56 protein-coding genes (1 of these 56 cut by a window edge) are annotated in these 56545 nt (G+C 62.9%); 22 read left to right on the top strand and 34 right to left on the bottom strand.

Features of this window, described 5'->3' with window-relative positions; genetic code table 11:
- A protein-coding gene (locus IGS55_RS24805) for an IPT/TIG domain-containing protein (protein WP_230518355.1) crosses the window boundary here: on the bottom strand, positions 1-1058 show its 5' portion. The gene continues 1420 nt to the left of window position 1, outside the view; 1058 of the gene's 2478 nt are visible here — the first part of the coding sequence; it begins with the start codon at positions 1056-1058; its stop codon lies off the left edge, out of view.
- 651 nt (positions 1059-1709) lie between these two features.
- On the opposite strand from IGS55_RS24805, the gene metH reads away from it, so the two are divergent.
- Positions 1710-5504 (top strand): methionine synthase, encoded by a 3795-nt coding sequence (gene metH / locus IGS55_RS24800; protein WP_230518356.1) that lies wholly within the window; start codon positions 1710-1712, stop codon positions 5502-5504.
- Between the two features lie 114 nt (positions 5505-5618).
- Positions 5619-5990 carry an SPW repeat protein gene (locus IGS55_RS24795; RefSeq protein WP_230518357.1) on the top strand — a complete coding sequence of 124 codons (372 nt, stop codon included), beginning with the start codon at positions 5619-5621 and terminating at the stop codon, positions 5988-5990.
- A gap of 170 nt (positions 5991-6160) precedes the next feature.
- Here the strand turns inward: IGS55_RS24795 and IGS55_RS24790 are convergent, their stop codons facing one another.
- The 8 genes from IGS55_RS24790 to rsmB form a co-directional block, all read right to left on the bottom strand.
- Positions 6161-7441, bottom strand: a complete 1281-nt coding sequence (locus IGS55_RS24790; RefSeq protein ID WP_230518358.1) for an EAL and HDOD domain-containing protein — start codon at positions 7439-7441, stop codon at positions 6161-6163.
- A 137-nt stretch (positions 7442-7578) separates the two neighbouring features.
- The gene (locus IGS55_RS24785; protein ID WP_230518359.1) at positions 7579-8358 is read right to left on the bottom strand and encodes a class II glutamine amidotransferase; all 780 of its coding nucleotides are present in this window, start codon (positions 8356-8358) and stop codon (positions 7579-7581) included.
- A 77-nt stretch (positions 8359-8435) separates the two neighbouring features.
- Positions 8436-8693, bottom strand: coding sequence for a BTH_I0359 family protein (locus tag IGS55_RS24780; protein ID WP_034749313.1), 258 nt, complete (start codon positions 8691-8693; stop codon positions 8436-8438).
- Positions 8694-8843: 150 nt separating this feature from the next.
- On the bottom strand, positions 8844-9251 hold the full coding sequence (locus IGS55_RS24775) for a GTPase (protein WP_230518360.1): 408 nt from the start codon (positions 9249-9251) through the stop codon (positions 8844-8846).
- Positions 9248-9967, bottom strand: a complete 720-nt coding sequence (locus IGS55_RS24770) for a response regulator (protein ID WP_128141245.1) — start codon at positions 9965-9967, stop codon at positions 9248-9250. Before IGS55_RS24770 ends, IGS55_RS24775 begins: the two co-directional genes overlap by 4 nt.
- 98 nt (positions 9968-10065) lie before the next feature.
- Positions 10066-12363, bottom strand: coding sequence for a sensor histidine kinase (locus IGS55_RS24765; RefSeq protein ID WP_230518361.1), 2298 nt, complete (start codon positions 12361-12363; stop codon positions 10066-10068).
- Entirely contained in the window at positions 12363-12869 is a 507-nt protein-coding gene (locus IGS55_RS24760; protein ID WP_230537298.1) for a DUF4390 domain-containing protein, read from the bottom strand. Before IGS55_RS24760 ends, IGS55_RS24765 begins: the two co-directional genes overlap by 1 nt.
- Positions 12870-12966: 97 nt before the next feature.
- Positions 12967-14388 (bottom strand): 16S rRNA (cytosine(967)-C(5))-methyltransferase RsmB, encoded by a 1422-nt coding sequence (rsmB, locus tag IGS55_RS24755; protein ID WP_058050252.1) that lies wholly within the window; start codon positions 14386-14388, stop codon positions 12967-12969.
- A 376-nt stretch (positions 14389-14764) separates the two neighbouring features.
- Between rsmB and argS the strand changes: the two genes are divergently transcribed.
- Genes argS through IGS55_RS24720 form a run of 7 tightly spaced genes read left to right on the top strand, consistent with a single transcriptional unit; the run spans position 14765 to position 20939 of the window.
- Complete coding sequence (gene argS, locus IGS55_RS24750; RefSeq protein WP_230518362.1) at positions 14765-16474, top strand: arginine--tRNA ligase; 1710 nt, start codon at positions 14765-14767, stop codon at positions 16472-16474.
- A 20-nt stretch (positions 16475-16494) separates the two neighbouring features.
- On the top strand, positions 16495-17205 hold the full coding sequence (locus IGS55_RS24745; protein ID WP_128141242.1) for an SPOR domain-containing protein: 711 nt from the start codon (positions 16495-16497) through the stop codon (positions 17203-17205).
- A gap of 9 nt (positions 17206-17214) precedes the next feature.
- Positions 17215-17886, top strand: a complete 672-nt coding sequence (locus IGS55_RS24740; RefSeq protein ID WP_230518363.1) for a thiol:disulfide interchange protein DsbA/DsbL — start codon at positions 17215-17217, stop codon at positions 17884-17886.
- 37 nt (positions 17887-17923) lie between these two features.
- Positions 17924-18685 carry an SDR family oxidoreductase gene (locus IGS55_RS24735; protein ID WP_230518364.1) on the top strand — a complete coding sequence of 254 codons (762 nt, stop codon included), beginning with the start codon at positions 17924-17926 and terminating at the stop codon, positions 18683-18685.
- Between the two features lie 10 nt (positions 18686-18695).
- A complete protein-coding gene (locus tag IGS55_RS24730) occupies positions 18696-19490 on the top strand; it encodes a biotin--[acetyl-CoA-carboxylase] ligase (protein WP_230518365.1) in 795 nt (264 codons plus the stop codon).
- 4 nt (positions 19491-19494) lie between these two features.
- A complete protein-coding gene (locus IGS55_RS24725) occupies positions 19495-20253 on the top strand; it encodes a type III pantothenate kinase (protein ID WP_230518366.1) in 759 nt (252 codons plus the stop codon).
- Positions 20247-20939: an SPOR domain-containing protein gene (locus tag IGS55_RS24720; protein WP_230518367.1), complete on the top strand. Its 693-nt coding sequence runs from the start codon at positions 20247-20249 to the stop codon at positions 20937-20939. Before IGS55_RS24725 ends, IGS55_RS24720 begins: the two co-directional genes overlap by 7 nt.
- A 160-nt stretch (positions 20940-21099) precedes the next feature.
- Here the strand turns inward: IGS55_RS24720 and IGS55_RS24715 are convergent, their stop codons facing one another.
- The 6 genes from IGS55_RS24715 to IGS55_RS24690 all read right to left on the bottom strand — a co-directional run bounded on the left by IGS55_RS24715 (position 21100) and on the right by IGS55_RS24690 (position 27963).
- Positions 21100-22152, bottom strand: a complete 1053-nt coding sequence (locus IGS55_RS24715) for a septal ring lytic transglycosylase RlpA family protein (protein ID WP_230518368.1) — start codon at positions 22150-22152, stop codon at positions 21100-21102.
- Positions 22152-23267, bottom strand: a complete 1116-nt coding sequence (rodA, locus tag IGS55_RS24710) for a rod shape-determining protein RodA (protein WP_034749348.1) — start codon at positions 23265-23267, stop codon at positions 22152-22154. The genes IGS55_RS24715 and rodA overlap by 1 nt, the downstream gene beginning before the upstream one ends.
- An 8-nt stretch (positions 23268-23275) precedes the next feature.
- The gene (gene mrdA / locus IGS55_RS24705) at positions 23276-25243 is read right to left on the bottom strand and encodes a penicillin-binding protein 2 (protein ID WP_230518369.1); all 1968 of its coding nucleotides are present in this window, start codon (positions 25241-25243) and stop codon (positions 23276-23278) included.
- Positions 25244-25255: 12 nt separating this feature from the next.
- Entirely contained in the window at positions 25256-25768 is a 513-nt protein-coding gene (mreD, locus tag IGS55_RS24700) for a rod shape-determining protein MreD (RefSeq protein ID WP_034749354.1), read from the bottom strand.
- Positions 25765-26811 (bottom strand): rod shape-determining protein MreC, encoded by a 1047-nt coding sequence (gene mreC, locus IGS55_RS24695; protein ID WP_230518370.1) that lies wholly within the window; start codon positions 26809-26811, stop codon positions 25765-25767. Before mreC ends, mreD begins: the two co-directional genes overlap by 4 nt.
- A gap of 108 nt (positions 26812-26919) precedes the next feature.
- Positions 26920-27963, bottom strand: a complete 1044-nt coding sequence (locus IGS55_RS24690; protein ID WP_010393186.1) for a rod shape-determining protein — start codon at positions 27961-27963, stop codon at positions 26920-26922.
- A gap of 351 nt (positions 27964-28314) precedes the next feature.
- Here IGS55_RS24690 and gatC point away from each other — a divergent pair, with 351 nt between their 5' ends.
- From gatC to IGS55_RS24660, 6 genes are all read left to right on the top strand, one after another.
- Positions 28315-28617 (top strand): Asp-tRNA(Asn)/Glu-tRNA(Gln) amidotransferase subunit GatC, encoded by a 303-nt coding sequence (gatC, locus tag IGS55_RS24685; RefSeq protein WP_034749369.1) that lies wholly within the window; start codon positions 28315-28317, stop codon positions 28615-28617.
- Between the two features lie 53 nt (positions 28618-28670).
- Complete coding sequence (gatA, locus tag IGS55_RS24680) at positions 28671-30155, top strand: Asp-tRNA(Asn)/Glu-tRNA(Gln) amidotransferase subunit GatA (protein ID WP_230518371.1); 1485 nt, start codon at positions 28671-28673, stop codon at positions 30153-30155.
- Between the two features lie 37 nt (positions 30156-30192).
- Positions 30193-31668, top strand: coding sequence for an Asp-tRNA(Asn)/Glu-tRNA(Gln) amidotransferase subunit GatB (gene gatB / locus IGS55_RS24675; protein ID WP_329958154.1), 1476 nt, complete (start codon positions 30193-30195; stop codon positions 31666-31668).
- 191 nt (positions 31669-31859) lie between these two features.
- Positions 31860-32243, top strand: coding sequence for a BlaI/MecI/CopY family transcriptional regulator (locus IGS55_RS24670; protein WP_046683490.1), 384 nt, complete (start codon positions 31860-31862; stop codon positions 32241-32243).
- On the top strand, positions 32240-33487 hold the full coding sequence (locus IGS55_RS24665) for a M56 family metallopeptidase (RefSeq protein ID WP_230518373.1): 1248 nt from the start codon (positions 32240-32242) through the stop codon (positions 33485-33487). Before IGS55_RS24670 ends, IGS55_RS24665 begins: the two co-directional genes overlap by 4 nt.
- Before the next feature lie 97 nt (positions 33488-33584).
- Positions 33585-34622 carry an oxidoreductase gene (locus IGS55_RS24660; RefSeq protein WP_230518374.1) on the top strand — a complete coding sequence of 346 codons (1038 nt, stop codon included), beginning with the start codon at positions 33585-33587 and terminating at the stop codon, positions 34620-34622.
- Positions 34623-34628: 6 nt separating this feature from the next.
- Here the strand turns inward: IGS55_RS24660 and IGS55_RS24655 are convergent, their stop codons facing one another.
- From IGS55_RS24655 to IGS55_RS24635, 5 genes are all read right to left on the bottom strand, one after another.
- Positions 34629-34958 (bottom strand): hypothetical protein, encoded by a 330-nt coding sequence (locus IGS55_RS24655; protein WP_230518375.1) that lies wholly within the window; start codon positions 34956-34958, stop codon positions 34629-34631.
- Entirely contained in the window at positions 34958-35422 is a 465-nt protein-coding gene (locus tag IGS55_RS24650) for a carboxypeptidase-like regulatory domain-containing protein (RefSeq protein WP_230518376.1), read from the bottom strand. Before IGS55_RS24650 ends, IGS55_RS24655 begins: the two co-directional genes overlap by 1 nt.
- 59 nt (positions 35423-35481) lie before the next feature.
- Positions 35482-35673, bottom strand: coding sequence for a YqaE/Pmp3 family membrane protein (locus IGS55_RS24645; RefSeq protein WP_099379993.1), 192 nt, complete (start codon positions 35671-35673; stop codon positions 35482-35484).
- Between the two features lie 95 nt (positions 35674-35768).
- Entirely contained in the window at positions 35769-36635 is an 867-nt protein-coding gene (locus IGS55_RS24640; protein WP_230518377.1) for an alpha/beta fold hydrolase, read from the bottom strand.
- 21 nt (positions 36636-36656) lie between these two features.
- Positions 36657-37550: a LysR substrate-binding domain-containing protein gene (locus IGS55_RS24635; protein ID WP_230518378.1), complete on the bottom strand. Its 894-nt coding sequence runs from the start codon at positions 37548-37550 to the stop codon at positions 36657-36659.
- A gap of 125 nt (positions 37551-37675) precedes the next feature.
- On the opposite strand from IGS55_RS24635, the gene IGS55_RS24630 reads away from it, so the two are divergent.
- The gene (locus IGS55_RS24630; protein ID WP_230518379.1) at positions 37676-38419 is read left to right on the top strand and encodes a sulfite exporter TauE/SafE family protein; all 744 of its coding nucleotides are present in this window, start codon (positions 37676-37678) and stop codon (positions 38417-38419) included.
- Positions 38407-38661 (top strand): GNAT family N-acetyltransferase, encoded by a 255-nt coding sequence (locus IGS55_RS24625; protein WP_230518380.1) that lies wholly within the window; start codon positions 38407-38409, stop codon positions 38659-38661. Before IGS55_RS24630 ends, IGS55_RS24625 begins: the two co-directional genes overlap by 13 nt.
- Here the strand turns inward: IGS55_RS24625 and pyrE are convergent.
- Entirely contained in the window at positions 38658-39320 is a 663-nt protein-coding gene (pyrE, locus tag IGS55_RS24620; protein WP_230518381.1) for an orotate phosphoribosyltransferase, read from the bottom strand. The genes IGS55_RS24625 and pyrE overlap by 4 nt on opposite strands.
- Before the next feature lie 109 nt (positions 39321-39429).
- Between pyrE and IGS55_RS24615 the strand changes: the two genes are divergently transcribed.
- Complete coding sequence (locus tag IGS55_RS24615; protein WP_034749399.1) at positions 39430-40206, top strand: exodeoxyribonuclease III; 777 nt, start codon at positions 39430-39432, stop codon at positions 40204-40206.
- Between the two features lie 134 nt (positions 40207-40340).
- Here the strand turns inward: IGS55_RS24615 and IGS55_RS24610 are convergent, their stop codons facing one another.
- From IGS55_RS24610 to IGS55_RS24550, 13 genes are all read right to left on the bottom strand, one after another.
- The gene (locus tag IGS55_RS24610; protein WP_230518382.1) at positions 40341-41252 is read right to left on the bottom strand and encodes a pseudouridine synthase; all 912 of its coding nucleotides are present in this window, start codon (positions 41250-41252) and stop codon (positions 40341-40343) included.
- 1 nt (position 41253) lies between these two features.
- On the bottom strand, positions 41254-42156 hold the full coding sequence (locus tag IGS55_RS24605; protein ID WP_034749404.1) for a M48 family metallopeptidase: 903 nt from the start codon (positions 42154-42156) through the stop codon (positions 41254-41256).
- Complete coding sequence (locus tag IGS55_RS24600) at positions 42137-43396, bottom strand: AmpG family muropeptide MFS transporter (protein ID WP_230518383.1); 1260 nt, start codon at positions 43394-43396, stop codon at positions 42137-42139. Before IGS55_RS24600 ends, IGS55_RS24605 begins: the two co-directional genes overlap by 20 nt.
- Complete coding sequence (gene metW / locus IGS55_RS24595; RefSeq protein ID WP_034749410.1) at positions 43396-44007, bottom strand: methionine biosynthesis protein MetW; 612 nt, start codon at positions 44005-44007, stop codon at positions 43396-43398. Before metW ends, IGS55_RS24600 begins: the two co-directional genes overlap by 1 nt.
- A complete protein-coding gene (metX, locus tag IGS55_RS24590; protein ID WP_230518384.1) occupies positions 44004-45203 on the bottom strand; it encodes a homoserine O-succinyltransferase MetX in 1200 nt (399 codons plus the stop codon). Before metX ends, metW begins: the two co-directional genes overlap by 4 nt.
- Positions 45204-45336: 133 nt before the next feature.
- A complete protein-coding gene (gene ptsP, locus IGS55_RS24585; RefSeq protein ID WP_230518385.1) occupies positions 45337-47079 on the bottom strand; it encodes a phosphoenolpyruvate--protein phosphotransferase in 1743 nt (580 codons plus the stop codon).
- Between the two features lie 44 nt (positions 47080-47123).
- Positions 47124-47393 (bottom strand): HPr family phosphocarrier protein, encoded by a 270-nt coding sequence (locus tag IGS55_RS24580; protein WP_034749416.1) that lies wholly within the window; start codon positions 47391-47393, stop codon positions 47124-47126.
- A 90-nt stretch (positions 47394-47483) separates the two neighbouring features.
- Complete coding sequence (locus IGS55_RS24575) at positions 47484-47888, bottom strand: PTS sugar transporter subunit IIA (RefSeq protein WP_070301592.1); 405 nt, start codon at positions 47886-47888, stop codon at positions 47484-47486.
- Positions 47889-47902: 14 nt separating this feature from the next.
- On the bottom strand, positions 47903-48859 hold the full coding sequence (gene gshB, locus IGS55_RS24570) for a glutathione synthase (RefSeq protein WP_230518386.1): 957 nt from the start codon (positions 48857-48859) through the stop codon (positions 47903-47905).
- A gap of 97 nt (positions 48860-48956) precedes the next feature.
- On the bottom strand, positions 48957-50255 hold the full coding sequence (gene gshA / locus IGS55_RS24565; protein WP_034749425.1) for a glutamate--cysteine ligase: 1299 nt from the start codon (positions 50253-50255) through the stop codon (positions 48957-48959).
- Between the two features lie 204 nt (positions 50256-50459).
- Complete coding sequence (locus IGS55_RS24560) at positions 50460-51998, bottom strand: ammonium transporter (protein WP_329958153.1); 1539 nt, start codon at positions 51996-51998, stop codon at positions 50460-50462.
- 11 nt (positions 51999-52009) lie between these two features.
- Positions 52010-52348 (bottom strand): P-II family nitrogen regulator, encoded by a 339-nt coding sequence (locus tag IGS55_RS24555; protein WP_010393464.1) that lies wholly within the window; start codon positions 52346-52348, stop codon positions 52010-52012.
- Positions 52349-52359: 11 nt separating this feature from the next.
- A complete protein-coding gene (locus tag IGS55_RS24550) occupies positions 52360-53127 on the bottom strand; it encodes a TorF family putative porin (protein ID WP_230518387.1) in 768 nt (255 codons plus the stop codon).
- A gap of 270 nt (positions 53128-53397) precedes the next feature.
- Between IGS55_RS24550 and IGS55_RS24545 the strand changes: the two genes are divergently transcribed.
- The 4 genes from IGS55_RS24545 to IGS55_RS24530 all read left to right on the top strand — a co-directional run bounded on the left by IGS55_RS24545 (position 53398) and on the right by IGS55_RS24530 (position 56414).
- Positions 53398-53646, top strand: coding sequence for an accessory factor UbiK family protein (locus IGS55_RS24545; protein ID WP_128141223.1), 249 nt, complete (start codon positions 53398-53400; stop codon positions 53644-53646).
- Positions 53647-53757: 111 nt separating this feature from the next.
- Positions 53758-55278, top strand: a complete 1521-nt coding sequence (locus IGS55_RS24540) for a YifB family Mg chelatase-like AAA ATPase (RefSeq protein ID WP_230518388.1) — start codon at positions 53758-53760, stop codon at positions 55276-55278.
- A 64-nt stretch (positions 55279-55342) separates the two neighbouring features.
- The gene (locus IGS55_RS24535; protein WP_230518389.1) at positions 55343-55888 is read left to right on the top strand and encodes a hypothetical protein; all 546 of its coding nucleotides are present in this window, start codon (positions 55343-55345) and stop codon (positions 55886-55888) included.
- Positions 55889-56069: 181 nt separating this feature from the next.
- Positions 56070-56414, top strand: coding sequence for a DUF1840 domain-containing protein (locus tag IGS55_RS24530; RefSeq protein WP_070224486.1), 345 nt, complete (start codon positions 56070-56072; stop codon positions 56412-56414).
- Positions 56415-56545 lie beyond the last annotated feature (131 nt).

Below are 56545 nucleotides of genomic sequence, written 5' to 3'. Positions count from 1 at the left end.
TCGCTTTTCGACGTCGGCAAGACCGACGGGCCGCTCATGGTGATACTGCCCAGGTTGCTGCCATTGGCGGCCGTCGCATTCAAGGTCACGGCCGGGCTGGCCTGACCTGTTTGCGTGGCCAGCACGGACACGCGCACGGCGGCCGGCTTGCCGCGCGTCAGGCGCAAGGCTGCATTGCTGGAATTCAGATTCAGTACCTGCGCGAAATCAATGCTGCCCAGGGTAAAGGCCGACACCGTGCCCGCATTCACGGCGATGCGCGAAGCGGCCGACAGCATCACGCTGCCCGTTGCCGACGCTGGCGCGGACAACACCAGCTGGCTGGCACTGGCGCTGACGATGACGGCTGGCGTACCGCCCACCGTGGCCGAGCTGACCTGGTCGAGATTGCTGCCCTGCAGCGTCACCGACAAGGTCGCGCCGTTGACGGCCGACGCGATCGACGTCACTGCCACGTTTGCCAAGACCGTATACGTGTCGCTGCTGGCCACATCGTTGTAGGGACCGCGCACGGTCAGCGCACCTGTCGCCGCGCCCGTTGGCACCACCACCGTCACGCTGCCGGCCGTCTGGCTTTGCGGCGTTGCCGCCGCGCCATTGCCGAACTGCACCGCCGTCACGGCGCCCATGCCGCCGCCCGCGATCGTCACGCTGGAGCCGACGCCGCCCGTTGCAGGCGCGACACTGCTCACGCTCAGCGGCAGGTACACGTTCACGTTATAGCTGGTGGTCGCCGTACCGCTGGCGCTGACCAGGCTCAAGGCGCCCGTAACAGGCACGCCCGGCATGGCCAGGGTCACGCTGGTGTCGCTGCTGGCGCTGGCGGCAATCTTCACGCCGCCCACCTGGAACGCCGTCACGCGGCTCAGATTCGTGCCCGTCACCACCAGGCTGCCGCCCACGGCGACATTCGCCGCCGAGACAGCCGTCACGGCAGGAATCACGGCGGGATTGCCCGACGTGGTCGCCACCACCGTGTCACCACCGCCACCGCCGCCACCGCCGCAAGCGGACAGGCCCAGCACGACAAACAATGCTACAAACAGATGGTTTTTCATGGCTGGCAACCATGTTGATGCAGCGCGATGCCGGGGAGGACACGGGAGAAATGTGACATATTGGTGACTTTTGGTGAGAATGTGATTTCGAAGAACCCATATTATGGGTTAATTCGATTCCCAAAGACAACTATTAATGCTTTTGATTCAATTGGTTTTGATAATAGTTAAAGTATCTACTTGGAAAGCTTTATTCTAGGAATTATTAGCGTCGCTCTGTATTGCCTTAAATCAAGATTATTTTCCTTGGCAGCTATTGCCATTCAACTCATTAAAAAGATTCTGAGATGGCGCAAATAATGTGGAAATTTTTCCACAGCCTAGAGCACCGTATCTTCCTGCCAATTTTGATGCAAAAATTAACGTTTTGAGCAAGATTTTCAGGAATGTAATTTTCAGAAGCAGGCTTGGCGCAAGCTGATGTGTTGCAATGTGTTGCAACCAGGCCTGCCGTGGGGTGAACGGCCGCTTTTGCTTAAAACCAAAGCAGCCTGATGCCGTATAATTTTAGACCCGGTGAAATCAGGCGATTGCCACCTTCTGCCTGCCCTACCCGGCCGGCACACTCCGTCAGCTGATCCTGCTGACCCGCAACCGCCTCGTACAGTCCTGTCGCCGCGCCGCCGCCCGTTTGCCTATTGAAAGCATGAAATGAACGATACCGTGATCCCCGCCATGTCCCCGACCGAAGCCACCTTGCGCGCCATTCTGGCGCAGCGGATCATGATCCTCGACGGCGCCATGGGCACGATCATCCAGCAGTACAAGCTCGACGAGGAAGCGTACCGTGGCGGTCCCGCCGGCCGCTTCATCGATTTCGCCGCGCCGGCCGACAGTGGCGCGCGCGAACTGTTCGTCAAGGGCAACAATGAACTGCTGACCCTGACGCAGCCGCACATCATTCAGGAAATCCACGAGCGCTACCTGGCGGCCGGCGCCGACCTGATCGAAACGAATACCTTTGGCGCCACGACGATCGCGCAAGACGATTACCACATGGCCCACCTGGCCTATGAAATGAACGTGCAGGCGGCCAAGCTGGCGCGCGCCGCCTGCGACAAGTATTCCACGCCGGACAAGCCGCGCTTTGTCGCCGGCGCCCTCGGGCCCACGCCAAAGACGGCGTCGATCTCGCCCGACGTGAACGACCCGGCCGCGCGCAACGTCACCTTCGATCAACTGGTGGCCGCCTACCTGCAGCAGACGCAGGGTCTGGTCGAAGGCGGCGCCGACGTGCTGCTGGTGGAAACCATTTTCGACACCTTGAACTGCAAGGCGGCCCTGTTCGCCATCGACCTGTTCTACGAGCAAAACCCGACCGTCGTGCGCCTGCCTTTGATGATTTCGGGCACCGTCACGGACGCCTCGGGACGCATCCTGTCGGGCCAGACCGTGCCCGCCTTCTGGAATTCCGTACGCCATGCGAAACCGCTGACCATCGGCCTGAACTGCGCGCTGGGCGCCGCTCTGATGCGCCCGTACGCGGAAGAGCTGGCCAAGATCGCCGACACCTTCGTGTGCATCTACCCGAACGCGGGCTTGCCCAACCCCATGAGCGACACGGGCTTCGACGAGTTGCCAGCCGACACATCGGCCCTGCTGCGCGAATTTGCCGACGCGGGCTTCTTGAACATGGCGGGCGGCTGCTGCGGCACCACGCCCGAGCACATCGCCGCCATCGGCGAGTTGCTGTCGAAAAACACGCCGCGCGCCGTGCCGGCCCCGTCGCACGACTTGCGCCTTGCCGGCCTGGAACCGTTCGTCGTCAATGACGAGTCGCTGTTCGTCAACGTGGGCGAGCGCACCAACGTCACGGGCTCGAAGGCGTTCGCGCGCATGATCCTGAACGAGCAATACGACGAAGCCTTGTCCGTGGCGCGCCAGCAGGTGGAAAACGGCGCGCAGGTGATCGACATCAACATGGACGAAGCGATGCTCGATTCGCTGGCCGCCATGACGCGCTTTTTGAACCTGATCGCCTCGGAACCCGATATTTCGCGCGTGCCCATCATGGTCGACTCGTCGAAATGGTCGGTCATCGAGGCGGGCCTGAAATGCGTGCAGGGCAAGGCCATCGTCAACTCGATTTCCATGAAAGAAGGCGAAGAGGAATTCCTGCGCCAGGCCAAGCTGTGCCGCCGCTACGGCGCCGCCGTCATCGTCATGGCCTTCGATGAGAAGGGCCAAGCCGATACCTTCGAGCGCAAGATCGAAATTTGCGCGCGCGCCTACCACCTGCTGATCGATGCGCTGGACTTCCCGCCGGAAGACATCATTTTCGATCCGAACATCTTTGCCGTCGCCACCGGCATCGAAGAGCACAACAACTACGCCGTCGACTTCATCAACGCCACGCGCTGGATCAAGGAAAACTTGCCGTACGCGAAGATCTCGGGCGGCGTATCGAACGTGTCCTTCAGTTTCCGCGGCAACGATCCAGCCCGCGAAGCCATCCATACCGTCTTCCTGTACCACGCGATCAAGGCGGGCATGACCATGGGCATCGTCAACGCCGGCATGGTGGGCGTGTACGACAACCTGGACCCGGAACTGCGCGAGCGCGTGGAAGACGTGGTGCTGAACCGCCGCGAAGATTCGACCGAACGCATGATCGAGTTTGCCGGCACCCTGAAGGCAGGCGGCAAGGCCGAGGCGCAAACCCTGGCGTGGCGCGAAGGCACGGTGCAGGAGCGCCTGTCGCACGCGCTGGTGCACGGCATCACGCAATTCATCGTGGAAGACACGGAAGAAGCGCGCCAGGAACTGCTGCACAATGGCGGGCGCCCCATCCACGTGATCGAGGGACCCTTGATGGCCGGCATGGACGTGGTCGGCGACCTGTTTGGCCAAGGCAAGATGTTCCTGCCGCAAGTGGTGAAATCGGCACGCGTGATGAAACAGGCCGTGGCCCATTTGATCCCGTTTATCGAGGAAGAAAAGCTGCTGGAAGAAAAACGCACGGGCATCGTCGCCAAGCCGAAGGGCAAGATCATCATGGCGACCGTGAAAGGCGACGTGCATGACATCGGCAAGAACATCGTCACCGTCGTTCTGCAGTGCAATAACTTCGAAGTGGTGAACATGGGCGTGATGGTGCCGTGCTCGGAAATCCTCGCCCGCGCCAAGGTGGAAAACGCGGACATCATTGGTCTCTCGGGCCTGATCACGCCGTCGCTGGAAGAAATGGCGTATGTCGCCAAGGAAATGCAGCGCGACGAACATTTCCGCATGCTCAAGATTCCCCTGCTGATCGGCGGCGCCACCACCAGCCGCGCCCACACGGCCGTGAAAATCGCGCACAACTACGAAGGCCCCGTGATCTACGTGCCGGACGCCTCGCGTTCCGTGTCCGTGGCGCAATCGCTGTTGACGCCCGAGCAGCGCGACAAATACGTGGAAGACATCGAACTCGACTACGCACGCATCCGCGAACAGCACGCCAACAAGAAGGCCCTGCCCATCCTGCCGCTGGCGCAAGCGCGCGCCAACCGGATGGTCGTGCCCTTCGACGGCGCCTGCACGCCCGTGAAACCGAAGTTCATCGGCCGCCGTGTGTTCAAGAACGTCGACCTGGCCACCCTGGCCAATTACATCGACTGGGGGCCGTTCTTCCAGACCTGGGACCTGGCCGGCCCCTTCCCCGCCATTTTGACCGATGAAGTGGTGGGCGACGCGGCCACCAAGGTGTACGCGGAAGGCCAGGCCTTGCTGAAAAAACTCATCGACGGGCGCTGGCTGACGGCCAATGGCGTCGTGTCCCTGCTGCCAGCGAACAGCGTCAATGACGACGATATCGAGGTGTACACGGACGATACGCGCAGTACCGTGGCATTTACGTACTACGGCATGCGCCAGCAGGGCGTCAAGCCCGTGGTCGACGGCGTGCAGCGTCCGAACCAGTGCCTGGCCGACTTCGTTGCGCCGAAGGCATCGGGCGTGAAGGATTACATCGGCATGTTTGCCGTGACGTCCGGCTTGGGCATCGAGAAATACGAAAAGCGCTTCGAGGATGCGCACGACGATTACTCGTCCATCATGTTGAAATCGCTGGCGGACCGCCTGGCCGAGGCGTTTGCCGAATACCTGCACGAGCGCGTGCGCAAGGATTTGTGGGGCTATGTGCCGGACGAGCATCTGGGCAACGACGACATGATCGCCGAGAAATATGTCGGCATCCGCCCGGCGCCCGGCTACCCGGCCTGCCCCGAGCATACGGTCAAGAAACAGATGTTCGAGGTCATGCAGGCCGAGGAAATCGGCATGCAGCTGACGGAATCGTATGCCATGTTCCCCGGCGCAGCCGTGTCCGGCTTCTATTTCGCTCATCCGGAGTCGAAATACTTCGTCGTCGGCAAGATCGGCATGGACCAGGTGGAAGACATGGCCAAGCGCCGTGGCGCCAATATCGAGGACGTGGAACGCTGGCTGGCGCCCAATCTGTCATAATATAGGCACAAGGCGCGCGGAACTTTCCGCGCGCCGCAGCGCACTAACGCAGTATGCCGGCCGGCATGCTGCATGCCCGCTCCGGCCCGTTCCCTGACTGGCTAAGGAGGATATATGGCAACCAACTTCAAACTGAAACGCTGGCAGGATCAAGTGATCCTGTTGCTGGGCCTATGGCTGATCGTCTCGCCCTGGGCCTTTTCCTATCCCGAAGGCTCGCCGCAGATGATCAACGCCTTTGTCTCGGGCCTGGTGATCGCCGCGCTGGCCGCATTCGACCTGTACAAGACCTATTTCTGGGCCGTCGTCGTCAACCTGCTCGTCGGCGTCTGGGTCGCCGCCTCACCGTGGATCCTGCGGCTGGTCGATCAGCCCGTCGTCATGTGGAACGAGCTGCTCGTCGGTATCGCCGTCGTCGTGCTGGCCCTGTGGGAACTGCGCACCGACCCCGAGCTGCACAAGCACTGGCCTGGTGCTGCCGCGTAGCGGCGTAAAAAAGCCCTGCTACGGCGACGCCGTGCAGGGCTTTTATGAACAACATAGCAGTCGCGTAGGTCGGATTAGCGCTTGCGCGTAATCCGACACCAGCACAGTCATCGCCAACACCGTTGTCGGATTACGGCCCTTTGGGCCTCGGCGGCCCCACCTAATCCGACCTACAGTGCGTAGCGGACGACGTTATCGCTCCATTCATAGGCGGCCATTTCCAGCTCCACCAGGTCGTCCGGCGACATGGCCAGGTCACGCAGGGTCGGTACGATCTCGCCTTCCATGTCTTCGATGCGCTCGATGCATTCGGCAAGGCGCAGCAAGTCGCCGTAGAAGCCTTCGCGCGACAGCAGCGCTTCGGCCACTTCGTCGATCACTTCGATCTGGCTGAGAATTTCCGACATCGGCACGCCGAACAGGGTATCCATCAGGGACATGATGCCGACCGTAAAGGCGATATCGGCCGAGTGGGCGTGGTTCGGGCGCAGCTTATGCGCGAGCAATTCGAGCAAACGGCCGCGCGTGGTGGCCAGCATCAGCAGCGGCGTCATACTATGGCCGCGCTTGCTTGGCTCCGCGTACAGCATGATTTGCAGCCAGCGCTGCAGCTGGCGGCGCCCCAGCACGGTCACGGCCTGGCTCAGCGAATCGATACGCTGGCGCGCGCCCACGGCCGGTGTATTGACCAGGCGCAGCAGGTTCAGGGCCAGGGACACGTCGCGCTTGATGGCGCGCTCGATATCCATGTTGTCGGCGTCCGACGTCACCAGGGTCATCAATTCCATGACGGCCAGTTGCGAAGGCGACAGCTTCTTGCCCGTCATGATGGCGGGCTTGGCAAAGTAATAACCCTGGAAGTAATCGAAGCCCAGATCCAGGCCCGACTTGAATTCTTCGCGCGTCTCGACCTTTTCCGCCACCAGTTTCTTGTTTTCCTGCTTGAAACGGGGCGCCAGCGCTGCCAGCACTTTCGGGTCGACCGTGCTCATGTCCATCTTGACGTATTGCACCAGCGGCAGCAGTTCCTGCACTTGCGCCGTATCGGAGACGACGTTTTCCAGCGCGAAGGTGAAGCCATGGCCCACCAGTTCGCTGATGCGCGCGCGCACTTCCGGCGTGACGGGCATCGATTCGACGATTTCCAGCACCACTTTTTCACGCGGCAGGAAGACGAAGATGTCGCTCATGATCACGTCGGCATCGACGTTGACGAAACCGAGCCCATCGCCGATGACCTTTTCCATGCCCAGCTGGGAAGCGTGGGCGATGACGGACGCCGTGGCGGACAGGTCGCTGGTAATATTGGCGGGGCCGACCGGAGCGTTGCGGAATAGCAACTCATAGCCGAACAGGGCCTGGTTGCGGTCGAGGATAGGTTGTCGACCCAGATAGAACTCGCGCACGCGCAAGGGTTTCGGGGTGATGTCGTTGCTGGAAATATCGATCATTAACTCTTCATCAATCACGTCGAGTGACACCGGCCGCGCCGCGCCCGCATCAAGGTTCACTATTGACAATACTTTAGCTGAATTCCGCCCGCGCTGTGGGTATTTTGGCAGCAATCCAGTTTATTGTCGTCAACAAATTAGGCCGCTGGCATATCTTGCACCATCCCGTCGACAAATAATTTCAATTCGCCGGGCACAAACGCCGTCCATTGTTCATTCGTCGTCAGCGGCTGGGTAACGATCACGGCCACTCTGTCCTGGGGCGTCGTCACCTGGGAAAAGTCCACGCTCAGGTCTTCATCGGAGAGTTTAGCAGTTGGGAACGGATGTTGTCGCACCAGATAGTGCAAGCTGGTCGAGCAATGGGCAAACAGCGCCTCGCCGCTCGACAGCATCATATTGAATGTGCCGTGGGCCGCGATGCCGGGCAACAACTGCGCCAGGGCCGCATGCAGTTGCGGCAAGGCCGGCGGGGCATCGCCAAAACGCGCGTGCAATTCCTGCAGCAGGTAGCAGAAAGCCCGTTCGCTGTCGGTGCAGCCGACGGGGCGGTAACTGCCCGTCAGCACGGGATTGAAATCCTTCAAATCGCCATTGTGGGCAAAGACCCAGTAGCGGCCCCACAGTTCGCGCACGAAGGGGTGGCAGTTTTCCAGCGCCACCTGGCCTTGCGTGGCCTTGCGGATGTGCGCGATGACATTGCGCGACTTGATCGGGTAGCGTTTGATCAGTTCGGCCACGGGCGAGGCGATGGCCGCCTGGTGGTCGACGAAATGGCGCACGCCGGCGCCCTCGAAAAAGGCGATGCCCCAGCCGTCATGGTGGGTATCGGTATGGCCGCCGCGCATGGCGAAGCCGGTAAAACTAAAGACAATGTCCGTGGGGACATTGCAATTCATTCCGAGAAGTTGGCACATGGTCTGTTTGCAGCTGGATAACACGGCCACCATACCACGCCGCCTGGCGGATTGGTATGGCGGCGATGGCCATCACATCAGTGCAACAGGACGGGCTGGCTCATGAGGGAATCGTAGCTGCCCAAGAATTCATCGATCTCTTCCATGCTCGGTTCGCTGGCGATCAATTCCGTGACGTCGCGGCGGAAGTTCTGTGCAAGGATGCCGGCGATAAACGTTTCCCGCTTGCCCCCCTTGTCGACGATTTCATAGCCGCCAAAGCGCAGGGCTTCCAGGTCGCCATCGACGCCGAATTCCACGACGCTATATTGTTCGCTGTTATAGATCAGGTTCATTTTGCATCCTTCGCTCAAGCAAGAGAAACTCTTGCGGTTTCAGGACAGAGGTGGGGTTCCCACGCCGCCATTTCAAGCGGCCAGGCCACCCTGCGGGCTACAGAGTTGTAACGAGATGCAAACTGCGACTGCGGTAAGACGATCAGGAAACTACGTTGAGGAAACAATCAAGTCCGGTTCCAGCGCCAGCAGGACATCGTAGGGACTGGCGGTCAGCCAGGTGCGCAGCTGTTCGATGTGCGAGGCGTCGGCCAGGCTGATGAACAGGCGCGCGGGTGGATGGCGCAGCAGACGATTTAATGTTACACGCAATACGAGATTGCCGCTGCAGCACAGGCAACCGGGTGCGATGCGCAACAGTTGCAATGGAAACGATGGAGAAGGGGAAGTTTGTTCGGCCAGGTCGGCCAGGATGGCGTTGCCGTCGGCGAGCCCCTCGAGGATCACGGCGGTCGCGTGGCCAGGCTGCAAGGCTTGCGCGATGGCCGCTTCGCGCCCGGCGGCACGACCACCGCTGACCAGGGTCAGCGGCGTCGGACGCCGTACGGCTGACGTCACAGGCCTTTCTTGGCCAGCTTGCCCGGTTCGACACCCAGCTGTTTCAGCTTGCGGTACAGATGGGTGCGTTCCAGGCCCGTTTTTTCCGCCACGCGGGTCATGCTGCCGCCTTCGCGGCCCAGGTGGTGTTCGAAATACATGCGCTCGAACGCATCGCGCGCCTCGCGCAGCGGCAAGTCGAACGACAGGTTGTAGCCATGGCCTTCGGCCACTGCCGGTACGGCGATGCCTGGGCGCACCATCAGCTGTTGTGGCGCGCTGCCGGCAAAGCTGGGCACGGGGTGGCTGCTTTCCTCTGCCACCACGGGCGCCACGGGACGCGGCGCCACGCTCGGCGCGCGCACGGTTTCCTGGGCCCGCGTCAAGCCTTGCTGGACCGCCTTCAGCAGTTTTTGCAGGGCAATCGGTTTTTCCAGGAAGTTCATGGCGCCGATGCGCGTCGCCTCGACCGCCGTATCGATGGTGGCGTGGCCCGACATCATGATCACCGGCATGGTCAGCAAGCCATCGCGCTGCCACTCCTTGAGCAGGGTGACGCCATCGGTGTCGGGCATCCAGATATCCAGCAATACCAGATCCGGCGCACCGGCGGCACGCGCTTCGCGCGCCTGCTGCGCATTTTCGGCCAGCTGGATAGCATGTCCTTCGTCGCCCAAAATTTCCGAGAGCAACTCACGGATACCCATTTCATCATCCACTACGAGTATGTTTGCCATTCGTGTCTTGCCTTCCTCATTTCGCCGGCCGTCGCGCACAAGATGCACGCGGCGGACAACTATGATTTTATTAGTGTTTTAAATACTAAACCAGACCCTCACGCCAGGAATTCCTGGGCACGAGTGTCGGGAGCTAACTTTAACAGCAAAATGACCACCGAAGCGCCATTGCCGTCGACCCGGTTCTCGATATCGATGCGTCCGCCGTGTTCATCGATAATTTTCTTGACCATCGCCAGGCCCAATCCCGTGCCGCGGGCTTTCGAGGTCACATACGGCTCGAACGCGCGCGCCAGGATTTTTGGTGCAAAACCAGGACCATTGTCCGTGATGGCCAGCCGCACGGCGATATTCACGCCGCCGTCCGCACTGCGATAATGAATTGCTTCCGTCCTCACGTCAATCCGCGGATGCGGCGAGTCCGGCGGCAGGTCGGCCATGGCGTCCTGCGCGTTCTGCAGCAGGTTGTGAATCACCTGGCGCAACTGGGTCGGATCGCCCATCACCATCGGCAGATTCGGCGCCAGCAAAGGGTGGATGATGTCGCCATCGTCGCCGCGCAGGTACAGGTTCAGTATCTCTTCGATCAGCTCGTTCAAGCGCAGCGGCACGAGCACGGCCGGCGGCGTGCGCGCATAGTCGCGGAAGTCGTCGACCATGCGCTTCATCGCATCGACCTGCTTGACGATGGTGGTGGTGGCGCGGCTGAGCAGGTCCGCATCGGGCTGCTCCAGCTTGCCTTCGAGTTTCATCTGCAGGCGCTCGGCCGACAGCTGGATGGGCGTAAGCGGATTCTTGATTTCATGCGCGAGGCGGCGCGCCACCTCGCCCCAGGCGATCGAGCGCTGCGCGGAAATCACGTCGGAAATATCATCGAACACGACGATGTAGCCGCTGCCCGACTCCAGCGGCAGGCGCGAGCCGCGCGCCAGCAGGGTGATGTCATGCTCGTCGGCACTACTGCCCAGGCGGCGCGGAATCTCGATCTGCCGCTGCCAGTGCAGACGCTGCTGGTTGCGGCCCGACGCCGATTGCGCGCTTTGCGCCGTGAAGGCGCTGATGATGGCGCCGCCAAACTCTTCCATTCCAGCAATATGCGCCAGCGGCTGGCCCACCATGCTCGTGCCCGAATGCTGGAGGATGCGCTCGACCGACTCGTTGCAAGTCACCAGCTTGAAGTCGCCGTCGAGCACCATCACGCCGGCCGACATGTTCGCCAGCACCGATTCCAGGTGGGCCTTGGCGTTTTGCAGCGCGGCGCGGTTGCTTTCCACGGCCGTGCGCGCATCGAGCAGCTGGCGCGTCATGATGTTGAACGACTGCGTCAGGGTGCCCAATTCATCCTTGGTAGCGACGATGGGACGCGGCGACAGGTCGCCCTCGGCCACGGCGCGCGTGCCTTCGGCCAGCAGCAGCAGGGGCTGGGCCAAATTGCCCGCGATCAGGAAAGCGCTGCCGATGGCGCCAAAGATGGCCAGCAGCAAGGTCAAGGTGAGGATTTCCATGTACATCTTGCGCAGACCCACGCGCGCGACGAAACGTTCCTTGTATTCGCTGTAGGCGGCGCGCAGCACTTCGCCATTCGTCGCCAGCTTGGGCGGCACGGCCTGCAGCAGTTGCAGGTAGCGGGGCGAGACGGACGGCCCCGGCACGGCCACGAGCACGCGCAGGCGCAGGCTGGCCGCCGTTTCCAGCGATGCCGGCAGGCCCGAGCGGAAACCGCCGCCGCCCGACTCCGTGCCATCGTCGTGCAACTCCAGCCCCCCTTCGGCCGAGGCATAGCCGGCCGGAGAGGCCGCCTGCACCAGCATGGCCGGCGTCGGCAGGTCGGCCGCGCTGTGCGGCCCGGCGCTGGCCAGCAGCACGCCGTCGCCGCTGACGAGCATGGCATTTTGCATGCCCTCTTCGCGCAGCAGGCTGGTCAGCACGGCCGGGCCGGCCACCGGGTCGGCGCCCATTTCTTCGACCGCCTTGTGGCCCCGGTGGTCGAGCTCGACCAAGGCCGCATCGAGGCCGGCGCGGCCCAGCTCAATCCCCGATTCCAGCGCCGCTTCGATCTTGACGTTGAACCAGGATTCGATGGAATGGGAGACGAATTGCACGGAGACAAGGAAAATCACGAGACCTGGCAGGATGCCGACGGCGGCGAACAGCATCACCAGGCGCGTCATCAGCTTGGAGCCGAACTTGCCGCTCTTGTAGCGCGCGTACAGGCGGGCCAGGGAAATGCCCACCAGCGCCAGCAGGGACACGGCCACGGCCGCGTTCAGGCCCAGCAGCCAGGTGTAGTAGCGGTCGAAAAAGCCGGAATTGTCGGAAGCCGACGCCAGCAGAAACAGCAGGATACTGACAATGCCGCCGCCCACCACCAGCAGATAGCGCAATGCTTGACTCACTACTCCGCCGTATACAAGAAGGTTTTTTTATTCGAAGCCAGGCGCCAGTCGCTGTTATTGAAGGCATTGACCTGTATCGGCTTGGGCAGGTAATCGCGGTCCATGCCCATGCGCAAAGTGACGTTATACGTCTGCCCCACCTTCAGCGCGCCGCGCGGCGCCACCAGCCAGCGGCTGGGGCGGCGGATCAGGAACAGCGCATCGTCGAGCGTGGGGAAGCTTTGCTGCAAGCCGCCGCCCGACACATGATACTGGCGCGTGAGCACGTTGTACGACAGCCGGCTGGTCTGGCGCGCGACGATGGCCTTTTCATCGAACCAGTACCAGCGGGGCCGGGTCAGTTCGATTTCCGTCGTGAAAAACAGGGGCACGCCATGCTGGACGGCATCATCGAGGTCGTGATTGAGCTCGAAGGAATACGTGGCGGCCAGCTTGTAGCCCTCTTCGCTAGCCTCGATGTAGGCACGGGTGATCTCGACCATATCGGCGGCATGCGCGCGTGGCATGATACATGCCAGCATCAGCAGCAGGGCCAGGAGTCGGAAGAGTCGTGTTGTCACAGGTGTGCCGGTGTAGTCCGTAGGATAAGGTTCGACGAATCGCTCAAGCCGCATTTTTTTGGAATAGCGCATAGAACAAACCGTCGTGGTCCTGCTCCGCGCTGCCGGTCGGCAACAGCTGGCCAGGCGCTGTCAATCGGGTCGCATTATTGCGCACCGCAAATGCCGCCGCCTGTGCCTCGGACTCCTGCGGCCACAATGAACATGTCACGAACAGCAATTTACCATCGGGGCGCAGCATCTGCCACAGGTTGTCCAGAATTTTGGATGAAAGTGTTGCAAGTTGGAACGCGTCGCCCTTGCGGCGCAACCAGCGGATATCGGGATGGCGGCGCACGATGCCCGAGGCCGTGCATGGCACGTCGGCCAGGATGCGGTCGTACTGCTGGCCGTCCCACCACGCGCTCGATTGCGCATCCTGCGCCTTCAGGGTGGCGTCCAGGCCGAGGCGCTCGAGGTTTTCCGCGATACGCGGCAGGCGCTTGGCGTCCGCGTCGATGGCGGTCACTTGCACGTCGGCCAGTTCCAGGATGTGGCACGTCTTGCCGCCCGGCGCCGCGCAGGCGTCCAGTACGCGCATGCCGTCCTGCAAGTCCAGCAGCGGCGCGGCCAGTTGCGCGCCGGCATCCTGCACGGAAACGACACCCTGCTCGAAGCCGGGGATCAAGGCCACGCCGATCGGCTTGTCCAGGCGCACGGCGAACGGTCCCACCTGGCGCGCGGCGATGCCCGCTTCCTGCAGCACGGCCAGGTAGGCTTCGACCGTGCTCTTGCGGCGATTCACGCGCAAGGTCAATGGCGGCACGGCGTTGCCGGCCGTCAAAATGGCTTGCCAGTCGCGCGGATAGGCCAGGCGCAGCGAGTCGATCCACCACTGCGGATAATTCCATTGCGCCAACGGTTGCTGCAAGGCCGCTTCCAGCAAGGATTTGCGCTCGCGCAAGAAACGGCGCAAGACAGCGTTGACCATGCCCTTGGCGTGCGCCAGGTCAGGGTGCGAGGTGGCCACCGTGACGGCCTGGTCGACCACCGTGAATTCCTCATACGGCTGCTCGCCCGGCTCGGCCGACATCAAGGACAACGCGCAGCACAGCAAGGCGGCGAGCATCGGCGGCTCGGGTGCCTTCGACGTCATCAGGCCGACCAGAGTTTCGCTGCGGCCCAGCTGGCGCATGGTGCGGTAGGAAATATCCTGGATGGCGCCGCGCGCCTGCGGGCTGGCGTTCGATTGCGTAAACACCTTGGCCAGCGCCTGCGGCAGGGCCGTGCCCGTACGCACTTGCGCTACGGCATTGGCGGCGCCCAGCAGGCAAAACGCCAGCGAGTCGGCGCGCAAATCGGGTTGGAAGCCTGGCTGCAAGACCGGTTTCAGGTCGGGATGATAGCTGGGACGCAATTTCGGTGCGGCAGGAGCCTGGCCTGGCGCCGGCTTGGTTTTCAATTTCAGCGTGGGGCGCTTGTTCATAGTTATCCGGTGTGGCTGCGCGCGGCGGGCTGCATGGAGGCAAAGTCGCGGCCGCGCGTCATCAATAAAGGGTCGATTGTAGCGTTTGTGGCGCCCTCTGGCCCAAGCGATTGCAGCGATACATGTAAATTGCGGCAAAAAACTGCATATATACAAGCAGAATGCGCCATGCTGACGTTTTCGCGCACCAACATGGGCATGCTGTCCTGATAATATCGTGAAACGCGCCAGCACGGGAACACTGCCGGCTGGCGTATTGTTCCCGGCGGCAAACCAGTATAATTAACGCAGTCTGGGCGGCTTGTGTACTTGCCGTCCGTTTTGCTTTTTGATTCATTCTATTCATTCTTAACGCGGTTCCACCGCCATCCTGCTCATGCTCGCCCAACAGAAACAAGAAATCATCGCCCTGTTCCAGGCCGCCCTCGCTCCCGTCCTGGCCGGCACTACGCTTGAGCCTACCGTGGTGCTCGAGCGACCACGCGATGCATCGCATGGCGACGTCGCCTGCAATATCGCCATGCAACTGGCCAAGCAGCTGAAACAGAATCCCCGCGAACTGGCGCAAACCATCGTGACGGCCGTGCTGGCCAACCCGGCCGGCAAGGGTCTGGTCGAGGCAGTGGAAATCGCCGGTCCCGGCTTCATCAACGTGCGCGTGTCAAACGCCGCCAAGCAGGCCGTCGTGAAAACCATCTTGAGCGAAGCCGACAGCTATGGCCGCAGCACGGCAGGCGCCGGCAAGCAAGTCATCCTGGAATTCGTCTCGGCCAACCCGACCGGTCCGCTGCACGTGGGCCACGGCCGCCAGGCGGCCCTGGGCGACGCCCTGTCCTCGCTGTTCGACGCACAAGGCTACCAAGTGACGCGCGAGTTCTACTATAACGACGCGGGCGTGCAGATCCAGACCCTGGCCAATTCCGTGCAAGCGCGCGCGCGCGGCTTCAAGCCCGGCGACGCCGAATGGCCCGAGTCCGCCTACAACGGCGACTACATCGCCGACATCGCCAACGACTTCAAGGCCGGCAAGACCGTCTCGGCCAGCGATGGCCAGCCTGCCACGGCCAATGGCAACGTGGAAGACATCGACTCGATCCGCCCGTTTGCCGTCACCTACCTGCGCAACGAACAGGACATCGACTTGCAGGCGTTCGGCGTGAAGTTCGACAATTACTACCTGGAATCGTCGCTGTACGCGGACGGCAAGGTCAACAGCGCCGTCGAAACCCTGATCAAGGCCGGCCATACCTACGAGCAGGATGGCGCGCTGTGGCTGCGCACCACCGACTTCGGCGACGACAAGGACCGCGTGATGCGCAAGACGGACGGCACCTACACGTATTTCGTGCCCGACGTCGCGTATCACCTGGTGAAATGGCAGCGCGGCTTCGTGCAGGCCATCAATATCCAGGGCAGCGACCACCACGGCACCATCGCGCGCGTGCGCGCCGGCCTGCAGGCGGTCGACATGGGCATTCCGCAAGGCTACCCCGACTACGTGCTGCACAAGATGGTCACCGTCATGAAGGACGGCGAAGAAGTCAAGATCTCGAAGCGCGCCGGCTCCTACGTGACCGTGCGCGACCTGATCGAATGGTCGGGCGGCGGCGACATCGCCAAGGGCCGCGATGCCGTGCGCTTCTTCCTGATCTCGCGCAAGGCCGACACGGAATTCGTCTTCGACGTCGACGTGGCGCTGAAAACCACCGATGAAAACCCCGTCTATTACGTGCAGTACGCGCATGCGCGCATCTGCCGCATCCTGGAAAACTGGGGCGGCGATGAAAGCACGGTCGCCGGCGTTGATTTGTCCCCACTCACGGCGCCGACCGAAGCGACCCTGCTGGCGACCCTGGCCGCCTACCCGGAAATGCTGGCGCGCGCGCAAGCGGAACTGGGACCGCATCAAGTCGCCTTCTACCTGCGCGACCTGGCCGCCAACCTGCACAGCTTCTATTTCGCCGAAAAAGTACTGGTCGAGGACGAAGCCGTCAAGATGGCCCGCCTGGCTCTCGTCATCGCCGCGCGCCAGGTATTGCGCAACGGCCTGGCACTGATCGGCGTGTCCGCGCCAAACAAAATGTAATCGCGAAGGTCAAACCGTCAATGAATCATGTTTCCCGCTTCTCTTCGACCCGGCGCCAGCAGGGCAACACCCTGGTCGGCATCATCATCGGCCTGGTCATCGGCCTGGGTATCGCCGTCGTGGTCGCCCTGGTGATCACCAAGGGCGCCTCGCCGTTCACCGACAAGTCGGGCAAGGCCGGCAAATCGGCCGAACCGACGGCCGGCCAGATCGCCGACCCGAACAAGCCGATGTACGGCAACAAGGAAGCGGCCAAGGAAGCGGCGCGCGACTTCTCCAAGGAGCCACGCGAGATCGTCACGCCAACGCAGCCTGCCGCACCGGCGCCCGCGCCAGCGCAGCAGCCGAAGGCGCCGCCACCGGATGCGCTGCAGGAATTGATCGGTACGTTGAAAGACAAGCCGGCGCCGAAAACGCCGGCGGCGGCACCCGCGGCGCCAGCACCGCAAGCGAAGGCCGACGTGAAAGAAGCCAAGGCCGATGCAGCCAGCGACAAATGGATTTATTATCTGCAGGCCGGCGCCTTCCATGACATGTCGGACGCCGAAAGCACGCGCGGCAAACTGGCGCTGCTCGGCTTCGAAGCGGCCATCAGCGACCGCAGCACCGATGCCGGCGTGCTGCACCGCGTGCGCGTCGGGCCGTTCAACCAGCTCGAAGCGATGAACCGCGCGCGCACCAAACTGTCTGAAAACGGCATCGATGTCGCCGTCGTCCGCAACCAAAAATAAGGAACCAGCATGCGTTTTCTGAAGAACATCCTGATCGCCGCCGCACTGTGCACCGCCGCCATGGGCGCATCGGCCTCGCCGGCCGACCCGAAGAACGGCGTCGAATACGAAACCCTGCCCACGCCGCAGGCGACGGAATCGGGCAAGAAAATCGAAGTGACGGAATTCTTCGCCTATTACTGCCCGCATTGCAACGTGCTCGAGCCGCAACTGGCCGCCTGGGTCAAGAAACAGGGCGACAACATCGTCTTCAAGCGCGTGCACGTGTCGCGCGATGAAAGCGTGGCGCCGCAACAGCGGCTGTTCTTCACCCTGCAAGCCATGGGCCTGGTCGACAAGCTGCACACCAGCGTCTTCCACGCCATGCACGTGGAACGCAACCGCCTGAATACCGACGACGCCGTCTTCGACTTCGTCGCCAAGCAGGGCGTGGACCGCCAGAAGTTCATCGACACCTACCGCTCGATGGGCACCTCGGCCCGCGTACGCCGCGCGGACGCCATGATGCAGGGCTATAACGTCACGTTCTGGCCCATGATCGCCATCGATGGCCGCTACATCACGTCGCCTTCGCAAGCCGACCAGGGCAGCAAGTCGGCCAAGAACGAAGAGCAGCTGAACGCCCAGGCGCTCACCGTGATGGACGTGCTGGTCGCGAAAGCCAAAGCGGAAAAGAAATAAGCATGGCCACTTCCCTGGCGCGCCCGGGCATCGCCTGATGCATCGCGTTTTCATCACGGGCGCGTCGAGCGGATTGGGCGCCGCCCTGGCGCTGCGGTACGCGCGCCAGGGCGCCCATTTGGGCTTGCTGGCCCGCCGCGGCGACACCCTGCGGCAACTGATCGCTTCCCTGCCCCACCCTGAACGCCACCGCGCCTACGCCGTCGATGTCTGCGACCACGCCGCCCTGAAAAGCGCGGCCGATGACTTCATCGCCCATGCCGGCGGCATCGACGTCGTCATCGCCAGCGCCGGCGTGTCCTACGGCACCCTGAGCGAACACGCGGAAGACCTCGACGCCTTCGCCCGCCTCATCGCCATCAACGTCACGGCCACCGTCGCCACCTTCGCGCCCTTCATCGCCGCCATGAAGAACCAGGGCAGCGGACGCCTGGTGGGCATCGGCAGCGTGGCCGGCATCCGCGGCCTGCCCGGCGCCGAAGCCTACAGCGCCTCGAAGGCGGCCGTCATCAGCTACTGCGAATCGCTGCGCCTGGAATTGAAACCGGCCGGCATCAAGGTCGTCACCATCACGCCCGGCTACATCGACACGCCGATGACGCGCCACAACGCCTACCGCATGCCTTTCCTGATGCCGGCCGAAAAATTCGCCGCGCGCGCCGCGCGCGCCATCGCCGACGGCGACAGCTACCGCGTGATCCCGTGGCAGATGGGCGTCGTCGCCAAGCTGCTGCGCGCGCTGCCCAATGCCGTGTACGACCGGGCCTTCGCGAATGCGCCGCACAAGGCGCGCAACTGACCCTATCACCATGACGAAGCACTCAGACTTGAACAGCGCGGCCATCGCCGCCCATTGCGCCACCGGCGCCGCCCACGTAGGCATTGAGGTGGTCGACGAAACGGGATCGACCAACGCCGACCTGCTGGCGCGCTGCGCCACCCTGGCCGGCCCCATCCTGCGCATCGCGGGACAGCAGACGGCCGGACGGGGGCGCGCCGGACGGCCGTGGGTGTCGCAGGCGGACGCCAGCCTGATGTTCTCGCTGGCCTGGCGCTTCAAGGGACCGCTGCATCAACTGGTGGGATTGCCGCTGGCCGTCGGCGTGGCACTGGCCGAAACCATGTCCTCGCTGGGCGTGCCGGTGCAACTGAAATGGCCGAACGACATGCTCAAGGATGGCCATAAACTGGCCGGCATCCTCGTCGAAACGCAGCAGGCGCCCGACGGCGGCGTGTGGGCCGTCATCGGCTGCGGCATCAATCTGCTGATGCCCGATGCGCTGGAACGGCAGATCGGCCGCAGCGTCTCGGCCGTGCCCTGGCTGGCGCAGATGGAACGCAATACCCTGGTGGCGGCCCTGCTCAGCCGCCTGGCCGGCGTGCTGGCCGAATTCGACGACACGGGCTTCGCGCCGTTTACGGAGCGCTGGAACCTGCTGCATGCCTGGCAGGGCCGGCACGTGAAAATCCTCGACAATGGCCAGCTGCTGCAGCAAGGCGTGGCGGCCGGCGTGGATCACCTGGGCCGCCTGCTGCTGCGCACCGACGGCGGCCTGCAGGAAGTCATGTCCGGCGACGTATCCTTGCGCCTGCTGGGGGAGTAAGCACATGCTGCTGCTGATCGACGCCGGCAATACGCGCATCAAATGGGCACTCGTGGCCGCCGACAGTGCCGCCGGCGGCTGGCTGGCCAGCGGCGCCGTCGCGCATGCGCAGATCGACACCCTTGCCGCGCAGTGGGCGCCACTCGCCATCCACGAGGCGCTGCTGTCGAACGTGGCGGGCGCCAATATCGGCACGCGCCTGCGCGCCATGCTGCCGGTCGCGCCGCGTGACTTTGTCTCGCTGCCGCAGCTGGCGGGCCTGACGAATGGCTACCGCGCGCCGTCGCAGCTGGGTTGCGACCGCTTTGCCGCCGCCATCGGCGCGCAGGCGCTGGCGCCTGCCCAGGCCGTCATCGTCGCCAACTGCGGCACGGCCACCACCATCGACGCCGTCACGGCCGATGGCCTTTTCCTCGGCGGGATGATCTTGCCGGGACTGGGATTGATGGCCAGTTCGCTGGCGCGCAACACGGCGCAGCTGCCGCAAATCGCCAGCGACGCCATGCTGCCGGCCGGCTTTGCCGACAACACGGACGACGCCATCCTCTCCGGCTGCCTGGCGGCCCAGGCGGGGGCCATCGAACGGGCCGTGCGCATGCACGGCGCCAGCGCCTGCCTGCTGTCTGGCGGCGCCGCGCCGCGCATCGCACCGGCCCTGGCGCTGGCGGTGCCGCTGCACCTGGTCGATAATATCGTCATGATCGGCCTGCAGGCGGCCGCGCGCGCCGGGGCCGCGGGAACACAAGGAAACCACGTATGCTGAAATTCGTCTTCTGGCTGCTGGCCGGCGTCAACCTGCTGGTGCTGGCCATCGGCCAGGGTTATCTGGGCAGTTTTCGCGCCGAGACGCGCGAACCGGCGCGCCTGAAAAACCAGCTGCAGGCGAGCAAGCTCACCTTGCTGACGCAGGAGCAGGCCACGGCGCCTGCCGCGCTACCAGCAGCCGAAGGCGCGGCAGCCGCGGCCGCGCCAGCGGCGGCGCCATCGTATGCGTGCACGGAAGTGGGCAATTTCCTGCTGGCCGACGGCCGCCGCTTCGAAGCGCAAGTGGCGGCGCTGGACCTGGGCGACCGCCAGTCGCGCCGCAACGTGGCCGGCCAGGACATTTCCAGCTATATGGTGTACATCCCGCCGCAAGGCAGCAAGGAAGGCGCCGACCGCAAGGCCGGCGAATTGAAGCAGCTGGGCGTGACGAATTACTTCATCATGAACGAAAGCAGCCCGCTGCGCTGGGGCATTTCACTGGGCGTGTTCAAGTCGGAAACGAGCGCGCAAAGCCAGCTGGCAATGCTCAACAAACAGGGTGTGCACAGCGCCCGCATCGCGCCGCGCTACAGCGCCAGCAAGCAATTCGCTTACCAGTTCCGCGACCTCGACGCGGCCACGCGCGCGCGGCTGGAGAAAATCAAGGCGCAGTTCCCGGAGCAGGAACTGCGCTCCTGTAAATAAGCGCCGGACCAAACCTACTGCGCGTCCGGCATAGGCAACCTGCTATGCTCACTGTGCTTCAGCCAGGTAGGTCGGATTAGCGCTTGCGCGCAATCCGACAACGCCAGCGACGCCAACCATGGTGTCGGATTACGCGCTTGCACGCTAATCCGACCTGCGCTCATCTCTCAATGACGATCGGTTTGACACCCGCCGACGCCGGCAGGCTGGCCGCCGCGCGCGCCGCATCGGTGCGGCTCGTGAACGGTCCGCCGTACAGGCGGAACAACGGGCCGGCCGGCACCACATCGAGATTGCCCAGCGTTTGCGCATACGGCGCCAGTTGCGCGCGGCCCGCTTCCGCATTGTCCGCACGCGAATAGGCGCCCAGCTGCAGGTAGAAGCCGGTGGCCAGCGCCGCTGGCGCGGGCGCGGCCACGGTGGCATCGACCGCTGACAGCGCGGTGATTTCAGGCTGCACCACGGCGCGCATTTCCGGTTCGCTGTCGGCCGGCGTATCGATCGACCTGGCTACCACCGACGGCACCGGCTTCGGCGCCGCGCGAGCGGCCAGGATGGCGTCGATATCGGCCGGCAGCAGGCGCTCGACGACCACCTGGTGGCTGCCCTTGCCGAGGAAGCCCAGTTTCAGCGCCGCCGTATAGGACACGTCGATCACGCGCGTGGCGTGAAACGGGCCGCGGTCGTTGATGCGCACGATCACCTGCTGGCCGCTGTCGATGCTCGTCACGCGCGCATACGATGGAATCGGCAAGGTCGGGTGGGCCGCCGTCATCTTGTACATATCGTAGATTTCGCCCGACGAGGTGCGCTGGCCATGGAACTTCTTGCCATACCAGGTGCCCGTGCCCTTCTGCTTGAACGGTTCGTTGTCGGTGATCGGCGTGTAGGTCTTGCCGAAGACGACATACGGGCGGTTCGAGCGCGTCGAATACGGCTCGTTGCGCACTTCCGCATCGGGTACGTCGCGCAGGTTGGCGGGCGGATTGTCGCCTGGACCGTCATCCTTGTAGTAGCCGCCGCGCCCGGAGCCGGCCGCCGGCAATACCGGCAAGGTGGAATCCTGGCGCACGGGCACCTTGACCTTGCCGCCGGACGGCAGCGGCACGTTATTCGATGCGGGCTTTTGCGGCGTGGTGCCGCAGGCGGCCAGGGTCAGCAAGACCGCCAGGCTCAATCCGCGCATGGCGAAGGTGTCGAAAGGCGCGCGCATCAGGTCTGCACCAGCTTGCGGTGGCGCTGAATACTCATCAGGATACCGGTGGCCACGCCCAGGGTCAGCAGCGCGGTGCCGCCATAGCTGAGGAATGGGAGGGGGACGCCGACCACCGGCACGATGCCGCTGACCATGCCCATGTTTACAAAGGCGTACGTAAAGAAAATCATAGTTATCGCTCCTGCCAGCAGGCGAGTGAAAAAACTGGGGGCGTTGGCGGCGATCATCATCCCCCGTCCCACCAGCAGCAAATACATCAGCATCAGGATCAAATTACCGACCAGGCCGAATTCCTCGGAATATACGGCAAAAATAAAATCGGTCGTGCGCTCCGGAACGAATTCCAGGTGGGCCTGCGTGCCGTGCGTCCAGCCCTTGCCCGTCATGCCGCCGGAACCGATGGCGATGATGGACTGGATGATATGAAAGCCCTTGCCCAGCGGGTCCTTGGTCGGGTCGATCAGCATCATCACGCGGTCGCGCTGGTAATCATGCAGGTGCGACCAGGCGATCGGCAGGCAGGAAACAAAGGTGATCAGCAAGCCGGCCAGCACCTTCCACGACAGGCCGGCCAGGAAGATGACGGTAAAGCCGGCCGCCACCACCAGCAGCGCCGTGCCCAGGTCGGGCTGGCGCGCGATCAGGTAGACGGGCACCAGCAGCAGCACGGCCGCCATCAGGAACGACTTCCAGCGCAGGGCGCCCGCATTATGCTGGAAGAACCAGGCCAGCATCAGCGGCGTGGCGATCTTCAGGAATTCGGACGGCTGGATGTCGATCACGCCGATATGCAGCCAGCGCCGCGCACCGAGCTTGATGGTGCCGAACAGCGCCACGGCCACCAGCAAGATCACCGATACCGTGTACACGGGCACGGCGATGCGCATCATCATCTGCGGCGTGACGTTGGCCGCCACCCACATGACGAAAAAGCACAGCAGGATGTTGCGCAGGTGATCCTCGATCTTGCCGGGAATGCCGATGCTGGCCGAATACAGGGTCAGCAGGCTGGTACTGAGCAGCATCAGGATGATGATCATCAGCGGCGGATCGAACACCGCCAGGTAGGGTTTGGCGCGCCGCCACAGCGAGCGCCTCTCGTTAATGGGCATGTGCTTCCTTATTGCCTGGCAGGTGCCGGGGCGGCCTGCTCGTCCGTGATTTCTTCCAGGGTGCGCACTTCGTCGACATCTTCCTTGGGCACCTTGGTGGTGTCCCTTTCCTTGTCGCTCGGGCGCTTGCCCAGCAGGTAGTAGTCGAGTGCCTTGCGCGCGATCGGCGCGGCCACGCCGGCGCCGAAGCCCGCGTTTTCCACCACGATGGCGATCGCGATGCGCGGCTTGTCGGCCGGCGCGAAGGCCGTAAACAGGGCGTTGTCGCGCAGGCGCTCGGCCAGCAGCTTGGCATTGTACTTCTCGTTTTTCTTGATGCCCACCACCTGCGCCGTACCCGTCTTGCCGCCCACCGTGTACTGCACGCCGGTGAAGATGCGCGCGGCCGTGCCGCCCTGCTCGCTCGTCACGCCCACCATGGCGCGCTTGATGGTGTCGATGTTTTCCTGCTTGAGCGGAATGCGGTAGCTTTCCTTCGGCACCGTCAGGGTGCGCGCGCGCGTGGCGGCGTCTTCGATGATCTTCACCAGATGCGGCTTCATCACCACGCCGTTGTTGGCCAGGTTGGCCGTCGCGTGGGCGATCTGCAGCGGCGTGTAGGAATTGTAGCCGGAGCCGTTACTCACCGAAATCGTGTCGCCGCCCACCCATTTTTTCTGCTGCGGCGTCTTGAAGCGGTTGCGCTTCCATTCCGTCGACGGCAGCACGCCCGTCTTTTCGTTATTCAGGTCGATGCCCGTCAGCTGGCCGAAACCGAACGGCTTCATGAAGTCGTGGATGGCGTCGATGCCCATGTCGCGGCCCAGCTGATAGTAATAGGTGTTGCACGAGACGACGATGGACTTGTGCATGTCCACCGTGCCATGGCCGCCCACCTTGTCGTCGCGGAAGGTGTGCCCGCCAAGGATGAAGAAACCGGGATCGGAAATCGACTGGCTCGGCGTGCGCTTGCCCAGTTCCAGCGCGGCCAGCGCCATGAAGGGCTTGAAGGTCGAGCCGGGCGCGTAGGTGCCGGACAGGGGACGGTTGACCATCGGCCGGTCCAGCGAGGTATTGAGTTCATTCCAGCTTTGCTGGTCGATGCCGTCGACGAACAGATTCGGGTCGTAGCCGGGCTTGGACACGTAGGCGAGGATGTCGCCCGTAGCCGGGTCGATGGCCACGGCCGCGCCGCGCCATTCGCCGAACGCTTCCTCGACCACTTTTTGCAGTTCGATGTCGATCGACAGGATCAGGTTGTTGCCGGGGGTGGCCGCCGTGCGCGACAAGGTGCGCATGGCGCGCCCGCCGGCCGACACTTCCACTTCTTCGTAGCCGGTGGTGCCGTGCAGCTGCTTTTCGTAGCTTTTTTCCAGGCCTTCCTTGCCGATATGGTCGGTGCCGTTGTAGTTGGCCGCGTCCTCGCCCTCTTCCAGCGCCTTGGATTCATTGCGGTTGATGCGGCCGATGAAGCCCACCACGTGCGAGGCCACTTCACCCATCGGATACTGGCGGAACAATCGCGCCTGCACTTCGACGCCGGGGAAGCGGAAGCGCTGCGCCGTGAAGCGCGCCACTTCCTCGTCCGTCAAACGCGTGCGCAGCGGCACGCTGACGAAGTTCTTCGATTCTTCCAGCAGCTTCTTGAAGCGGCGGCGATCCTTGATGTCGATCTGCACCAGGGTCGACAGCTCGTCGATCACGGAATCGAGGCTGGCGCTCAATTTCGACGGCGTGATTTCCAGCGTATAGGCCGAGTAATTGCGCGCCAGGACCACGCCGTTGCGGTCGAGGATCAGGCCGCGCGTGGGCACGATGGGCACCACGGCGATGCGGTTGTCTTCAGCCTTGGTCGCATAGTCCTCGTGCTTGATCACCTGCAGCCAGATGAAGCGCGCCAGCAGCAGCGAAAAGCAGACGAAGACGAGCGCGCCCAGGATGGTCAGGCGCATGCGGAAAAAATGCAGTTCGCGCTCGGTGTTCTTGAGTTCAGTCATGGCAGGCGCTCGTCAGATCGGCCGGTTATGGTCGCGGTCCACGGCGCGGCGCTGCGGCGCGAGCAATATCCACGTGACGATGGGCCACAGGGCGACGGCGACGAAGCTCTCGATGAAATTGAGCCAGCCGGGGAAACGGCCCGAGACGATCAAGCGCGTCAGCAATTGCAGCGCCTGCGTCAGCAGCAGCAGCGGCAGCACGTGCAGCGCCTGCGTCATGATGGGGAACCACAGTACGCGGCGGTGCATCATGATGGCGAAATACGACAGCAAGGTATAGGCCAGCGCATTCTCTCCCAGCAGGGTCGAGTCGTGCACGTCCATCATCAGGCCCATGAAGAAGGCCACGCCGATGCCGACCTTGCGCGGCTGGTGGATGCCCCAGAAGACCAGCACCAGCGCGACGAAATCGGGCACGCCGACGAACTGCCCCCACGGCAGCAGGTTCAGCAAAAAAGCGCACAGCAGGGAAAAGCCGATGAACAGGGGGCTGACCGGCAGCAGGATGTAATGCGGGCGGTTCATCGTGTCGCTTCCTTCGGTGGCACGGCGGCAGGTGCGGGCGCGGGCGTCGCAGGTTTTGCGGGCGCGGGCGCCGCAGCGGCGGCGGCAAGCGGCTTGACGGCAGGCGCTGCAGCAGCGGCAGCCTCCTTGGCAGGGTCCTTGATCGGCGCCATCTTGCCGGCGATCTTGCGGCCCGTCTTGATATCTTCGGCGGGCGGACGCGGCGGAATCTCGGGCGACGTCATGAGGATGAGCAACTGGGTGTTGCGTTCGATGCCGGCCAGCGGCTGGCACACGACGCGGCCGAACGGGCCATGCGCATTGCGCTCGACCAGGGTCACGCGCGCCACGGCCAGGCCGGCCGGGTACAGGCCGTCGAGGCCCGAGGTAATGACGATGTCGCCGATCTGGATGTCGGCGCTGGGGGCCGTGAAGCGCAGCTCCATGGTGCCGGACTTGCCGCGGCCGATGGCCACGCTGCGCACGCCATTGCGCAGCAGCTGCACGGGAATGGCCTGTTCTTCATCGGTCAAAAGCGTCACTTCGGAGGTAAACGGAAACACGCGCGTGACTTGCCCCACCACACCGAGGTTGTCGATCACGGGGCGGCCCAGTTCCACGCCATGCTGGATACCGCGATCGAGCACGATCTTGCGCGTGGCCGAATCGCGCGTGTCGTACAGCACTTCGGCCATCATGGTCTTGACGGGGACGCGCTCGCGCGCTTCCATCAGCTTGCGCAAATGGTTGTTTTCAACGATGTTGAGCTGCGCCTGCTGCAGGATCTGCGCCGAGGCGATCTGTTCATGCTTCAGGTCGCGCACCTGTTTTTCCAGGGCGGACAACGAAGAAAAGTAATTGCCGACGCCAAGCGCCACGTCGCGCGGCACCAGGGCCGCCATCTGCACCGGATACAGCACGGTGCCGACCGCCTGGCGCACGGCCGTCAGCGCGTGCATGCGCGAATCGACCAGCAGCAGGGCGATAGAAATGCCGGCGAACACCATCATCTTGACGCGGGCGGAGGCGCCTTGTTTGAAAAGTGGCGGAGGACTGTATTCCATGACTTCCAATGATCAGGCCAGGCGCAGTGCGCCAACGTGCAGGCCCCGGTCAAACGCCGGTGCCAAAACCAAAAAAAGGCCGGATTGGTTTCCGGCCCTTCTGTCAGATTATTCGTAGGAGAAGATCGAGCCGAGCTTGTCCATACGTTCCAGTGCCATCCCGGAACCGCGCACCACGCAGGTGAGCGGGTCCTCGGCCACCAGCACCGGCAGGCCGGTTTCCTCCATCAGCAGGCGGTCGAGGTCGCGCAGCAGTGCGCCGCCGCCCGTCAGCATCATGCCTTTTTCGGCGATGTCGGCGCCCAGTTCCGGCGGCGTCTGTTCCAGCGCGTTTTTCACGGCCGAGACGATGTTGTTCAGCGGGTCGGTCAGCGCTTCGAGGATCTCGTTGCTGGAAATGGTGAACGAACGCGGGATGCCTTCGGACAGGTTGCGGCCCTTGACTTCCATTTCCTTCACTTCCGAACCAGGGAAAGCCGAACCGATGGCTTTCTTGATGGCTTCGGCCGTCTGTTCGCCGATCAGCATGCCGTAGTTGCGGCGGATGTAGTTGACGATGGCTTCATCGAACTTGTCGCCGCCCACGCGCACGGAACCCTTATAGACCATGCCGCCCAACGAGATGATGCCCACTTCCGTGGTACCGCCGCCGATGTCGACCACCATCGAGCCGGTCGCTTCCGACACGGGCAAGCCCGCGCCAATGGCAGCTGCCATCGGCTCTTCGATCAGATACACCTGCGAAGCGCCGGCGCCGAGGGCCGATTCGCGGATCGCGCGGCGTTCGACCTGAGTCGAACCGCAAGGCACGCAAATGATGATGCGCGGCGATGGACGGAAGAATTTCGAATCGTGCACCATGCGGATGAATTGCTTGAGCATTTGCTCGGTCACGGTGAAGTCGGCGATCACGCCATCTTTCATCGGACGGATCGCTTCGATATTGCCCGGCACTTTGCCCAGCATCTGCTTGGCTTCCTTGCCGACTGCCTGAATGGTCTTCTTGCCATTCGGACCGCCTTCCTGGCGGATGGCGACGACGGATGGTTCGTCCAGGACGATACCGAGGCCGCGTACATAAATAAGGGTGTTGGCCGTGCCCAAGTCAATGGCCAGATCGGTGGAGATATACCTGCGTAAAAAACCAAACATGAGTGTCCTGTAGCGCATCGAGCTGCGCAAAAGCTGTTTATGGGGAGTTTCAAAGCGGGCGCTTTCAGGCACCCTGAAAATCCGTGGAGGCGATTTTTTCGGGTTTCGCTTGGCGCTTGCGCAATCTTTTCTATGCTGCGGCAGCGGTCCATCAGCGCCGGCAACGCATTAACCCGCCATTCTACCTTATAATTTGAATGCGATTTGCTCAAAAACCATGGAAAAGTGCGACTCTTGCAGCCGCGAGTTACGCGGCATTCCTCGATTTTTGTGAGCAAAATAGCAGTAAATACCCGCGTTTTATCAAAACGCCAACTTAATACTAATGCGCGGCACTCCGCGCCATTCGCCATGTCCCTGACACTCTCCGACGTAAAACGCATCGCCCACCTGGCCCAACTTGAAATGGCCGACGACCAGGCCGTCACGTCTTTGGCCCAATTGAACAAGATTTTTGCACTGGCAGAACAAATGCAAGCCGTCAATACCGATGGCGTGGCGCCCCTGAGCCACCCGCTGGCCGCCCACATGGACAATATCGCCCTGCGCCTGCGCGAAGACCTGGCCACGGAACAGAACCGCCGCGACGCCTACCAGGCCGTGGCGCCGAAGGTACAGGATGGCCTGTACCTGGTGCCCAAGGTCATCGAATAAACACGCCGTTGCGTTGTTCCCGCCTTTTTGCCGAATATCAAAATAGAAACGCCATGCATACAAAATCCATCAAACAGCTGTCCACGCTTTTGCAGAACAAGGAAATTTCCGCCGTTGCGCTGGCGACGCATTTCCTCGACCGCATCGAAGCGGACAAGTCGAACGCTTTTTTGCACGTCGACCGTGCCCTGACCCTGGCGCAAGCTGCCGAAGCGGATGCACGCATCGCCGCCGGCACGGCCACGCCGTTGACGGGCGTGCCGATCGCGCACAAGGACTTGTTCGTCACAAAAGGCTGGCGCACGACGGCCGGCTCGAAAATGCTGGCCAACTACGCCAGCCCGTTTGACGCCACCGTCGTGGAAAAATTCCAGGCGGCCGGCATGGTCACCTTGGGCAAGGTCAATTGCGACGAATTCGCCATGGGCTCCGGCAATGAGAACTCGGCCTTCGGCGCCGTGCAGAACCCGTGGGACAAGAAGGCCGTGCCGGGCGGCTCGTCGGGCGGCTCGGCCGCCGCCGTGGCGGCCGGTCTGACGCCGGCGGCCACCGGCACCGACACGGGCGGCTCGATCCGCCAGCCGGCCGCTTTTTGCGGCATCACCGGCATCAAGCCGACGTATGGCCGCGTCTCGCGCTTCGGCATGATCGCCTTTGCCTCGTCGCTGGACCAGGGCGGCCCGATGGCCCGCTCGGCCGAAGACTGCGCCCTGCTCTTGAGTGCCATGGCCGGCTTCGACGAACGCGATTCGACCAGCCTGTCGCCGGAACAGGGCGGCGTGGCGGAAGATTTTTCGCGCAGTCTTGATCAACCCCTTACCGGCCTGCGCATCGGCGTGCCGCGCGAATACTTCGGCGAAGGCCTGGCCAAGGACGTGGAAGCGGCCGTGCGCGGCGCGCTGGCGCAGTATGAAAAGCTGGGCGCCACCCTGGTCGACATCTCGCTGCCGAACACGGCCCTGTCGATTCCCGCCTACTACATGATCGCCCCGGCCGAAGCGTCGTCGAACCTGTCGCGCTACGATGGCGTGCGCTACGGCCACCGCGCCACCGAGTACAAGGACTTGCAGGACATGTACAAGAAGTCGCGCGCCCAGGGCTTCGGCCCGGAAGTGCAGCGCCGCATCATGGTCGGCACCTATGTGCTGTGCCACGGCTATTACGACGCCTACTACCTGAAGGCGCAAAAGATCCGCCGCCTGATCGCGCAGGATTTCGACGCCGTCCTGAATGGCCCGAACGCCGTCTGCGACGTCATCATGGGGCCGGTCGCGCCGACCGTCGCCTGGGACCTGGGCGACAAGACGGACGACCCGGTGGCGAACTACCTGGCCGACATCTACACCCTGTCGACCAGCCTGGCCGGCCTGCCCGGCATGTCGATACCATGCGGTTTCGGCGCAGGCGAGAAAAACGGCAAGCGCCCCGTCGGCCTGCAAATCATCGGCAATTATTTTGGCGAAGCCAAGCTGCTGAACGTCGCCCACCAGTTCCAGCAAGTGACGGACTGGCATACGCGCAGCCCGGCCGGCATCTAAGAAAAAATTTGCGCCGCCCAGGCGGCGCCACCAAAAAATAAGCGAGAACACTATGCAATGGGAAGTCGTCATCGGTCTTGAGAACCACGTGCAGCTCACGACCGAATCCAAAATTTTCAGCGGTTCGCCGATCAAGTACGGCGCCGACGCCAATACGCAGGCGAGCCCCGTCGACCTGGCCCTGCCAGGCGTGCTGCCCGTGATGAACAAGCAGGCCGTCGACCGCGCGATCCGCTTCGGCCTGGCCGTGGGCGCCACCGTCGCGCCGCACTCGGTCTTCGCGCGCAAAAACTATTTTTATCCCGATTCGCCCAAGGGCTACCAGATCAGCCAGTTCGAAGACCCCGTCGTCATCGGCGGCGCCCTGACCTTCGGCTACGAGAAGGACGGCGAATTCGTCACCAAGACCGTCAACCTGACGCGCGCCCACCTGGAAGAAGACGCCGGCAAGTCGCTGCATGAAGACTATGCGGGCATGAGCGGCATCGACTTGAACCGCGCCGGCACGCCGCTGCTGGAAATCGTCTCGGAACCGGAAATCCGCAGCGCCGCCGAAGCCGTGGCCTACGCCAAGGCCCTGCACTCGCTGGTCATGTGGCTGGGCGTTTGCGACGGCAACATGCAGGAAGGTTCGTTCCGCTGCGACGTCAACGTCTCCGTGCGCCCTGTCGGCCAGAAGGAATTCGGCACCCGCTGCGAAATCAAGAACTTGAACTCCTTCCGCTTCATCGAAGAAGCCGTGCACGTGGAAGTACGCCGCCAGATCGAACTGATCGAAGACGGCGGCAAGGTCGTGCAAGCGACGCGCCTGTACGATCCGGACCGCAAGGAAACGCGCGAAATGCGCAGCAAGGAAGACGCCCAGGATTACCGCTACTTCCCGGATCCGGACCTGCCGCCGCTGGTCATCTCGCCAGAGTGGATCGCAACAGTCAAGGCATCGATGCCGGAACTGCCGGCCGCCATGCGCGCGCGTTTCATCAGCGAATACGCACTGCCGGATTACGATGCGCTGGTGCTGACGCAGTCGAAAGCCATGGCCACCTATTTCGTCGCCGTGGTCGACAAGGCCGGCAAGGAAAATGCCAAGGCCGCCGCCAACTGGCTGATGGGCGACGTAGCGTCGACCTTGAACCGCGAAGGCGTGGACCTGGACGACGCCCCCGTCTCCGCCGCGCAATTGGCCGCCATGCTCAAGCGCATCGCCGACGGCACGATCTCGAACAAGGCGGCAAAGGAAGTCTTCGCCGGCATGTGGGAAGCGAAATCGAACGACGAGAACCTGGTCGACGCCATCATCGACGCCAAGGGCCTGAAGCAGATCTCGGACACTGGCGCCCTCGAAGCCATCGTCGATGAAGTGCTGGCGGCCAACGCCAAATCGGTGGAGCAGTACCGCGCCGGCAAGGAAGCGGCGATCAACGCGCTGATCGGCCAGGCCATGAAAGCGTCCAAGGGCAAGGCCAACCCGGCCCAGCTGACGGAACTGCTGAAAGCCAAGCTGGCGGGATAACTCTCCTCGCACCAAAAAAAAAGACGCTGCGGCGTCTTTTTTTTCGCCTGCACAGAACGGTTATAAACAGCTTTGTCTAGATTTTTCCGCTGCCCTGAAGGGCATTTGAAGGCCTGCGAAAATTAAAGTATACATTTCTGTCTACAACGATTAATCTAGCCATATTGAATTTCAGGCAAGAGGAAAACCGCATGGCCAAGACGCACGACATCCCGAAACCGACGGCAGCCGAACTCGATCTGCTGCAGGCGCTGTGGCCGCTGGGCGCCGCCACGGCCAAGCAGGTGCACGAGGCGATGGCGCTGGCCAAGCCGGCCATCACGTATGGCACCGTGCTGCGCCTGATGCAGATCATGCACGGCAAGGGCTTGCTGATCCGCGACGAAAGCCAGCGCTCGCACGTGTATGCGCCGGCCCAGGCGCAGGACAGCCTGCAGACGAATCTGCTCAAGGAATTGATGCAGAAGGCCTTTGCCGGTTCGGCCAAGGCGCTGGTGCTGGCGGCGCTGCGCACGGGCGTGTCGCGCGCCGAACGCGAAGAGATCGAAAAAATGCTCAAGGACGATCAGTCATGAGCGGCTTCGTCCCAGCGCTGGGCTGGACCCTGCTGCACTTCCTGTGGCAAGGCTTGCTGATCGGCTGCGCCACGGCGCTGGCGCGGGCAGCTCTGCGCAATGCGCGTCCGGAAGCGCGCTACGCCGTCGGTTGCGGCGCCCTGCTGGCCTGCATGGCATGGCCGGCGGCGGGCTTGTATCTGCGCCTGGCCGGCGGCGATGCCACGGGCGCCTTGTACTCCAGCGCCTTGCTGCCGGCCGCCCTGCTGGCGCCCGACAGCCTGCCCGACCTGGACCTGCTGCTGCGCGCCGTCGTCGGCGTGTGGGCCCTGTGCGCCGCCGTGCTGGCCGTGCGCATGGCACTGGGCATGGTCTGGATAGAGCGCAGTGCCAGGAACACGGGCACCACGCATGGACCACTGCAGACCAGGCTGTCGCGCATGGCGCACGATGCGGGCGTGATGCGGCCCGTGCGGCTGCGCGTGCTCGACAACATCGCCAGCCCGCTCACGGCCGGCATCTGGCGCCCCATGGTGCTGGTGCCCGCCGCGCTGTTGACCGGCATGCCGCCGCACCTGCTCGACGCGCTGCTGGCGCACGAACTGGCGCACATCCGGCGCCACGATTATCTGATCAACCTGCTGCAAAACGCCATCGAGGCGCTGCTGTTCTTCCACCCTGCCGTCTGGTGGATTTCACGCGGCGTGCGCCTCGAGCGCGAACACATTGCAGATGATTTCGCAGCAAGACAACTGGGCGAACCGCGGCGTCTGGCTCTTGCACTCTCGGAACTGGAACGCCTCCAGTTCTCAACCCACCACCTGGCCCAGGCGGCCAACGGAGGAGATCTTATGTCACGTATCAAACGATTGCTGCGCCCCGCACCACACACCCTGAACTGGAAGGCGGCCGTGCCGCTGCTGGCCCTCGCCGGCACCTGCCTCGGCATCTACGGCCAGGCCGTCGCCGCCGACAGCGCTCCCGTGCTGGAGCGCCGCCCCGTCATCGACTTTGGCGTCTGCGGCAAACCGGTCTGGCCAGCCGCATCGCGGCAGGCGAAGGAGGAGGGCACGGTCAACATGTCCTTCGACGTCGATGCCGCCGGCAAGGTAACGAATTCGAGCGTCGTCAAAAGCAGCGGCCATCCGGCCCTCGACGAAGCGGCGCGCACCGGCATCGCCAAGTGCACGTTCAAGCCGGCCCTCGCCGGCGGCAAGCCTGTCGGCGCCAGCGTCAAGGTGCAATACGTCTGGAGTCTGAAGTAATGTCTGTGCGGCGGCAGCGCAGCAACATCGCAGCAGCGCTGCCGCCGCCCGCTTGCGGGTATGATCATGGATTCTTCCACGCACCTGTGAACACGCCATGAACAAGATCAAGACCGGCCTCGTCGGCTACGGCTTTGCCGGCTCCACCTTCCACGCTCCCGTCCTGTCCACCATCGATGCCCTGGAACTGGCGGCCGTCGCCTCGAGCAAGCCCGAGCTCGTGCACAAGGATTGGCCGCACGCGACCGTGTATGCGGAACCCGCGCAGCTGTTTGCCGACCCATCGATCGAACTGGTCGTCATCGCCGCGCCCAACGAAGCGCATTTCAGCCTGGCGCAAGCGGCCCTGCAAGCGGGCAAGCACGTGGTGGTCGACAAGCCCTTCACCATTTCCAGCGTTGAAGCGCAGAGCCTGATCGCGCTGGCGAAAGAGCGCAAGCTGGTGCTCAGCGTGTACCACAACCGGCGCTGGGATGGCGATTTCCTGACCCTGAAAGCGCTGCTGGCACAAGGCACCCTGGGGCGCATCGCCAGCGTCGAATCGCACTTCGACCGCTTCCGCCCCGAGATCCGCCAGCGCTGGCGCGAGTCCGGCGCGCCCGGTGGCGGCTTGCTGTACGACCTGGGTCCGCACATGCTGGACCAGGCCATGCAGTTGTTCGGCCAGCCGGAAAAGCTGTACGCCGATATCGTCCTGCAGCGCGATGGCGCGCAAGCCGTCGACTACATGCACATCGTTTTGTACTACGAGCGGCTGCGCGTGGTGCTGCAAGCGGGCTGCCTGGTGAAGGCGCCAACGGCGCGCTTCGCCGTGCATGGGGATAAAGGCAGTTTCGTGAAGTTTGGCCTCGACCCGCAGGAAGACGCCCTGAAGGCGGGCGGCAGGCCTGGGCAGCCCGGCTGGGGCGTCGATCCCGTGCGCGGCGCGCTGCACCTGGACACGCAGCCGGACGGACATTGCGAACACCTCGACATGCAGGCAGGCCGCTACCAGGACTTTTACCAGGGCATGGCCGACGCCATCCGCCACGGCGCAGCGGCGCCCGTGGCGGCCGAAGATGCGGCGGCGACGATACGCCTGATCGAACTGGCGCTGCAAAGCGCCGCCGAAGGGCGCGTGCTCAAGGTCAGTTGATCGGGTTCAGTTGATGACAAAGGCCAGCACCACGGCGCCCAGCGCCAGCAGGGCCAGGCCGCAGATGAACAGCAGTTCGCCCCACCATTCGTAGCGCAAGCGCGACTGGCCGGGGCGCAGCGACATGAACGAGAGTACGGCGCTGACGAGAAAGACGATGGCATCGACGGCGAGCAGCTTGTCGATGGCCACGCGCACCTCGCCGCGCGGCGCCAGGTGCCCGATCGACAGCACCGTCATGCACACGCCGACCATGGTCGCCGACGTGGGCAGGATATGCGCCGACAAACCCCGCGCCGGCAAGCCCTGTTCTGGCGCCTTGCCGTCGCCAGGCATCAGGATTTACCTTGATTCGTTCCCGCCGGCCAGAACAGCTCCACGCGCGCGGAACTGCCTGCCTTGATCTGCACCTTGCGTTCTAGCGTCTTGCCGGCCAGGGTGGCGCGCAGGCTGTAGCTGCCCGGCGCCAGTTTCGCCAGCAGGAACGGTCCGCTGGCCGTCGTTTCCAGCACCGGCGCGCCCTTGGCGTCGCGAATTTCCAGCTTCACGTCGGAGGCAAATTCCGCCTTGTCCGCCGCCTGCACGGAAAACACGAGGCTCAAGGGCCAATGCCGGCTGGCGCTCTTGATGGCCGTCGACTCGTCGAGGCCGATGCCGCCGCTCAGGTACTCCACCGCCCCGCTCTTCTGCACGGGCGGCAGTGCGCTGTCGGTTTGCGCCTGCGCCGCACTTCCCAGCAACAGCCCGGCGGCCAGCATCGCCGCCGCCAGGTTCAAGGTACCGCGTCTGTCTGATGCCATCTCACTCTCCTCATGTCGGTTGAATCAAGATAGGAAGCGCAGCTTAGGCCAGTCTTAGGTTAGCGCCGGCGCATGGCCTCGGCGATCTTCTGGTCCGTCTTGTACTGGCTCAGCGAGTACACGGCCCAGATCGTCGCTGGCAGCCAGCCGATCAAGGTGATTTGCAGGATCAGGCAAATGATGCCGGCGATCGGGCGGCCGATCGTGAAAAAGGTCAGCCACGGGAGTATCAGGGCAATCAGCAAGCGCATCGTTCGTTCCTTGAGTATTCCCCTGTGCCGCGGGGACCGGGCCGGCATGCGCCGGCGGTAAATTTAGTTAAACCGATTATAACGACACTGGCGCCTCAAGGCGCTACGGGCGCCAGCAGTTTTTCCATCCAGGCCAGGATGGCGGCAAAGATGACGTCGCGATTCACTTCATTGAAGTTCTCGTGATAATTGGCCGGATAAAAATGGTAGTCGAGCAGGCCATCGGGCACGCTGCGCAGCAGGCTTTCCGTGGCGCGGCTGTCGGCCAGCTTGTCGTCGCCCGCCACCACGGCGAACAGGGGGAAGCGCCAGTCCGACAAGCCACTAGCCAGTTCCTTTTGCGCCGACGTCAAGGCATGGGCGAAGCGCACCGACGCCGCGCTGGCGCGGATGCCGTCGCGCTCATCCTGAAAATGGCGCGCGGTGATGGCTTGATCGTGCGTCAGCAGCATGGTCAAGTTGCCCAGCGGCACCTTCATCGTGGGGTAACGCTGCGCCAGCCAGCCGGACAGCATCTGCAGCACCTTCGGCACGGGGATCGCATTCACGTAGTACGGCGATGAAATCACAAACCCCTTGATGGCCGCATCGCCCGCAAAGCGCCGCAGTCCCAAATGCGTGGCGATCAGGCCGCCCATCGAGTGGCCCATGACGAACACGGGCAAGCCCGGATACGTCTGTTTGACCCAGGCGAGGAACAGCTCCTCGTCGTCGAGGAAGGCGTCGAACGAGGGAATGTCCACCTTGCGCTGGCCGTCATGGCCCACCATGTCGAAGCTGACGGTGGCGATGCCGTGCTGGCGGAAGGTCAGCGCCGGCGTGACGTAGTCGCCCGCATGCGCCATGCCGCCGTGGATCGCCAGGATCACAGCGCGGGGATGCTCGGGCTGCCAGATGTGGATGGGCCGCTCGACCTGGTCGCTGCACAGCAGGCTGGTCATCTTGTCTTCCGAAAAACGCATCGTTGCTCCTGTCATGCCCTGTCACGCCTTCAGATGATCGATCAACTGGCGCGCATACAGGGGTAATTCACTGAACTGGCGCACGCAAATGGTGAGATTGCGTACCGACCAGGGATCGGATAATTCCAGGCAGCGCAGCGCCATCGTCTGCTGGCAGCGGCTGGCCGCCGCCAGCGGCACGACGCTGATGCCCACGCCGCTGGCCACCATGCGGCAGACGGCATCGAAGCTGCGCAGCCGCACGCGCACCTTCAAGGGGCGGCCCAGGCGCGCCGCATGCATGCCCAGGTACTGCTGCATCGCGCTGTCGTCGGCCAGGCCGATGAAATCGTGATCCAGCACCGTGGAGAACTCGACGACGCCATCCTGGCCCAGCGCGCGGTGATGCACGCCATCGGCCGCCGCGATGACCACCAGCCGGTCGGGGCGAAACAAAAACGTCTGCAAGCCGCGCATGTCGACCGAGTCGGACACGATGCCCATGTCGGCCAGTCCTTCCGAGACGGCCTTGACGATATCGTAACTGAGGCGCTCTTCCAGGTCGATGGTCAGGTTCGGATGGCGATCGAGAAAAGCGCCCAGCGCCTCTGGCAAAAATTCGCTGAGCGCGGCCGTATTGCACAACAGGCGCAGCTGCCCTTTCAAGCCGCGCGCAAATTCACCGAGTTCGCCGCGCATTTTCTCCATTTGCAGCAGCACCAGGCGCGCGTGATGGAGCAAGGTCTGGCCCACGGGTGTCGGCTCCACACCGCGCCGCCCGCGCAGCAGCAAGGGCATGCCCAGCATCTCTTCCATGCCGCGCACGCGCGCGCTGCTCGACGCCAATGCCAGGTGGCTGCGCGCGGCGCCCGCCGTCAGGCTGCCCGCCTCCACCACGTTGACAAACAGCTGCAAATCGACCAGATCAAAGCGCATGGCGGCTCTCCTTTTCGCCATCTTACCAGCCTTCGCATTTGACTAAGGCTGACTCAAAATAATCCGCCTTGGCGAAAGTCACTGGCAAGCGCAGAATCCACGCAAAATCACTGTGGAATAATAAAATGGAGACGTCATTTCTGCTGGCCGTCGGCGCCAGCTTCCTCGTCGCGGGCTTCGTCAAGGGCGTAGTCGGATTGGGCTTGCCGACGGTGGCCATGGGCACGCTCAGCCTTGTCATGCCGCCCGTGCAGGCGGCCGCCCTCTTGATCGTGCCATCGATGGTGACGAATGTCTGGCAACTGGCGGCCGGTCCCGGCCTGCGCGCCCTGCTGCGCCGTTTGTGGCCCATGTTGACGGCCGTCATGGCCGCTACCGTGGCGGGTGGCGCGTTGCTGCCGGCCGACAGCGGCGCCTGGGCCGTCGTCGCGCTCGGCGTGGCGCTGATGCTGTATGCGCTGGCGGGATTGTTCTCGCTGCAGCTGCGCGTGCCGGCGCGGCACGAAGCGTGGCTAGGGCCCGTGGCGGGCGCCGTGACGGGACTGGTGACGGCCGCCACGGGCGTCTTCGTCATCCCCGCCGTGCCGTATTTGCAGGGACTGGGGCTGGCGCGCGATGCGCTGGTGCAGGCGCTGGGCCTGGCGTTTACGGCATCGACCATGGCGCTGGCGGCCAGCCTGGCCCTGCACGGCAACTTCAGCCTCGGCGCGGCCGGCGCTTCCGCGTATGCGCTGCTGCCGGCGCTGGCCGGCATGCTGGCCGGTCAATGGCTGCGCGGACGCATCGCGCAGCAGGTATTCAAGCGCTGCTTTTTTGCCGGGCTGTTCGCCCTGGGCCTGCATGCGGCGGTCAAACCATGGATGGCGTGATGCGGATAGACTGGCAAGGGGACAACGCGCTATGCGCGTGGATCGACGGCCAGCAGGTGGCCATGCTCGACATCAGCAGATGTGTCGATGAAGTGACGGTGAACATGCTGTTCGTGAAACCGCCGTTCCGCCGGCGCGGCATCGGCGGCGCATTGTTGCGGCGGCTGTTGCAATGCCACCCGCAAGCTGCCACTGCCTGCAGCGACCCGCGGTTGCGGGCGCTGCTGGAGAGGACGACTTAAATACCATACCGATTGCGGTATGCGGAGACGGCTTCTTTATATTTGAGCAGTTCCGGATCGGCGCCCGCGCCATTCAGGTAGCCGAACAAATCGTCCAGGTTGCCGATCGAGATGACGGGGATGCCATACTGTTTCGACACTTCCTGCACGGCCGAACTAGGCGACAGCTGGCCGTCCGGGCCGGAACGCTCCATGCGGTCCAGCGCGATCAGCACGGCGCATGGCTCGGCGCCGGCGGCGCGTATCATGTCCACCGATTCGCGCACCGAGGTGCCGGCCGAGATCACATCGTCAATGATGACAACCTTGCCATGCAGCTTGGCCCCGACAATGGTGCCGCCTTCGCCATGGTCCTTGGCTTCCTTGCGGTTGAAGGCGAACGAAGTGTTGCGGCCCTTGCCGGCCAGCGCCACGGCGGTGGCCGACGCCAGAGTGATACCCTTGTAGGCGGGGCCGAACAGCATGTCGAATTGAACGCCCGAGTCGAGCAGGGTTTGCGCGTAGAACTGCGCCAGTTCGGCCAGGGTGGCGCCGTCATGGAACAGGCCCGCATTGAAGAAGTACGGCGACTGACGTCCGGCCTTGGTGGTGAACTCGCCGAACCGCAAGACTCCCTTGGATACTGAAAACGCGATAAACTGCTGGCGTAAATTATTCACATTAGCCTCATTTTTTAAAAGTGCCTGTATTTTAATCCGCGCGCACCGGCGAGACAATCGCCATGCCGCGCCCGCCGGCCCCGTCCAGCCCCTATTTCACTCTCTAGCCATGCCAAAAATTATCTCCGCCAACCTGAACGGTATCCGCTCCGCCGCCAAAAAAGGCTTTTTCAACTGGATGGGCACGCAAACGGCCGATTTCATCTGCGTGCAGGAATTGAAGGCGCAGCTGCCCGACATGACGCCGGAATTCCTCAATCCGCACGGCTACCATGGCCATTTCCACTACGCCGAGAAAAAAGGCTATTCCGGCACGGGCGTGTACAGCAAGGTCGAGCCGGACGCCGTGCATATCGGTTTCGGCAGCCCTGAATTCGATGCCGAAGGCCGCTACGTGCGCTGCGATTTTGGCAACCTCTCCGTCATTTCCGTGTACTGCCCGTCCGGCTCGTCCGGGCCGGAACGCCAGGAAGCCAAGTTCCGCTTCATGGAACTGTTCCTGCCGCATTTGCTCGAATTGAAGGCACTGGGACGCGAAGTGGTCATCTGCGGCGACTGGAACATCGCCCACCATGAAATCGACCTGAAGAACTGGAAGGGCAACAAGAAGAATTCCGGCTTCCTGCCGGAAGAGCGCGCATGGCTGACGCGCGTCTTCGACGAAGTGGGCTTCGTCGACGTGCACCGCGGCCTGGACAAGCGCGAAGACCAGTACACATGGTGGAGCAACCGCGGACAAGCCTACGCGAAAAACGTGGGCTGGCGCATCGACTACCACGTCGCCACCCCCGGCATCGCAGCCCAGGCGCATACGGTCAGCGTCTACAAGGACGAGCGTTTTTCCGACCACGCGCCGTTGATCATCGATTACACGATCAAGGGCTGATCTGATACGTCCGTGGTGGTGTCGGCTTACGCGCTGCGCGCTAACCCGACCTACGCTGAATCTGCCGTAGGTCGGATTAGGACCGCAGGACCGTAATCCGACAGCATTGTCGGCACGTCAGTGATGGTGGCGGATTAAGCATGCCACGCAAGCACGCGCCGGCTTTCAAAATGGCGCGGCTCGCCCGACAGCGGGTCCGTGAAATCGATGGCGCGCGCCAGCAGCTGCAAGGGCTGCGACATGTCGTCTTCCTTGCACGGCAGGGCCACCGGGTAAAACGCATCGTTGACGATGGGGATGCCCAGCGCGGCCAGGTGCACGCGCAGCTGGTGCTTGCGGCCCGTGTGCGGCTGCAGCCGGTACAACGCCACGTCGCCGCGCTCTTCGATCACCCCGATGATGGTTTCCGAATTCGGCTCGCCCGCCTCTTCGCGCATGAGGAAAAACTGCGCGCCCTCGACCATGCGGCTGCGGTAGGTAAATGGAAAATCGCGCCCCGCCAGCACGGGTGCCAGCGCCTCGTAGGTCTTGCGCACTTCGCGGCGCTGGAACAGCGACTGGTAGGCGCCGCGGCTGGCTACCTGGCGCGAAAAAATCACCACGCCAGCCGTCTCGCGGTCCAGGCGGTGGATTGGTGTGAGGTCGGCGCAGTCCAGTTTTTTCTTCAGGCGCGTCAGCAAGGTCTCCTGCACGAAGCGCCCGGCCGGCGTCATGGGCAGGAAGTGCGGCTTGTCGACCACCACCAGGTGTTCGTCCTGGAACAGGATCTCTTCCTGGAACGGGATCGGCGTTTCGCGTTCCAGCTCGCGGTAGTAAAAAATGCGCATGCCGCGCCGGTACGCGCTGCCGGGGCACAGCACGGCGCCGTCGCCATCGACCACTTCGCCGCGCGCCATGCGGTCCTGCCATTGCGCGGCGCTGATCTGCGGATAGCGCTCGAGCAGGAAGGACAACATGTCGGGCCACTGCCCTTCCGGCAGCCACAGATAGCTGGGCGCCACGCCGTCGCGCATGGGCAAGGGTGCGGCGGCGTGACGGGCCGGCATCCTAACGCTGCGCGATGGCGTTGCTGCGGTAAGGCGGCAAGGCGTCGACGCTGACGCCCTTGCTGCGCGCGTACAGCGGCAGCACTTGCGCCATGTGGCTGTTCATCTGCGAGATGCGGTCCTTGCCCGACGGGTGCGTCGAGAGGAATTCCGGCGGCGCGCCCTTGCTCACGGCGGCCATTTTCTGCCACAGGATGACGCCGGCGCGCGGGTCGAAGCCGGCGCGCGCGGCCAGGTCCATGCCGATCAGGTCCGCCTCGCGCTCATCGTCGCGCGAAAACTTCAGCATCACGCCTTGCGCCGCCATATTCGTGGCGGTACTGGTGATGCTCGGATCGACGCCGAGCCAGGCCGACAGGCCGGCGCCGGCCAGCTTGGCGCCGACGGCGGCCAGGTTGCCCTTGCCAGCCTGCGCCTGCGAGTGTTCGCGCAAGGCATGGGAAATCTCATGGCCCATGACGATGGCCACTTCGTCGTCGGTCAGATTCAGCTTGGTGATGATGCCGCTGTAAAAAGCGATCTGCCCGCCCGGCATGCAAAAGGCATTGACCTGGTCGGAATTGAGCAGGTTGACTTGCCAGTTCCAATTGGCCGATGCCTCGTTCCAGCGCGTGGCGAACGGGATGATGCGCTGGGCGATGGCGCGCAGGCGTTTCACTTGCGGATCGCTGTCGGGCACGAGCGCATTTTTTTCCTTCGCCTCGTTGACCAGCTGCGTATATTGCTGCTTCGATTGTTCATTGAAGTCGGCGCCGCCGGCAAAGATGCGCGAAGTCGACAAGGGGCGTACCTTGATGCCATCCTGGACCGTCGCCTGCTGGGCGTGGGCGGACAAGGACGACAGCGCGGTGGCTGCGCACAGGCTGGCCAGGACGGCGTAACGTTTAAGGGATATTGGTGCCATTGGCAGACCTCCATGGAGCGATTTTAGGCAGCATCATCATGGCCGGGAAGGCCAGGAAGAAGCACACGATGAAAAACGAGAACCAGCCCAGCTCGGCGACCAGAAAGCCCACCGAGGCATTGATCAGGGTGCGCGGCACGGCGCTCAGGCTGGAAAACAAGGCATATTGCGTGGCAGTGTAGCGCGGGTCCGTGCTGCGCGACAGGAACGCGACAAAGGCGGCCGCGCCCAGGCCCAGGCTGGCGAAGGATTCAAAACCGATCACGGCGCTGAGCAGCATGGTATTCGGCCCCACCTGCGCCAGCCAGGCGAATCCGAGAATGGCGATCGCCTGCAGCGCGCCAAACACCCACAGGCCCCGGTTGATGCCCAGCTTGAGCATCCACACGCCGCCCACCACGCCACCGGCCAGGCTGGCCCAGAAACCCGTGGTGTTGGCGGCCAGGCCGATCTGCGTCATGGAAAAACCCAGATCCAGATAGAACTTCGTCGCCAGCGCCGTGGCCATGCTGTCGCCGATTTTGTAGAGTAGTACGAAGGCAAGGATCCACATTGCGTTACGCCAGCCATCGCGCGCGATGAATTCCTGGAACGGCAAGATGATCGCTTCGCGCATGGTCTTCGGCGGCGAACCGTATACGGTGGGTTCCTTGATCAGCAGGGTGCAGACAAACCCCGGCAGCATGAAGGCGGCCGTGATCCAGAAGACGGGTTGCCACGGCATGCGGTCGGCCAGGATCAGCGACAGCGCGCCCGGCACCATGCCCGCCACTTTATACGCGTTGACGATGACGGCCGCGCCCAGGCCCTGCTCGTTGTCGGCAAGGATTTCGCGCCGGTAGGCGTCGATGACGATGTCCTGGCTGGCCGACAGAAAGGCTACGCCGCCGGCAGCCGCCGCGATCAGGCCGATCTGCGTGAGCGGGTCCAGCATGCCCATGCCGCCGATGGCAAAGAACAGCGCCACTTGCGTGAGCGCCATCCAGCCGCGCCGCCGTCCCAGTCCCAGGATGCGGTAGCGGTCCATCAGCGGCGCCCACAGGAATTTCCAGATGTACGGGAACTGCACCAGCGCGAACAGTCCCAGCGCCTTGACGTTCAAGCCCGACTTGGCCAGCCATGCCTGCAGCAGGTACAGCAGGATAAACAGGGGCAGGCCGGAACTGAAGCCCAGCACCAGCACGGCCAGCATGCGGCCGTTGGCATAGGAACGCCAGCCAGGCGCCGGGCTTTTGCTCATCAATGCACCGCTTTTTTACGCAGGCGGAAGACGGCCAGATCGCCGCGCAGGTTCGGCAGCACGGAGACCATCTTGCCTTCGGCCAGGGCCACGCATTCGATCACTTCCAGGCCGCATTCCTCGGCCAGTTCGCGGAAGTCGTTGATGGTGGCGCAGCGCACGTTGGGCGTGTCGTACCACTGGTACGGCAGCGATTTCGACACGGGCATGCGGCCTTTCAGCAATGCCACGCGGTGCGGCCAGTAGGCGAAGTTGGGGAACGAGACGATGGCCTCGGCGCCCACGCGCACGATGTCGCGCAGCAGCGGCTCGACCTGCTTCATCATCTGCAGGGACGACAGGCACAGCACCGTATCAAAACTGTTGTCGCCAAAAATCGACAAACCCTTTTCCATGTCCTGCTGGATCACATTCACGCCACGGCGGGTGCTGGCCAGCACCTTGTCGTCGGCGATCTCGATGCCGTAGCCACTGCACTCCTTGTCGCTTTGCAGATACTGCAGCATCACGCCTTCGCCGCAGCCCACGTCCAGCACGTGCGCATTATTCGGCACCCAGTGAGCGATGAAGGCCAGGTCGGGGCGCAGCGCGCTCAATTCGTCAAAAGTCATGCGGTCTCCTTCGCGCCCTGGCGGACGGCTGTGTGCTGTACGGCGGCAGGCAAGCCCGCCTCGATGTCGTTCCATACCTGGCCATAATAGGCGCGCACCATGTTCATGTAGCGCGCGTCTTCCAGCAGGAAGGCGTCGTGGCCGTGCGGCGCGTCGATCTCCGCATACGTGACCTGGCGGCGGTTGCATACGAGCGCCTCGACGATTTCGCGGCTGCGCTCGGGCGAGAAGCGCCAGTCGGTGGAAAACGAGGCGAGGAAGAACTTGGCCTTGGTGCCCGACAGGGCTTTGGCCAGGTCGCCGCCATGCGCGCGCGCCGGATCGAAATAATCGAGCGCCTTGGTGATCAGTAAATACGTGTTGGCGTCGAAGTATTCGGAGAACTTGTCGCCCTGATAGCGCAAATACGATTCGATCTCGAAGTCGATGCCGAAGCCGAATTTGTAGTCGCCCGTCTGTGCCGCATCGCGCAGCTTGCGGCCGAATTTTTCCGCCATGTCGTCATTCGACAGATATGTGATGTGACCGACCATGCGCGCCACGCGCAAGCCGTTCTTCGGCACCACGCCGTGCGCATAGAAGTCGCCGCCATGGTAATCGGGATCCGACAGGATGGCCTGGCGCGCCACGTCATTGAAGGCGATGTTTTGCGCCGACAGCTTGGCCGTCGAGGCGATCACCACGCAATGGCGCAGGCGCTCGGGGAACATGATGCTCCACGCCAGCGCCTGCATGCCGCCCAAGGATCCCCCCATCACGGCGGCGAACTCAGTGATGCCCAGTTCATCGGCCAGACGCGCCTGCGCGCTGACCCAGTCTTCCACCGTGACGACGGGGAAGGCGGCGCCATACGGCTTGCCGGTGGCGGGATTGGTGTGCATGGGGCCCGTCGAACCGAAGCAGGAGCCGAGGTTGTTGACGCCGATGACGAAGAATTTGTCCGTGTCGAGCGGCTTGCCGGGACCGACCATATTGTCCCACCAGCCCGTGCTTTTCGGCTCGTCCGCATAGACGCCGGCCACGTGGTGCGAGGCGTTCAGGGCGTGGCAGACCAGCACCGCGTTCGATTTGTCGGCGTTCAGGGTGCCGTAGGTTTCATACATCAACATATAGTCCCGCAGCGATGCGCCGCTTTGCAGCTGCAGGGGTTGCGCAAAATACATGGTTTGCGGCGAAACGATTCCAATGGATGACATGTGTGTCGGTTTATAAAAGGGGGGCGGCCCCACGGGCCATGGTCGATGCAGCACCGCGATGATAGGTGCTGCAACTTTAACATCAGGACACCTCTTGCCGCGCGCGAGGTGTCCTGATGCTTAAGGTGACAGTTTACATGAGCTGCAGTTGATGGACGGCTTCCGCGATCACATTTGGTTCCATCGAACGCATAATTTTGCGCATTTGTGGCGCAATCAGACCCAGGTCGCTGTTGAGGATCTCTTGCTTGACCGCCAACAACTGGGCCGGATGCATGGAAAACTCGCGCAGCCCCATGCCCAGCAGCAAGCGCGTGAGCTTCACGTCGCCCGCCATTTCGCCGCACACGGCCACGTCGATGCCCGCCTTGTGGCCGGCCGCGATCGTCATGGAGATCAATTGCAGCACGGCCGGATGCAGCGGATTGTACAAATGCGCCACTTCGTAGTCGACCCGGTCGATGGCCAGGGTGTACTGGATCAGATCGTTCGTGCCGATCGACAGGAAGTCCATGCGCTTGACGAACATGGGCAGGGCCAGCGCGGCGGCCGGAATCTCGATCATGGCGCCCACTTCGACCTCGTCGTCGAACTTGACGCCCTCCTCGCGCAGGCTGGCCTTTGCCTGCGCGATCATGGCCAGCGACTGATCGATCTCGAACGCATGCGCGAGCATCGGGATCAGGATGCGCACCTTGCCGAAGGCGGAGGCGCGCAGGATGGCGCGCAGCTGCGTCAGGAACAATTGCGGCTCGGCCAGGCAGTAGCGGATGGCGCGCAGGCCCAGGGCGGGATTCAAGGCCGTATGGTCGGACTGGTCGAGCGGCTTGTCGGCGCCGATGTCGAGCGTGCGGATGGTGACGACTTTTCCCTTCATCGACTGCACCGTGTTGCGGTAAGCCTCGAACTGCTCGTCCTCGGTGGGAATCTTGTGGGCGCGGCCCATGAACAGGAATTCGGAGCGGAACAGCCCCACGCCGCTGGCGCCCGACTCCAGCGCAAACGGGCAATCTTCGGGCAATTCGATATTCGCCAGCAGGGTGACGGGCGTGCCGCATTTGGTCACGGCCGGCGTCTTTTTCAGCTTGCCCAGCTTCTTGCGCGCGCGCTGCATGGCCACCTGGCGCTCGCGGTACTGTTCCAGCACCAGCGCGCTGGGGTTGGCAATGACGACGCCGGCGTCGCCGTCGATGATCAGCCAGTCGTCCTGGTCGATCAACATCGACGCCTGCGACATGCCGACGGCGGCGGGAATATCGAGGCTGCGCGCGACGATGGCCGTGTGCGAGTTCTGTCCGCCCACGTCGGTAATGAAACCGATGAAGGAGCGGTCGCGGAACTGCAGCATGTCGGCCGGCGAGATGTCGTGGGCGACGACGATCATCTGCGCCATCAATTCATCTTCGGCCGCGGCCTTGGGCAGCAGCTGCTCCGTGCCCAGCAAGACTTTCAAGACGCGTTCGGCCACCTGCTGGATGTCGGCCTTGCGTTCGCGCAGGTAGGGGTCTTCGATTTCGTCGAACTGGGCCGACAATTCATCGATCTGCGTCAGCAGCGCCCATTCGGCGTTGTAGTGGCGCTTGCGGATGATGTCGAGCGGCGCTTCGGAAATCATCGGATCGGACAAGATGAGCGCATGCACGTCGATGAAGGCGCCCAGCTCCGTGGGCGCATCCTTGGGCAGCTCGTTCCACAGGGTTTGCAGTTCCTTGTGGACGGTGGCGATGGCGCTTTGCAGGCGCTGCACTTCGGCTTCGATCTGCTCCTGGGCGACCAGGTAATGTTTGACGTCAAGGGCGGCCGGCGCCAGCAGATGCGCGCGGCCAATGGCGATGCCGCGGGAAACCGGGATGCCGTGGAGCGTGAAAGATGCCATGGGTTGACCTGTCGGAATGCGGCTGCGGCTGCGTTCGGCGGGCATTACTCGCCTTCGCCAAACCTGTCATTAATCAGGGCGGTCAACGCATCGACACATGCCTGCTCATCATCGCCCTCTGCTTCCAGGGTCACTTTCGCGCCCTTGCCGGCGGCCAGCATCATCACGCCCATGATGGACTTGGCGTTGATGCGGCGCGCGTTGCGGGTCAGCCAGACGTCGCTCTTGAACTTGGCGGCGAGCTGGGTAAATTTGGCGGAGGCGCGTGCGTGCAGTCCCAGCTTGTTGATGATTTCGAGTTCTCTTTGAATCATTTTTGTATGGTCTCTATCCCTGAATGCACTGCATTGTTGCCAGCCCTGCTATAAAACCCGCCGCCTTCAGGGCGGCGGCCATGTCACTCTTTACTCGCCCACGCGAATGCGGTTATCGACACGCACGGCGCCGCTTTGCGCACCGGCCAGCGCCATCTCCACCACCACGTCGAGCGTGTCACGGCGATACGTGATGGCGCGCAGCAGCATCGGCAGGCTGATGCCGGCGATCACTTCCACCCGTCCCGCATCGGCCAGCTTGTTGCAGCAGTTCGACGGCGTGCCGCCCTTCACGTCGGTAATCACCAGTACGCCGGAACCGTCGTCGAGGCGGCAGATGGCTTCCGACGCCAGTTTCTGCACTTCCATCAGGTCCTGGTCGGCGACGACGTCGATGGCTTCAAACCGTTCCGTTGGCCCCCGGAACACATGCGCGCAGGCGGCGATGAACGCCTGTCCCAGCGGTGCATGTGTCATGAGCAAAATCCCTACCATAGTCATTTCACCTTCTAGCGCTGCTGCGCTTGCGCAACGCCATGCTCGACGGCGTCGACAAACATGGCTGCCACGTCAAAACCCGTCTGCTGCATGATTTCCTGGAAGCAGGTCGGGCTGGTGACATTGACTTCCGTCATATAGTCGCCGATCACGTCCAATCCTACCAGCATCAGGCCACGCGCGGCCAGGATCGGGCCCAGCTTTTCTGCGATTTCCAAGTCGCGCGCCGTCAATGGCTGCGCCACGCCCGTGCCGCCGGCGGCCAGATTGCCCCGTACTTCGCCCGCCTGCGGGATGCGCGCCAGCGAAAACGGCACCGGCTTGCCGCCGATGACGAGGATGCGCTTGTCGCCCTTGACGATGTCGGCGATGAAACGCTGCGCCATGATGGTCTGCGCGCCGTTGTCCGTCAGCGTCTCGATGATGGCGCCCAGGTTCAGGCCATCGGCCTTGACGCGGAAGATGCCCGTGCCGCCCATGCCGTCGAGCGGCTTGAAGATGACGTCCTGGTGCTTGGCGTGGAAGGCGCGCAGGCGCGCTTCGTCCGACGTCACCAGGGTCGGCGAGGTGAATTCGGAAAACTGGGCAATGGCCAGCTTTTCATTGTTGTCACGGATGGCGGACGGCTTGTTGAAGACGCAAGCGCCCTGCTTTTCCGCCAGTTCCAGCAGATACGTGCCATACACGTATTCCATGTCGAACGGCGGGTCCTTGCGCTCGATGATGGCGTCCAGCGCCGACAGGCACACTTCTTCGGTGGAGACGACCTTGTACCAGTCGTGTTCGTCGCCGGTCAGCTCGATGTGCTTGACCCGTGCCGTGACGATGCCCTCTTCCAGCGCCATATCCTTCTGTTCGAAGGCATACACGGCATGGCCGCGTTTGGCCGCCTCGCGCATCATGGCGAAAGTGGAATCTTTGTAAGTCTTGAAGCCTGCCAGCGGGTCGGCAAGGAATGCAATTTTCATGGTGCGTCCAATCGGGGAGCCTGGATAAGGAATGCTTGATTCTAGCCGAGATCGCCAGGCGCGGTAGTCGCCGCGCCCGGCAAGCTGCGGCGAGGGCTCAATACACCTCGGGATTCGGGTCCGTGCGCTCCATTTCCAGCGACGCGGCCAGCAAGGCCAGGCGCGCCACCACGCCATACACATAGAAGCGGTTCGGCGCGGCCGTGCCCGGCTTGGCCTTCAAATCCGGCACGGCATGCTGCTGGGCAAACGCCAGCGGCACGTACTGCGAGCCGGGCGCGTTCAGGTTCTGGTCCACGCCTTTTTCAGCATGCACGCGGTAGAAGCCGCCCACCACGTAGCGGTCGATCATGTAGACGACGGGCTCGGCCACGGCATCCTTGATGCTTTCAAAGGTCGGCACGCCTTCCTGGATGATGACGTCGGTCACCAGCTGGCCATCCTTGACGATGGACATTTTTTCGCGCTGCTTGCGCGACAGGTCGCGCACTTCGCTGGCGTCGCGCACCGTCATGATGCCCGTGCCATACGTGCCCGCATCGGGCTTGACGATGACGAACGGCTTTTCCTTGATGCCGTATTCCTTGTATTTCTTGCGGATCTTGGCCAGCAGCACGTCGACGCTGGCGGCCAGCGCATCTTCGCCCTCGCCTTCCTGGAAATTCACGTCGCTGCACTTGGCGTGGAAGGGGTTGAGCATCCACGGGTCGACATCGATCATCTTGCCGAATTTCTTGACCACTTCATCGTAGGCCGTGTAGTGGTTGCTCTTGCGGCGCAAGGCCCAGCCCGCGTGCAAGGGCGGCAGCAGGCTTTGCTCATGAATATTTTGCAAAATATCGGGGATACCGTCCGACAAGTCGTTATTCAGCAGAATCGTGCACGGGTCGAAATCCTTCAAGCCCAGGCGGCGACCATTGTTCAGGCGCACGAGCGGCTCGATGACGAGCATGTTTCCGTCCGGCAGTGCCAGCGGCGTGGGCTGGGTAATCTCGGGCGACCACGAGCCGAAGCGCACGTGCAGCCCCGTCTGGCGGAAGATTTGCATCAATCGCGCCACGTTCTGCAGGTACTGCGGCGTAGTGTTGTGCAATTCCGGCACGATCAGCAGGTTGCGGGCGTCCGGGCAATACTTGTCGATGGCGGCCATGGCCGCTTGCACGGACAGGGGCAGCATTTCCGTGGCCAGGTTGTGAAAACCGCCAGGGAACAGATTGGTATCGACGGGCGCCAGCTTGTAGCCGGCGTTGCGCAAGTCTACCGAGCAATAAAAGGGCGGCGTGTGCTCTTGCCACTCCATGCGAAACCAGCGCTCAATGGCCGGCGTCGCGGCCAGAATCTTTTTTTCGAGGTCGAGCAGCGGTCCGGTCAGGGCCGTGACGAGATGGGGAACCATAGTTACATCCTTAAATTATGTGCAGTATTCAAAAAAGCACACAGAACTGCCGACTATATTACCGTGTAAGTACCCCAAATCGGGGCAAAAGCCTTGTTTTAAAGACCTTTTACATTCCCACAACGAAAAAAAGGCACCTCAATGAGGCGCCTTTTCCAGCCGGACATGCCACGCCGGGGCGCTGGCATGCCAGACAATGACTATTTAACCATGATACGCTTGCTCGCCATGGCTGGTGATATCGAGGCCTTCGCGCTCTTCTTCTTCCGGTACGCGCAGGCCGATGACGATGTCGACCAGTTTATAGGCGATGACGGAAATGATGGCAGACCAGAGGATGGTGGTGCCGACCGCTTGCGCCTGCACCCACACCTGGTGGCCGATCGAGTACGGGTCCGCCGACATCTTGTTGGTGACATAGTCGAAGATGCCCTGGCCGCCCAATTGTGGTGCAGCAAACACGCCCGTCAGCAAGGCACCGAGAATGCCGCCCACGCCATGCACGCCGAACACGTCGAGCGAATCGTCGGCGCCGATCAGGCGTTTCAGGCCATTCACGCCCCACAGGCAGACGACACCGGCCAGCAAGCCGATGACCAGGCCGCCCATCGGACCGACAAAGCCGGCCGCCGGGGTGATCGCGACCAGGCCGGCGACGGCGCCCGATGCGCCACCGAGCATCGATGGCTTGCCTTTGCTGATCCACTCGCCAAATACCCACGACAGGGTAGCGGCGGCAGTGGCCAACAGCGTATTGACGAAGGCCAGCGCAGCCACGTCGCCCGCTTCCAGCGAGGAACCGGCATTGAAACCGAACCAGCCCACCCACAGCAGCGACGCACCGATCATGGTCATCGTCAGCGAGTGCGGCGCCATCGATTCGCGGCCGTAGCCGACGCGCTTGCCGATCATGATCGCGCCCACCAGGCCGGCGACGGCGGCATTGATGTGCACCACCGTGCCGCCGGCGAAGTCCAGCGCGCCTTTTTGCCAGATCCAGCCAGCCTTCAAGGCTTCGCTGGCCGAGGTGGCGGCGTTGGTGATCAGGTCAGGACCGGTCCAGAACCACACCATGTGGGCCGCTGGCAGGTAGGCGAACGTGAACCACAGCACGACAAAGGCCAGCACGGCGGAAAACTTGGCGCGCTCGGCAAAGGCGCCGACGATCAGTGCGCAGGTGATGGCGGCAAACGTACCCTGGAACGCGACGAAGACGAACTCGGGAATGACGACGCCCTTGCTGAAGGTGGCGGCGGCGGCAAACGTGCCCTTGGCTGGGTCCCAGATACCGTTCAGGAACAGGCGGTCGAAGCCACCGAAGAAGGCGGTTTTTTCCGTGAAGGCGATCGAGTAGCCGTAGATGCACCACAGCACGATGACCAGCGCGAACACCATGAACACTTGCATCAGCACCGACAGCATGTTCTTCGAGCGCACCAGGCCGCCGTAGAACAGGGCCAGGCCGGGAATCGTCATCAAGATCACCAGCAAGGTGGAAATCATCATGAAGCTGGTATCGCCCTTGTTGGCGACGGGCGCGGCAGCTGGCGCTGCAGCGGCCGGGGCCGGAGCGGAGGCAGCCGATGCTGCTGCGTCAGGCACCGGCGTGACGGCGGGGGCGGCGACGGCCGTGGTCGTGGCCGCCTCCGTCTTGGCGGGAGCATCGGCAAAGCTCGGCGCGGCGACGCCAAACGCACACAGACAGGCAAACCCAGCTAGCAATTTTGTTATATTTTTACGCATCAATATTCCCCTTAGAGCGCTTCGTTACCGGTTTCACCGGTACGGATGCGGATGACCTGTTCCAGGTTGTAGACGAAAATCTTGCCATCGCCAATTTTACCGGTACGCGCGGCACCTTCGATCGCTTCGATGGCCTGGTCGACAATGGCGTCATCGACGGCCGCTTCGATCTTGGTTTTTGGCAAGAAATCGACGACATACTCGGCGCCACGGTAGAGTTCCGTGTGACCTTTCTGGCGGCCGAAACCTTTGACTTCCGTGACGGTAATGCCTTGCACATTGATAGCCGACAAGGCTTCACGTACTTCGTCCAGTTTGAACGGTTTAATGATTGCGGTAATCATTTTCATGGCAGTCTCACTTAAAAGGTTTTGGATACGGTCAGCACGAGACCGGATTTCGCCAAATTCTTGCCATTCGGTGCCAGCGACGTGATGTTGGCCTTCACCGCAGCGAGGGAAACGGTCGCCATGCCGAAGTCTTTGGTCACGCCGATCTTGTAATCGCTGTAGCTGAGGGAATCGTTGTGCTCGACCTTCTGACGTCCGACATGCAGGTTGAGCATGTAGCCATCGTGCACCTCGACGTTGGCGCCCACATCGAGGTAACCGCTGTTCTTGCTGTCGGCAACACCGAACAGATTCGTGGTCGAATGCGAGTATTTGATATACATCGGGCCATAGCCGAGCTGGCCGTACAGCTCGAAGGTGTTGGCATTGGTGCTCAGTCCATTCGAGGGATAGAAATAGTACAGGCCGCCCACGTCATAGGTAAAATCCTTGCTGATCTCACCCCGCTTGCCACCGTAGATATCCCATTCCAGATTGGTATCGCCGCCGCCGTCCTTGATCCATTTGATGCTCGACAGCCAGGTCCCGACGTACAAACCCGTCGAATTGTGGGTATAGTCGGCACCGCCGCTGATGGCCGGTTTCAAGCGGCTTTGCGAGATGCCGCGGTAGCGGTAGTCGCTGGTCAGCGCCACGTTGTAGCTCACCACGTTATCAGGTACGGCCTCGGCCGCAGCAGGCGCCGCCACTGCATCCTGGGCCATGGCGCTGCCGCACAAGGCGGTCATGGCCAGCGTCAACGCTGCAGCTAAAGTCATGTTCTTGGACAGATTCTTCATGGCGATTCCCTTTTATTGAACTTTTAAAGCGGTTGAGGTTTAAAATCTTGGCTGGAGATCACAAAGCGTTCATACCTTCTTTAGCAGAATACGTGCCAGCTCCATTGCCACCTTGACAGGTGCGTTTCCGGCCATACATACCCTCCAAGCCGCTGGGCATGCGGGTACGGGCTGCTGAAGCATTGTGAATTTGCCCAGTTTCGCACCAGATTAACGCCGCTGTGCACCGCAATGGTGCGATGCACAGGCCGCACCATAAAAGGACTGACCATGGACATGAATACCTTCTTTAACGACTTGCAAGGCAAGATCCATCAAGCCATCGAAAACTCGCCAGCCAAGGATATCGAGAAAAACGTGAAATCGATGATGACCCAAGGCTTCGCCCGCCTCGATCTGGTCACGCGCGAGGAATTCGATATCCAGGCACAAGTGTTGGCCAAGACCCGCGCCAAACTGGACGCACTGGAACTGCGCCTGATCGAGCTGGAAACGCGCCTGAACGATAGCAAGGCGTAAGGGACCGCCAGCCAGGCGCCGATATTGACGGCCTTGCTGGCATAGCTCAAGCCCGACGGCCTTCCACGCGCTAGACTGATCCTGCCCGCGCCCGCGCCACAGGGGAGTCTGATGAGTCTGGCCGTCCTGAAAAGCCGCGCCCTGGCCGGCATGGAAGCGCCAGAGGTAAGTGTCGAAGTCCACCTTGCCAATGGCTTGCCTTCGTTTACGATTGTCGGCCTGCCGGATACGGAAGTGAAGGAATCGCGCGACCGCGTCCGTGCCGCGCTGCAAAACTGCGGCTTTGAGATGCCGGCGCGGCGCATCACGGCCAATCTGGCGCCGGCCGACCTGCCCAAGGAATCGGGGCGCTTCGACCTGCCCATCGCACTGGGCATCCTGGCCGCCTCCGGCCAGTTGCCGGGCGACCAATTACACCACTACGAATTTGCTGGCGAACTGTCGCTGTCGGGCCAGTTGCGCCCCATCCGTGGCGCCCTGGCCATGACCTTTGCCATGCAGCGCAGCCAGTCTGGCGCACCGCGCGCCTTCATCCTGCCGCAGGCGAACGCAGGCGAAGCGGCTCTCGTCAGCGATGCCTGCATCTATCCCGCCCACAGCCTGCTCGAGGTCTGCGCGCATTTTGCCGCGCACGCCAGCCGGACCACCCTGCAACGCCATCAGCCCATGCTGGCCGTACCCGATTTTGCGTATCCGGACTTTGCCGACGTGCAAGGACAGCAGCAGGCGCGCCGCGCACTGGAAGTGGCGGCCGCGGGCGGCCATAACGTCCTGATGGTGGGGCCACCGGGCGCGGGCAAGACCATGCTGGCCAGCCGCTTCCCTGGCGTGCTGCCGCCCATGAGCGACGAAGAGGCGCTGGAATCGGCCGCCGTGCATTCGCTGGGCGGCCACTTCAAGGTGGAACACTGGAAACGGCGCCCCTACCGTGCTCCGCACCAGACGGCGTCCGGCGTGGCCCTGGTCGGCGGCGGCAACGTGCCACGCCCGGGGGAAATCTCGCTGGCCCACTGCGGTGTGCTGTTTCTCGATGAAATCGCCGAATTCCAGCGCCGGGTGCTCGATGTGCTGCGCCAGCCCATGGAATCGGGCGTGATCAGCATTTCACGCGCGGCGCGCCAGGCCGAGTTTCCTGCCCGCTTCCAGCTGATCGCCGCCATGAATCCCTGCCCCTGCGGTTATCTGGGCCATGCTTCGGGACGCTGCCGCTGCGCGCCGGACGCCGTACTCCGTTATCACAGCCGCCTGTCCGGTCCGCTACTCGACCGTATCGACCTGCAGATTGAAGTGGCCGCCATGCCGCCGGCGGCGCTGGGGCGGCACGCAGGCGCAGGCGAAAGCACGCAAGCCATCGCCACGCGGGTCGCGGCAGCCTTTGCCCTGCAGCTGGCACGCCAGGGCAAAGCGAACCAGCGCCTGAGCAGCACGGAAATCGAACAGCATTGTCGTCTGGAAACGCATGGCGAACAGCTGCTGCATGGCGCCATGGCGCGATTACACTGGTCGGCGCGCACCTATCACCGGGTACTGCGCGTGGCGCGCAGCATCGCGGACCTGGCGGGCAGCCCAGCCATCACTCAAGCGCATGTCGCCGAAGCGATCCAGTACCGGCGCGTGCTGCGTGAAATATAAACCGGCCAGTGAGCGCCACACGTGCGCGATTGCGCGTGGCTGGCGGCGCTGCTACCATCTGCTGATGAAAAAACCATCACTTGCCCTCTTTCTGGCTACGCTCGCGGTCGCCAGCGTCCTGTCCGCCTGCAGTCCGAAGTTCGACTGGCGCGACTATCGCAGCCCCGACGCGCAGTTCACGGCCTTGTTTCCAGGCAAGCCCGCCGTGCTGACGCGCGAGGTCGATCTCGATGGCAAGAAAGTCAGCCTGACCATGACGGCCAGCGAAGTCGATGGCAATACCTTCGCCATCGGCAGCGCCGTGCTCGACAGCGCAGAACAGGCGCAAGCGGCCCTGCCCGCCATGCAGACTGCCCTATTAAAAAACATCAACGGCACCGTGCGCAGCGAAAAATCCGCATCGGCGGCCAGCAGCACGGCGGCCGGAACGCAGCAGCGCAGTTCGCTCAGCATCGAGGCCAAAGGCACGCAGCAAGGCAAGCCTGTCTTGCTGGTCGGCCGTTTTGTGGCGCAGGATAAACGCATCTTCCAGATCATCATTCTCGGCGAAGAAAGCAAGCTGTCGCGTGACACCATCGACACCTTCATGGACTCGGTGAAACTGGATTGAGACTTAACGATCGCTTAAACGGGTGTTTTCACGATAAGCGAGCTCTTGTAAATACGTGCGTTGTCCAACAGATGGCTCTATCCGGCTTGTAAATATGCAATCCGGGACAAACGGACGGCCTGTGCGACATTTCAAGTCGTGATATTGTTTCGACACTAACAACAAGTTTCAGAAAGTGCTTATGTTGATCTCATTCAAATCCAAATCTTCCCCTGAAGTGCTGATGTACCAGGAACATGCCCAGCGTATCCTCGACATCCTGCACAAGAACCCCACGCGCGGCGTCATCACGCCAGCGGAAGCGGGCGATGCCCTGGCCTTGCTGGAAAAAGAAGTCGCGGAAAGCAAACTGCATCCGGAAAACGACGTCGAACACGATGCGCATACGCCCGAAACCCTGGAAGATGGCGAAACGGGCGCCCATGCGCGCGCGCAAAAAGTGCATTTCTCGCAGCGCGCCTATCCGCTGATGGAAATGCTGCGCTCGGCCAAGGCGGAAAATGAAAGCATCACCTGGGGCATCTGATCCGATGAACGCTGCAGACGAAAAAAAACCCCGCACCTAGCGGGGTTTTTTTATATAACAAGCCTGACGATAACCTACTTTCACACTGGTTGCAGCACTATCATCGGCGCAAAGTTGTTTCACGGTCCTGT

The sequence above is a fragment of the Janthinobacterium sp. EB271-G4-3-2 genome, from assembly GCF_020858035.1.
Classification (GTDB): Bacteria; Pseudomonadota; Gammaproteobacteria; order Burkholderiales; family Burkholderiaceae_D; genus Janthinobacterium; species Janthinobacterium aestuarii.
Note: the sequence above shows the minus strand (reverse complement) of the source record. Positions and strands in the feature narration are given on the sequence as shown.

Excerpts from the sequence above, each read along its gene's own strand:
- IGS55_RS24670 (WP_046683490.1), top strand. The coding sequence starts at position 31,860 with ATGGCCAAGACGCACGACATCCCGAAACCGACGGCAGCCGAACTCGAT.
- IGS55_RS24650 (WP_230518376.1), bottom strand. The coding sequence starts at position 35,422 with ATGGCATCAGACAGACGCGGTACCTTGAACCTGGCGGCGGCGATGCTG.
- IGS55_RS24770 (WP_128141245.1), bottom strand. The coding sequence starts at position 9,967 with ATGGCAAACATACTCGTAGTGGATGATGAAATGGGTATCCGTGAGTTG.
- IGS55_RS24665 (WP_230518373.1), top strand. The coding sequence starts at position 32,240 with ATGAGCGGCTTCGTCCCAGCGCTGGGCTGGACCCTGCTGCACTTCCTG.
- gshB (WP_230518386.1), bottom strand. The coding sequence starts at position 48,859 with ATGAAAATTGCATTCCTTGCCGACCCGCTGGCAGGCTTCAAGACTTAC.
- IGS55_RS24790 (WP_230518358.1), bottom strand. The coding sequence starts at position 7,441 with ATGATCGATATTTCCAGCAACGACATCACCCCGAAACCCTTGCGCGTG.
- IGS55_RS24785 (WP_230518359.1), bottom strand. The coding sequence starts at position 8,358 with ATGTGCCAACTTCTCGGAATGAATTGCAATGTCCCCACGGACATTGTC.
- gshA (WP_034749425.1), bottom strand. The coding sequence starts at position 50,255 with ATGGTTCCCCATCTCGTCACGGCCCTGACCGGACCGCTGCTCGACCTC.
- IGS55_RS24555 (WP_010393464.1), bottom strand. The coding sequence starts at position 52,348 with ATGAAAATGATTACCGCAATCATTAAACCGTTCAAACTGGACGAAGTA.
- metX (WP_230518384.1), bottom strand. The coding sequence starts at position 45,203 with ATGTCATCCATTGGAATCGTTTCGCCGCAAACCATGTATTTTGCGCAA.
- IGS55_RS24600 (WP_230518383.1), bottom strand. The coding sequence starts at position 43,396 with ATGAGCAAAAGCCCGGCGCCTGGCTGGCGTTCCTATGCCAACGGCCGC.
- IGS55_RS24635 (WP_230518378.1), bottom strand. The coding sequence starts at position 37,550 with ATGCGCTTTGATCTGGTCGATTTGCAGCTGTTTGTCAACGTGGTGGAG.
- IGS55_RS24715 (WP_230518368.1), bottom strand. The coding sequence starts at position 22,152 with ATGCGCGCGCCTTTCGACACCTTCGCCATGCGCGGATTGAGCCTGGCG.
- IGS55_RS24730 (WP_230518365.1), top strand. The coding sequence starts at position 18,696 with ATGACGAAGCACTCAGACTTGAACAGCGCGGCCATCGCCGCCCATTGC.
- mreC (WP_230518370.1), bottom strand. The coding sequence starts at position 26,811 with ATGGAATACAGTCCTCCGCCACTTTTCAAACAAGGCGCCTCCGCCCGC.
- IGS55_RS24780 (WP_034749313.1), bottom strand. The coding sequence starts at position 8,693 with ATGAACCTGATCTATAACAGCGAACAATATAGCGTCGTGGAATTCGGC.
- IGS55_RS24535 (WP_230518389.1), top strand. The coding sequence starts at position 55,343 with ATGAAAAAACCATCACTTGCCCTCTTTCTGGCTACGCTCGCGGTCGCC.
- rodA (WP_034749348.1), bottom strand. The coding sequence starts at position 23,267 with ATGCCCATTAACGAGAGGCGCTCGCTGTGGCGGCGCGCCAAACCCTAC.
- IGS55_RS24560 (WP_329958153.1), bottom strand. The coding sequence starts at position 51,998 with ATGCGTAAAAATATAACAAAATTGCTAGCTGGGTTTGCCTGTCTGTGT.
- IGS55_RS24660 (WP_230518374.1), top strand. The coding sequence starts at position 33,585 with ATGAACAAGATCAAGACCGGCCTCGTCGGCTACGGCTTTGCCGGCTCC.
- IGS55_RS24530 (WP_070224486.1), top strand. The coding sequence starts at position 56,070 with ATGTTGATCTCATTCAAATCCAAATCTTCCCCTGAAGTGCTGATGTAC.
- IGS55_RS24610 (WP_230518382.1), bottom strand. The coding sequence starts at position 41,252 with ATGCCGGCCCGTCACGCCGCCGCACCCTTGCCCATGCGCGACGGCGTG.
- gatA (WP_230518371.1), top strand. The coding sequence starts at position 28,671 with ATGCATACAAAATCCATCAAACAGCTGTCCACGCTTTTGCAGAACAAG.
- gatC (WP_034749369.1), top strand. The coding sequence starts at position 28,315 with ATGTCCCTGACACTCTCCGACGTAAAACGCATCGCCCACCTGGCCCAA.
- IGS55_RS24645 (WP_099379993.1), bottom strand. The coding sequence starts at position 35,673 with ATGCGCTTGCTGATTGCCCTGATACTCCCGTGGCTGACCTTTTTCACG.
- IGS55_RS24720 (WP_230518367.1), top strand. The coding sequence starts at position 20,247 with ATGCTGAAATTCGTCTTCTGGCTGCTGGCCGGCGTCAACCTGCTGGTG.
- IGS55_RS24630 (WP_230518379.1), top strand. The coding sequence starts at position 37,676 with ATGGAGACGTCATTTCTGCTGGCCGTCGGCGCCAGCTTCCTCGTCGCG.
- IGS55_RS24540 (WP_230518388.1), top strand. The coding sequence starts at position 53,758 with ATGAGTCTGGCCGTCCTGAAAAGCCGCGCCCTGGCCGGCATGGAAGCG.
- mreD (WP_034749354.1), bottom strand. The coding sequence starts at position 25,768 with ATGAACCGCCCGCATTACATCCTGCTGCCGGTCAGCCCCCTGTTCATC.
- IGS55_RS24690 (WP_010393186.1), bottom strand. The coding sequence starts at position 27,963 with ATGTTTGGTTTTTTACGCAGGTATATCTCCACCGATCTGGCCATTGAC.
- IGS55_RS24615 (WP_034749399.1), top strand. The coding sequence starts at position 39,430 with ATGCCAAAAATTATCTCCGCCAACCTGAACGGTATCCGCTCCGCCGCC.
- metW (WP_034749410.1), bottom strand. The coding sequence starts at position 44,007 with ATGACTTTTGACGAATTGAGCGCGCTGCGCCCCGACCTGGCCTTCATC.
- IGS55_RS24545 (WP_128141223.1), top strand. The coding sequence starts at position 53,398 with ATGGACATGAATACCTTCTTTAACGACTTGCAAGGCAAGATCCATCAA.
- IGS55_RS24725 (WP_230518366.1), top strand. The coding sequence starts at position 19,495 with ATGCTGCTGCTGATCGACGCCGGCAATACGCGCATCAAATGGGCACTC.
- metH (WP_230518356.1), top strand. The coding sequence starts at position 1,710 with ATGAACGATACCGTGATCCCCGCCATGTCCCCGACCGAAGCCACCTTG.
- IGS55_RS24745 (WP_128141242.1), top strand. The coding sequence starts at position 16,495 with ATGAATCATGTTTCCCGCTTCTCTTCGACCCGGCGCCAGCAGGGCAAC.
- rsmB (WP_058050252.1), bottom strand. The coding sequence starts at position 14,388 with ATGAACAAGCGCCCCACGCTGAAATTGAAAACCAAGCCGGCGCCAGGC.
- argS (WP_230518362.1), top strand. The coding sequence starts at position 14,765 with ATGCTCGCCCAACAGAAACAAGAAATCATCGCCCTGTTCCAGGCCGCC.
- IGS55_RS24550 (WP_230518387.1), bottom strand. The coding sequence starts at position 53,127 with ATGAAGAATCTGTCCAAGAACATGACTTTAGCTGCAGCGTTGACGCTG.
- IGS55_RS24640 (WP_230518377.1), bottom strand. The coding sequence starts at position 36,635 with ATGCGTTTTTCGGAAGACAAGATGACCAGCCTGCTGTGCAGCGACCAG.
- IGS55_RS24575 (WP_070301592.1), bottom strand. The coding sequence starts at position 47,888 with ATGGTAGGGATTTTGCTCATGACACATGCACCGCTGGGACAGGCGTTC.
- IGS55_RS24740 (WP_230518363.1), top strand. The coding sequence starts at position 17,215 with ATGCGTTTTCTGAAGAACATCCTGATCGCCGCCGCACTGTGCACCGCC.
- IGS55_RS24605 (WP_034749404.1), bottom strand. The coding sequence starts at position 42,156 with ATGGCACCAATATCCCTTAAACGTTACGCCGTCCTGGCCAGCCTGTGC.
- mrdA (WP_230518369.1), bottom strand. The coding sequence starts at position 25,243 with ATGACTGAACTCAAGAACACCGAGCGCGAACTGCATTTTTTCCGCATG.
- IGS55_RS24580 (WP_034749416.1), bottom strand. The coding sequence starts at position 47,393 with ATGATTCAAAGAGAACTCGAAATCATCAACAAGCTGGGACTGCACGCA.
- ptsP (WP_230518385.1), bottom strand. The coding sequence starts at position 47,079 with ATGGCATCTTTCACGCTCCACGGCATCCCGGTTTCCCGCGGCATCGCC.
- IGS55_RS24795 (WP_230518357.1), top strand. The coding sequence starts at position 5,619 with ATGGCAACCAACTTCAAACTGAAACGCTGGCAGGATCAAGTGATCCTG.
- IGS55_RS24655 (WP_230518375.1), bottom strand. The coding sequence starts at position 34,958 with ATGCCTGGCGACGGCAAGGCGCCAGAACAGGGCTTGCCGGCGCGGGGT.
- IGS55_RS24735 (WP_230518364.1), top strand. The coding sequence starts at position 17,924 with ATGCATCGCGTTTTCATCACGGGCGCGTCGAGCGGATTGGGCGCCGCC.
- IGS55_RS24760 (WP_230537298.1), bottom strand. The coding sequence starts at position 12,869 with ATGCCACGCGCGCATGCCGCCGATATGGTCGAGATCACCCGTGCCTAC.
- IGS55_RS24625 (WP_230518380.1), top strand. The coding sequence starts at position 38,407 with ATGGATGGCGTGATGCGGATAGACTGGCAAGGGGACAACGCGCTATGC.